General features: G+C 54.0%; 48 protein-coding genes (1 of these 48 running past the window's edge). 20 read left to right on the top strand and 28 right to left on the bottom strand.

Annotated features, from left to right (window positions below; all coding sequences use genetic code 11):
* The 6 genes from JIN85_RS01450 to JIN85_RS01425 all read left to right on the top strand — a co-directional run.
* Positions 1-133 carry the final stretch of a DUF4332 domain-containing protein gene (locus JIN85_RS01450; protein WP_200266890.1) on the top strand. It extends 998 nt beyond the left edge of the window, so 133 of the gene's 1131 nt are visible here — the last part of the coding sequence; its start codon lies off the left edge, out of view; the stop codon is at positions 131-133.
* A gap of 50 nt (positions 134-183) precedes the next feature.
* On the top strand, positions 184-1143 hold the full coding sequence (locus tag JIN85_RS01445) for a thioredoxin fold domain-containing protein (RefSeq protein ID WP_200266888.1): 960 nt from the start codon (positions 184-186) through the stop codon (positions 1141-1143).
* 97 nt (positions 1144-1240) lie between these two features.
* A complete protein-coding gene (gene trxB, locus JIN85_RS01440; protein WP_200266886.1) occupies positions 1241-2173 on the top strand; it encodes a thioredoxin-disulfide reductase in 933 nt (310 codons plus the stop codon).
* Between the two features lie 102 nt (positions 2174-2275).
* Positions 2276-3454 (top strand): OmpP1/FadL family transporter, encoded by a 1179-nt coding sequence (locus JIN85_RS01435; RefSeq protein WP_200266884.1) that lies wholly within the window; start codon positions 2276-2278, stop codon positions 3452-3454.
* On the top strand, positions 3454-4272 hold the full coding sequence (locus JIN85_RS01430; protein WP_200266882.1) for an SDR family NAD(P)-dependent oxidoreductase: 819 nt from the start codon (positions 3454-3456) through the stop codon (positions 4270-4272). Before JIN85_RS01435 ends, JIN85_RS01430 begins: the two co-directional genes overlap by 1 nt.
* Positions 4273-4285: 13 nt before the next feature.
* Positions 4286-5110, top strand: a complete 825-nt coding sequence (locus JIN85_RS01425; RefSeq protein ID WP_200266880.1) for an SDR family NAD(P)-dependent oxidoreductase — start codon at positions 4286-4288, stop codon at positions 5108-5110.
* A 35-nt stretch (positions 5111-5145) separates the two neighbouring features.
* On the opposite strand, the gene JIN85_RS01420 is transcribed toward JIN85_RS01425, so the two are convergent.
* The 6 genes from JIN85_RS01420 to JIN85_RS01395 all read right to left on the bottom strand — a co-directional run bounded on the left by JIN85_RS01420 (position 5146) and on the right by JIN85_RS01395 (position 13371).
* Positions 5146-5550, bottom strand: coding sequence for a helix-turn-helix transcriptional regulator (locus JIN85_RS01420; protein WP_200266878.1), 405 nt, complete (start codon positions 5548-5550; stop codon positions 5146-5148).
* 164 nt (positions 5551-5714) lie between these two features.
* Positions 5715-6773 (bottom strand): response regulator, encoded by a 1059-nt coding sequence (locus tag JIN85_RS01415; RefSeq protein WP_200266876.1) that lies wholly within the window; start codon positions 6771-6773, stop codon positions 5715-5717.
* Between the two features lie 42 nt (positions 6774-6815).
* Positions 6816-9524: an ATP-binding protein gene (locus JIN85_RS01410; protein ID WP_200266874.1), complete on the bottom strand. Its 2709-nt coding sequence runs from the start codon at positions 9522-9524 to the stop codon at positions 6816-6818.
* Entirely contained in the window at positions 9517-10956 is a 1440-nt protein-coding gene (locus JIN85_RS01405) for a class I SAM-dependent methyltransferase (protein ID WP_200266872.1), read from the bottom strand. Before JIN85_RS01405 ends, JIN85_RS01410 begins: the two co-directional genes overlap by 8 nt.
* A 235-nt stretch (positions 10957-11191) precedes the next feature.
* Positions 11192-12256, bottom strand: a complete 1065-nt coding sequence (locus tag JIN85_RS01400) for a 3-deoxy-7-phosphoheptulonate synthase (protein ID WP_200266870.1) — start codon at positions 12254-12256, stop codon at positions 11192-11194.
* Between the two features lie 50 nt (positions 12257-12306).
* The gene (locus JIN85_RS01395) at positions 12307-13371 is read right to left on the bottom strand and encodes a 3-deoxy-7-phosphoheptulonate synthase (protein WP_325107860.1); all 1065 of its coding nucleotides are present in this window, start codon (positions 13369-13371) and stop codon (positions 12307-12309) included.
* A 115-nt stretch (positions 13372-13486) separates the two neighbouring features.
* On the opposite strand from JIN85_RS01395, the gene JIN85_RS01390 reads away from it, so the two are divergent.
* Both JIN85_RS01390 and JIN85_RS01385 read left to right on the top strand, forming a co-directional pair.
* Positions 13487-14215 (top strand): TlyA family RNA methyltransferase, encoded by a 729-nt coding sequence (locus JIN85_RS01390; RefSeq protein ID WP_200266866.1) that lies wholly within the window; start codon positions 13487-13489, stop codon positions 14213-14215.
* A 72-nt stretch (positions 14216-14287) separates the two neighbouring features.
* Positions 14288-15169: a transglutaminase family protein gene (locus tag JIN85_RS01385; RefSeq protein ID WP_200266864.1), complete on the top strand. Its 882-nt coding sequence runs from the start codon at positions 14288-14290 to the stop codon at positions 15167-15169.
* Between the two features lie 335 nt (positions 15170-15504).
* Here JIN85_RS01385 and JIN85_RS01380 read toward each other — a convergent pair whose 3' ends face one another.
* Together JIN85_RS01380 and JIN85_RS01375 are read right to left on the bottom strand one after the other, a co-directional pair.
* Positions 15505-17058: a right-handed parallel beta-helix repeat-containing protein gene (locus tag JIN85_RS01380; RefSeq protein WP_200266862.1), complete on the bottom strand. Its 1554-nt coding sequence runs from the start codon at positions 17056-17058 to the stop codon at positions 15505-15507.
* A 151-nt stretch (positions 17059-17209) separates the two neighbouring features.
* Positions 17210-17797, bottom strand: a complete 588-nt coding sequence (locus tag JIN85_RS01375) for a sigma-70 family RNA polymerase sigma factor (protein WP_200266860.1) — start codon at positions 17795-17797, stop codon at positions 17210-17212.
* 443 nt (positions 17798-18240) lie between these two features.
* Between JIN85_RS01375 and JIN85_RS01370 the strand changes: the two genes are divergently transcribed.
* The 3 genes from JIN85_RS01370 (at position 18241) to JIN85_RS01360 (ending at position 25936) form a co-directional block, all read left to right on the top strand.
* Positions 18241-18933, top strand: coding sequence for a PEP-CTERM sorting domain-containing protein (locus JIN85_RS01370; protein WP_200266858.1), 693 nt, complete (start codon positions 18241-18243; stop codon positions 18931-18933).
* Between the two features lie 25 nt (positions 18934-18958).
* Positions 18959-22120, top strand: coding sequence for a sialate O-acetylesterase (locus JIN85_RS01365; RefSeq protein ID WP_200266856.1), 3162 nt, complete (start codon positions 18959-18961; stop codon positions 22118-22120).
* A gap of 69 nt (positions 22121-22189) precedes the next feature.
* Positions 22190-25936, top strand: a complete 3747-nt coding sequence (locus tag JIN85_RS01360) for a sugar-binding domain-containing protein (protein WP_200266854.1) — start codon at positions 22190-22192, stop codon at positions 25934-25936.
* 79 nt (positions 25937-26015) lie between these two features.
* On the opposite strand, the gene JIN85_RS01355 is transcribed toward JIN85_RS01360, so the two are convergent.
* From JIN85_RS01355 to JIN85_RS01305, 11 genes are all read right to left on the bottom strand, one after another.
* Positions 26016-26639, bottom strand: a complete 624-nt coding sequence (locus JIN85_RS01355; RefSeq protein ID WP_200266852.1) for a LolA family protein — start codon at positions 26637-26639, stop codon at positions 26016-26018.
* Positions 26640-26647: 8 nt separating this feature from the next.
* Positions 26648-27259 (bottom strand): YqaA family protein, encoded by a 612-nt coding sequence (locus JIN85_RS01350; protein WP_200266850.1) that lies wholly within the window; start codon positions 27257-27259, stop codon positions 26648-26650.
* Between the two features lie 9 nt (positions 27260-27268).
* Complete coding sequence (locus JIN85_RS01345) at positions 27269-28279, bottom strand: NAD(P)H-dependent glycerol-3-phosphate dehydrogenase (RefSeq protein ID WP_200266848.1); 1011 nt, start codon at positions 28277-28279, stop codon at positions 27269-27271.
* Positions 28272-29018: a glycerol-3-phosphate 1-O-acyltransferase PlsY gene (gene plsY / locus JIN85_RS01340; RefSeq protein ID WP_200266846.1), complete on the bottom strand. Its 747-nt coding sequence runs from the start codon at positions 29016-29018 to the stop codon at positions 28272-28274. Before plsY ends, JIN85_RS01345 begins: the two co-directional genes overlap by 8 nt.
* Before the next feature lie 41 nt (positions 29019-29059).
* The gene (locus tag JIN85_RS01335) at positions 29060-29662 is read right to left on the bottom strand and encodes a peptidylprolyl isomerase (RefSeq protein ID WP_325107852.1); all 603 of its coding nucleotides are present in this window, start codon (positions 29660-29662) and stop codon (positions 29060-29062) included.
* 92 nt (positions 29663-29754) lie between these two features.
* Positions 29755-30219, bottom strand: coding sequence for an SRPBCC family protein (locus tag JIN85_RS01330; RefSeq protein ID WP_200266844.1), 465 nt, complete (start codon positions 30217-30219; stop codon positions 29755-29757).
* Between the two features lie 11 nt (positions 30220-30230).
* Positions 30231-30623 carry a YciI family protein gene (locus JIN85_RS01325; RefSeq protein ID WP_200266842.1) on the bottom strand — a complete coding sequence of 131 codons (393 nt, stop codon included), beginning with the start codon at positions 30621-30623 and terminating at the stop codon, positions 30231-30233.
* A gap of 78 nt (positions 30624-30701) precedes the next feature.
* Positions 30702-30995 (bottom strand): hypothetical protein, encoded by a 294-nt coding sequence (locus JIN85_RS01320; protein WP_200266840.1) that lies wholly within the window; start codon positions 30993-30995, stop codon positions 30702-30704.
* A complete protein-coding gene (locus tag JIN85_RS01315) occupies positions 30988-31758 on the bottom strand; it encodes a hypothetical protein (protein WP_200266831.1) in 771 nt (256 codons plus the stop codon). The genes JIN85_RS01320 and JIN85_RS01315 overlap by 8 nt, the downstream gene beginning before the upstream one ends.
* Positions 31755-32429, bottom strand: coding sequence for a hypothetical protein (locus JIN85_RS01310; RefSeq protein WP_200266829.1), 675 nt, complete (start codon positions 32427-32429; stop codon positions 31755-31757). The genes JIN85_RS01315 and JIN85_RS01310 overlap by 4 nt, the downstream gene beginning before the upstream one ends.
* 458 nt (positions 32430-32887) lie before the next feature.
* Complete coding sequence (locus tag JIN85_RS01305; protein ID WP_200266828.1) at positions 32888-33565, bottom strand: histidine phosphatase family protein; 678 nt, start codon at positions 33563-33565, stop codon at positions 32888-32890.
* A gap of 112 nt (positions 33566-33677) precedes the next feature.
* Here JIN85_RS01305 and JIN85_RS01300 point away from each other — a divergent pair, with 112 nt between their 5' ends.
* The gene (locus JIN85_RS01300; protein ID WP_200266826.1) at positions 33678-34502 is read left to right on the top strand and encodes a rhomboid family intramembrane serine protease; all 825 of its coding nucleotides are present in this window, start codon (positions 33678-33680) and stop codon (positions 34500-34502) included.
* A 101-nt stretch (positions 34503-34603) separates the two neighbouring features.
* On the opposite strand, the gene JIN85_RS01295 is transcribed toward JIN85_RS01300, so the two are convergent.
* Positions 34604-35485, bottom strand: a complete 882-nt coding sequence (locus JIN85_RS01295) for a LamG domain-containing protein (protein ID WP_200267181.1) — start codon at positions 35483-35485, stop codon at positions 34604-34606.
* A 190-nt stretch (positions 35486-35675) separates the two neighbouring features.
* On the opposite strand from JIN85_RS01295, the gene JIN85_RS01290 reads away from it, so the two are divergent.
* From JIN85_RS01290 to JIN85_RS01275, 4 genes are all read left to right on the top strand, one after another.
* Complete coding sequence (locus JIN85_RS01290; RefSeq protein WP_200266824.1) at positions 35676-37196, top strand: tryptophan 7-halogenase; 1521 nt, start codon at positions 35676-35678, stop codon at positions 37194-37196.
* 217 nt (positions 37197-37413) lie between these two features.
* On the top strand, positions 37414-38472 hold the full coding sequence (locus JIN85_RS01285; protein ID WP_200266822.1) for a threonine aldolase family protein: 1059 nt from the start codon (positions 37414-37416) through the stop codon (positions 38470-38472).
* Between the two features lie 116 nt (positions 38473-38588).
* Complete coding sequence (locus JIN85_RS01280; protein ID WP_200266820.1) at positions 38589-40832, top strand: tetratricopeptide repeat protein; 2244 nt, start codon at positions 38589-38591, stop codon at positions 40830-40832.
* Between the two features lie 31 nt (positions 40833-40863).
* Positions 40864-41448, top strand: a complete 585-nt coding sequence (locus tag JIN85_RS01275) for a hypothetical protein (RefSeq protein ID WP_200266818.1) — start codon at positions 40864-40866, stop codon at positions 41446-41448.
* 2 nt (positions 41449-41450) lie between these two features.
* On the opposite strand, the gene JIN85_RS01270 is transcribed toward JIN85_RS01275, so the two are convergent.
* Positions 41451-42128, bottom strand: a complete 678-nt coding sequence (locus tag JIN85_RS01270) for an N-formylglutamate amidohydrolase (RefSeq protein WP_200266816.1) — start codon at positions 42126-42128, stop codon at positions 41451-41453.
* Between the two features lie 165 nt (positions 42129-42293).
* Between JIN85_RS01270 and JIN85_RS01265 the strand changes: the two genes are divergently transcribed.
* The gene (locus JIN85_RS01265; RefSeq protein WP_200266814.1) at positions 42294-44042 is read left to right on the top strand and encodes a hypothetical protein; all 1749 of its coding nucleotides are present in this window, start codon (positions 42294-42296) and stop codon (positions 44040-44042) included.
* Between the two features lie 77 nt (positions 44043-44119).
* On the opposite strand, the gene JIN85_RS01260 is transcribed toward JIN85_RS01265, so the two are convergent.
* The 5 genes from JIN85_RS01260 to JIN85_RS01240 form a co-directional block, all read right to left on the bottom strand.
* Positions 44120-45286, bottom strand: coding sequence for a pyridoxal phosphate-dependent aminotransferase (locus JIN85_RS01260; RefSeq protein WP_200266812.1), 1167 nt, complete (start codon positions 45284-45286; stop codon positions 44120-44122).
* 603 nt (positions 45287-45889) lie between these two features.
* Positions 45890-48376: a prolyl oligopeptidase family serine peptidase gene (locus tag JIN85_RS01255; RefSeq protein WP_200266810.1), complete on the bottom strand. Its 2487-nt coding sequence runs from the start codon at positions 48374-48376 to the stop codon at positions 45890-45892.
* Positions 48377-48384: 8 nt separating this feature from the next.
* Positions 48385-49950: an aldehyde dehydrogenase (NADP(+)) gene (locus JIN85_RS01250; RefSeq protein WP_200266808.1), complete on the bottom strand. Its 1566-nt coding sequence runs from the start codon at positions 49948-49950 to the stop codon at positions 48385-48387.
* Between the two features lie 36 nt (positions 49951-49986).
* Positions 49987-50892, bottom strand: coding sequence for a dihydrodipicolinate synthase family protein (locus tag JIN85_RS01245; protein ID WP_200266806.1), 906 nt, complete (start codon positions 50890-50892; stop codon positions 49987-49989).
* 35 nt (positions 50893-50927) lie between these two features.
* The gene (locus JIN85_RS01240) at positions 50928-51881 is read right to left on the bottom strand and encodes a proline racemase family protein (protein ID WP_200266804.1); all 954 of its coding nucleotides are present in this window, start codon (positions 51879-51881) and stop codon (positions 50928-50930) included.
* 83 nt (positions 51882-51964) lie between these two features.
* Here JIN85_RS01240 and JIN85_RS01235 point away from each other — a divergent pair, with 83 nt between their 5' ends.
* The gene (locus JIN85_RS01235; RefSeq protein ID WP_200266802.1) at positions 51965-52696 is read left to right on the top strand and encodes an AraC family transcriptional regulator; all 732 of its coding nucleotides are present in this window, start codon (positions 51965-51967) and stop codon (positions 52694-52696) included.
* Here JIN85_RS01235 and JIN85_RS01230 read toward each other — a convergent pair.
* Positions 52693-53940 carry an NAD(P)/FAD-dependent oxidoreductase gene (locus JIN85_RS01230; protein ID WP_200266800.1) on the bottom strand — a complete coding sequence of 416 codons (1248 nt, stop codon included), beginning with the start codon at positions 53938-53940 and terminating at the stop codon, positions 52693-52695. The genes JIN85_RS01235 and JIN85_RS01230 overlap by 4 nt on opposite strands.
* A gap of 99 nt (positions 53941-54039) precedes the next feature.
* A complete protein-coding gene (locus tag JIN85_RS01225) occupies positions 54040-54840 on the bottom strand; it encodes a LytR/AlgR family response regulator transcription factor (RefSeq protein WP_200266798.1) in 801 nt (266 codons plus the stop codon).
* A gap of 487 nt (positions 54841-55327) precedes the next feature.
* Here JIN85_RS01225 and JIN85_RS01220 point away from each other — a divergent pair, with 487 nt between their 5' ends.
* A complete protein-coding gene (locus JIN85_RS01220; RefSeq protein WP_200266796.1) occupies positions 55328-56335 on the top strand; it encodes a histidine kinase in 1008 nt (335 codons plus the stop codon).
* Between the two features lie 105 nt (positions 56336-56440).
* Complete coding sequence (locus JIN85_RS01215; protein ID WP_200266794.1) at positions 56441-57514, top strand: sensor histidine kinase; 1074 nt, start codon at positions 56441-56443, stop codon at positions 57512-57514.
* Positions 57515-57671 lie beyond the last annotated feature (157 nt).

The following is a 57671-nucleotide window of genomic DNA, read 5'->3' as shown; positions in this document are numbered from 1 at the left end:
AAATTGTTTGAAGAATTCGAAAGCACACCGGATTCCAGGCTTGGGCCATATCATTCCCGTTTCGATCCACATGATCTTGTTCCGTTGGTTTCGGTGCACGTTCTGTGGCACACCGGTTCGCTTGAAAAAATAGTGCGGAGTTTTTGAGTTTTCAGATGCTCCGATCTTGGAAAGGATCGTCAAATGCTTCGGTTTACATGGATTATCGTTATCGCTCTCGGGACTTGGTCCTGTGCGAAACTCACCCCAGATCCTGAGAAAAAGAAAGACGAGGACGCCGCGCCATTTGGGATGGCAGGTGTTCCCAAGTCCCTGTACAAGGCGGAGGATCCTTCCTCATCGCAGACCGACATCATGGGAAATCCCGTTGCGGCAGACGGGTCAGCGATCAATCTAAAGAATTTATCGAGCGTCATCACGCCCGAAAAGGACATCGCGTTTACGGACCCCTATAATCCTTATGCGGAACTGCCTGAACTCTCTTCGGTGATGGCTGAGGGACCGAAGAGTCCCTGGGAATTGAGCGAGACGGATGCGAAGAGCAAAGCAATGCGTGAAGGCAAACCGCTTTTGATTTGGTTCTCTGATTCGTCCAGCCCCATGGATAAAGCGATTAGTGAAGAATTGTTCAGTCGGTTTGATTTCGGAGATTGGGCCAATGAGAATATGGTGCGTTTGAAAATCGACGCCAACCTGAAGGGGGTTAGAAAAGAGGCGAAGTCCATGAGTGAGGGGGAAAGTCTTTATACTCGGCGGGGTAACTACGTGGAACGCCTGGAGAAGCAGTACAACATCATGGGCCATCCTTCGTTTGTGATGCTGAACCCGAGCGGTGAAGTCATCAATCGTTACCGCGGATACAAACGAGGGGATGCGGACTATTTCTGGGGCTCGCTAAAGCAAAATGTCGTGGCTTCCAACAAGACTTACGCGGAGTGGAGAAAAGGTTTGGAGAAAAATGGCTACCGAGATTGGACCGGGCATCGTGGCCGCACGATCTTCGCGAAACTGAAGGCATACTCGAAAGGGCAGCTGGTGTTGATTGAGCCAGATGGCAACATGTTGAAAACCAAGGAGACCAACTTGTCGGCTGATGATCGGGACTGGATTAACGAGCTAAAACGCAAAAGAGGGATCCAATAATTGCCGTTTTTGCGAGGGGTGAGGTTTTCCATTACGGGCGGTTGACTCGGATGGATCGCCGTAGGAATACTTCCCGGACCGAAGTCCTTACGAAAACATGGAACAAGTCATCATTATCGGCACCGGTTGCTCCGGCTACACCGCTGCCATTTACACTGCCCGCGCGAATCTTTCACCTCTTTTGCTCTCTGGCACCCAGCCGGGCGGCCAATTGACCACCACCACCGAGGTGGAAAACTTCCCTGGATTTCCGGACGGAATCATGGGCCCGGAGCTGATGATGAAGCTTCAGGCACAAGCCGAAAAATTCGGTGCCAGAATCGCATGGGCCACCGTCGAGTCGATCGAGCAACGTGCCGATGGGACGTTTTTGCTCAAGGCCGGTGAGGAAAGCTACGAAGCCAAAACCGTGATCGTATCCACCGGTGCGGCACCACGCCACCTTGGTCTACCGAACGAGAAAGCACTCATTGGTCGTGGTCTCACATCTTGTGCCACCTGTGACGGTGCCTTCTATCGCGATGTGCCTGTGTGTGTGATCGGGGGCGGAGACAGCGCTTGTGAAGAGGCAGAGTTTCTTACCCGTTTTGCGAGCAAGGTTTATCTCATCCACCGTCGTGACGAACTGCGCGCGTCCAAAATCATGGCGGACCGCGCCTTGGCCAACCCGAAGATCGAGCCGGTCTGGAACTCGGCTGTGAGTGAGTATCTTACCGATGAAAAAGGTGAGATGCGCGCGGTTAGACTGCAAAATTTGGTCAACGGTGAGGAAAGTGAACTGGAAGTTGCCTGCGTGTTCGTGGCAATCGGCCACATTCCAAACAGCTCTTTCCTCGGGGATTTGGTCGATAAGGATGAAAACGGCTACATCCTGCAAACTCCAGCAGGCAGAACTTCTACGAAAACTCCCGGACTCTTTGCCGCGGGCGATGTCGCCGACCATTACTACCGCCAGGCGATTACCGCTGCCGGTCAAGGATGTGCAGCAGCCCTGGAAGCTGAGAGGTATCTAAGTGAACACGATGCTTGATCGGTTATCACAATCGATCTTCCAAATGTAAATCAGCCAATTTCATCAAGTTGCATAATTTTCCTGACATCTAGGAAGATCTTATTAAAAAGAGACTTCTAAATGATGAGGAAAACGATACTTGGTGGAATTTGGTTGGCATGCGCATGCGGACGCTCGGCGGCGGCAGGATATTATCTCCCGAATCAGGACGCTTTCGCGACTGCCAAAGGGAATGCATTCGTTGCAACAGCTGATAATCCATCGGCTGTTTTCTATAACCCTGCGGGCTTGACTCAACTGGATCAGCCCGAATTCCAGGCTGGTTTCTATTCCATCATTTTGGGGAACCGCGCGAAAATCGATGGCTCTACCTATGGAACTGACAGTGAAATTCAGGTCGCTCCGCAGTTGTTTTATGGAGCGGCCATCAACGATCGCCTCAGTTATGGTTTTGGACTCAATAGTCCATTTGGTCTGGGTACTGACTGGGGTCAAAATACGCCGTTCCGTTCAGTGGTGACCGAGGCTCGCTTGCTTTATGCGAGCGGAACTGCGGCGCTGGCTTACGAGTTGACCGATGAACTTTCGGTGGGGGTATCCCTATCGGCAAACTATGCGGATCTAAAATTGGCGCAGGGAATCTATGGGGTCCCTGGAAGCTACTTCAAATTTACCGGAGATGGATTTGCTCCGGCTGCATCGATCGGTTTGCGCTGGCAGCCGCTTGAAAAGCATGCATTCGGCTTCAACTTTACCACTCAATCTGATTTCACGCTGCGAGGCCGGACCGATTCGAATCTGTTGCCGGACGATAGCTCGTCCAACATGAATTTCATCACGCCCGCGCGTCTAGCTGCAGGCTATTCGTATCGGCCCGCACCGGGTTGGAACTTGGAGGCTAACGTCGAGTGGATCGACTGGGATTCTCTCAATACGCTCAAATTAAAAACCAGTTCTGCAGGTGGAGATTCCGTGGCGGTGCCATTTGAGTGGGAATCTTCCTTTATCTACGAACTTGGCGTTTCTTATACCACCCCTTCCGGTTATGTCATTGCTGCTGGCTACGACTACAATGAAAGCGCGCAACCGGATCAAAACTTTAACCCAGGTGTTTCCGATGCTGATCGCCATTGGTTCAATGCGGGATTCGGCCACCGTGGCGACTGCTCGGATTGGATGCTCGCCTATCAATTCGGTTATTCTAACAGAGACGTAACCGGTTCCAGCGTGCCGGAGGCGAATGGTCGGTATGAAGCACGCCACCATGCACTGGTGTTTTCTTGGAATTATCGCTTCTGATGTCCACCCAGGCCTCCAAAACCTATGTGGTCACAGGTGCTAGTTCGGGCATTGGCCGTGAATTGGCCAAGCAGCTCGCAGCACCTGGCTGCGAAGTATGGCTGATCGGGCGCAACTCTGAGGCGCTCGATCAAGTCGCAGCGATCGTCACAGAGAAGGGCGCAGTTGCAAAAATCGGCATTACGGATCTTGAAAATGGTGACGAGGCAGCGCGCTTTTTATCGAGCCATTTTCCGCCGGATAAGCAAGTGGACCAAGTCTATCTGGCAGCTGCGATTTCGATGTTCGGTGAAGTGAAGGACATCAAGCCGGAGGATTGGCAGAAACTCTATCAAACCAATTATTTATCTCCGATCCAGTGGTGCCACTATTTCTATAGCCAGATGGTGACGAGAAAATCCGGGCGAATCGTTTTGATTTCCTCTCTATCAGCATACTCTGGATATCCGACCTCAACGGTGTATGCCACGATGAAGGCCGGATTGTTAGGGCTTTACCGAAGTTTGCTGCATGAAGGGCGGGCAAATGGGGTGGCGATTCACCTCGTCTCTCCCGGATTTGTAAACACATCGATTTTCAAAAAGGCAATTTACCGGGGAACTGGATACGAAAAGACGCTGCGTGAAATCAAAGCTACCCGCTTTCCGATCGAGCCAGCGGAGAAAGTTGCGCGATTGATTTTGCGCGGTGTGAACCAGGGAAAACAGGAATTTGCCCTGCCTCTCTATGCCAAGGCAGTAAAGTGGATTGCTCCACGCTTTCCATTTGCCATCGGGATCATCCATCGTCAGCTCATGAAGCGCTTCCGGATATCATGATCGACTTCCATCCATGAGGACTTTTCCAGAACTTCACGGCAAGACCGTCATCATCACTGGTGCCGCTTCGGGTATCGGCAAGGCGATGTCCAAAATCTTGATGGCATCTGGTGCAACTCTGTATGCCCTGGATATGAACGCGGCGGGGTTGCGTGATCTGGCGGATGAACTCACCGGCCCGGGGCAAATTCACCCCATGACTCTCAATGTGGCGGATCTGGAGGCCTACCGAGTGGTGATTCGGGAAATTCTGCAACGTGCAGGATCGATTGATTATTTGTTCAACAATGCCGGAGTGACCTTGTTAGGACTGGCGGAACAGATCCCCTTCGAGCGTTGGCGCTGGCTTTCAGACATCAACCTGATGGGTGTCATTCACGGTATCGAACTCGTCTATCCGCTGATGATCGAGCAGGGGAGAGGGCACATCGTGAATACGGCCTCCGTCGCCGGGGGGACTGGCTACGCAACGTCTGCGGCTTATACCGCGTCGAAAGCCGCGGTTCTTGAGTTGAGTCGTTCCCTAAGATCTGAAGCAAAAGCCTACGGAGTAAAAGTCACAGTGATGTGTCCGGGCTATGTCGATAGCTCGATTTTCAGCCAGGAGCGCATCGTAGGAGCAGACCGCGAGGTGGTGATCAATGACCTACCGGTCAAAATGATGTCGCCTGATGTTGCTGCTGCGGGACTGCTGAACGGGGTCTTGCGGAGCAATTCGGGACTGGTGGTCTATCCGCTTAGCTCAAAGATTCTTTGGACCTTATCGCAGTGGTTTCCATCCGCGTTGACTCCGCTGCATCGACGCTTGATTCGCGTTTTCCATGCCGAGAAAAACTGATCGGTCGGCCATCAGAGATTGGCGCATCGTGCCACTTATTGGGCAGCGGCCATCCTGGCTTCCTGTGCGTAAGAGTGCTCGCGACGTTGGAAGCTGGTTGGGGTGACCCCGTGAAAAAGCTGGAACTCGCGAGACATCATCCGCGGAGTCGCAAATCCGAGCGTGTGAGCCACCTCTTTGACCGGACCGCCTTCGCGCAGGAGAGCACGGGCGGCTACCATCCGCTCATTTCGTAGCCACTCCTTTGGGTTGATCCCCACACCGCTATCAAACAAGCGGCGGAAATGGCGTTCTGAAATACCAATTCTGGCACAGACAAGCGACAACTGGAAGCCGCTTTCCCGTGCCACCTTGGAAAGGGGGATCGGAGCAGGCTCCCTGGCTAACGTAGCGAGAAGGAGCCCGTCTTTAAGAGCTATTTCTACATCACGGCGTTTCATCGAGGAACTGATGGGCGCAGTAAATGCCACATCGCAGCTGCTGTCAAATCCCAGATGATAGGATTGGAGACGCGAACTTCGCTTTTATTCGCTTTAAATGAAGTCCATCGAACCAACGGTTGTTCCAATGAGCAAAGCGTCTGTTAGATTTTTCGAATCGTATTTTAAAGGAGTCCAAGCGCTGCAGAAATCAGCATATCGTCGTCAAACAGCCATTTGGCGGTTTGGGTGCCGGGATTGCCTGCCTTGGTCGGATTCGGCGAAGTGGTGATGCTGAGGGTCAGTCCTTCCCCACGAACCCGCCGGATGATGGCGCCAGCATCATAAAGTGCCATGTATGCCGCGATCACGGAGATCGAGGACTTGGTGATTTGCGGATCATCCGTGCGCCCTAGCAAAGAATCTAACAACTCAGGCATTGGATCTGATGTTGCAGCAATTCGGCTTTCCTCAGGATTGAAGGTAGCAGACGCAGCCCCAGCTGCTTGTAGAGCGGATGCGAGGAATTGAATGCGTGCAGGGATGTCGGATGGAGTGGCGAGTGCTTTTGGCAACTCGGACTCAAGGGCGCTGGCGAGCGCAACTTGGCGTTCATGGAGGCGTGACCAATCCGGTGAACGGAGAGCGGAGTCACCCTCGGCGCCGGTTCTTCGTCCGGCGACACAGGCTTGCACGAATGAGGCGACCGCTTCGGCAGCCCCCTCGGATGGAATCCCGGCGCACACGGGAACCAATGCAAATGCGGCGAGGCGGCTGGAGAGCAGAACATTGCCCATGGCTTGCATCTTCGCCCCGAGCAGGGCGTCACGCTCGCGCTTAACGGTAAAGAATTCCATGGCTCGGCGCAAAGTGACCTCAAGCTGTGGAATATCCCACGGTTTGGTCATGTAGCGGAAAATACCACCTTGGTTCACCGAGCCGATTGCGGCATCAATATCGGAATAGGCCGTGGAAAGAATTTTAATCACATCGGGATAATCGCCTGCGATTTTCGAGAGAAAGCCGACCCCCGTTTCATTCGGCATGCGTTGGTCCGTTACGACAATGCCGATTTCGTCGGCGTTTTCACGGAAAACAGCCATCGCCTGAATGCCGTCCTCGGCCTCAAGAATTCTAAATTTCTCACCGAACAATCTGCGGAAATACTTACGGGTAGTTGCCTCGTCGTCTACGAAGAGGATGGCATATTTCTTGTAATCGTAGGCGTCGATTTCTGTGCTCATATCGATGGGTGAAAGGCGGAGGTGAAACGAAGATGGGTTAGATCAGGCGGTTTGGTCGAGAACGGAATCGGTTACTTGATTTGCACTGGGAAATGAAATTCTGAAACGGGTGAAATCTCCCGGTCTGCTTTCCACATCTGTGATAGCTCGGTGGCTTTGCAAGATTTGGTGTGAAATCGAAAGACCAAGGCCCATTCCCTTGCCGACATCCTTTGAGGTGAAAAACGGATCGAAGATCTTTTGAATATCTTCCGGTGGAATGCCGATGCCATTGTCCTGAATGGTGATTTGCCAACCTCCACCAGCGGGTTCGATCAAGGCATCAATGACCCCGGCCTTCCCGCCATGCGCCGCAACGCGCTGATGAATGGCATCGATGCTGTTTTGTAAAAGATTGATAAAGACCTGGACCAGCTGGTTCGCATTGCCGCGGATCATCGCGTTGGGAGGAGCTGTTAGATGGAACTGGATATCCTTGCCGAGCTGGTGGCCGACCATCCGGCTCGCTCTTCCCATCACTTCTGATAGATCGGCATCGCCAGTCGTTCCGGATTCGTCACGGGTGAACTGGCGGAGGTCGATGACGATTTGAGAAACCCGTTCAACACCTTCGCGGATATCCTTGAGGATGTCTTGGAAATCTTCACGTTCTTCCTCTGGGAGAACCCGCACGAATGTTTCGAGTGCGTGCAGACCGGCGCTCGCATAGTTCAGCGGATTGTTGATTTCGTGGATGATGCCTGCGCTCATCCGGCCGAGAGCGGAAAGTTTCTCGTTCCGCACCATGAGGACTTCGTTTTCCTTGATTTGTTCCAGTGCGGAATTGAGCTCGGCGTTGAGGTCGACCATTTCGCGGCGGACCCGGGCCATGGCAATCTGGTTTTGCAATCGCAGCCCGAGCTCGGCAGTCGAGAACGGTTTTGTTAGGAAATCGTTGGCGCCAGCCTCAAGTGCGGCCAGCTTGGTTTGTTCATCGGCCCGAGCTGTTAGAATGATGATTGCAGTCGAGCGGGTGGTGTGGTTTTCACGGATACTGCGGCAGACCTCCACGCCATTGAGCTCGGGCATCATGTAGTCAAGCAATGCCAGCTGCGGGCGGCGCAGGCGGGTGAGTTCCATGGCTTCCGCCCCGTCAGATGCTTCAATCACATCGACGTCATCCAGCTGCATGCGCAGGAAACGTCGAATGTCAGGTTCATCATCGGCGATGAGAACCAGAGGTCTGGCACCACTCGGGCGGCCACCGATACTGGGTGAGCCGATTGAGATATGAGGTTGCTGCTGCTGGGGTGGGCGAGGCTGGATTTTTCCGGGAACGGCAAGTGCCGCGCGCCGGTGAAGTTCCGCGATGTTGCCGCCTGCTCCCAATGGATCTTCATCTTCCGATGCTTTGCGGGATTCGATGGCTGCTACCGCCGGTAGCGTGATCGTGAATTTGGTTCCTTGGTTAATCTCACTATCGACCTGCACCGTGCCCTCCATGGCTTCGGTCAGGCTGCGGACCAGAGCTAGGCCGATCCCGGCACCTTGGAATTTACGAGTGGAGGAGGTATCAACCTGCCAGAAACGGTCGAAAATTTTCGGCACGACTTCTTTGGAAATGCCCACACCCGTGTCTTCCACCGTCATGACGAGGGTGTCATTTTCGACTTTTGTTAGAACTTCGATCGTCCCGCCAGATGGAGTGAATTTGATGGCGTTGATGACGAGGTTCAGCAGGATCTTATCAAACTTGTCGCGATCAAGCTGAATGGAATCATGCTGTGAACTGCAGGACCATAGGAGGGTCACCCGATCTTGTTCCGCAAGGTGCCGCAGCGAGCGCAGTAGTCCTTCCAGGTGCGGAGCGATCGCAGTCGGCTGGCGGTTTACATCAGCATGGCCCGTATCAAATCTGACCAGGTCCAAAAGGTCATCGATCAGCTTGAGCAGGCGGAGGCCGTTTTGCTCCAGCATGCCGATCATTTCGCCGGTCATTGGGTTAGTTGAGGACGGAGTCACAACGGTTTTCAGCCGCTCCGTAATACCCAGCATGATGGTCAGCGGAGTGCGTAACTCGTGACTGATGTTCGCAAAAAATCGGGTTTTGGCCTCATCGAGTTTCGACAATTGCTCATTCTGTCTCGCCAGTTGTTCCTTCGATCTTTCAACTTCGGCTCGCAGGATAAATTCGTTCAATCGCAGTTTCTCATAAAAATAACATCCTGCCAAAACGAACACGGATGTTACGAAAAGGAAGTAACTGTTATTAAATAGGATGAATGATGCATCCGGCTTTTCTTTGGAAATGGCGACGCTGATTCCATAGAATATGAAGCAAGAGCCGATGATGAGCAGGGAGTTCCAGAAGGTCCATCGGAGAACCAAACAGAGCCCGACGAGTGTTAGATTGAGCCCGGCATAATAAACAGAGTCTCCACCGCCTGTCTGTGCGATCATCGCGCAAATGGAGATGATCGGTAAAAGCGCCGCCCAGAGGGAAGCGACAAAGCAAACCTTTTGGCTCGGGGTTTTGCCAATGGCGAGACCGATGATGGCAATCAGTGCCGCGCAGATCAGCCGAATCAGCAGGAAGATCCAGATTTTGTCCGGAAAAACCATCCAGTCGAGAGACCAACCGAAGACCATGAAGCCACCCCCGAGCAGAAGTGCCCGCCGCACATTCGCGATGGCGATGTGAGCTTCATACTCTCTGAATGCTTGGAGGACTTCTGGATTGTCACTCCGAATGTTGACGGGCGCTTCAGCCATTTGAGAGTTCGATTTCGAGGAACAAGTTCACTCCGGTTTCATCTTCAAGAATGTTGGTGGATTTCACCGGAACGGTATCTGGCACGAGATCGTCCATCTCGGGACGTCCGCGGTAGATCAGGTTCCACTCCACCAAATATTCCATCCAAGCCTTACTCGGATTGCTGTCGGAAACGTTGGTGACGATCACGAGGCCACCGGGTTTGACCATGGTGCAGAAAAGCTCGACCAAGCGCTTGCAAACACGCTGGGACAAGTAATCGAAAAGTCCCGCGCAATAAACGATGTCATAGCCGGTGAATTCGTCTTCGCCACCTTGTGTCGCAGCTCGAAGAAGCTGATGAACGGACCGCTGGAAATAGCGAACGGGAGTTTGCCGACCACCGCTCATGCGGGCTTCCTGGATCCTTTCGCGCGTATAATCCAGTGTTTCCGCGTTGAAATCCAGCAGGTCAATTTCAGCGAGTTCAGATTCCTCGAAATCACGCAGGAAGCGCTGAATTTCCACCGCAGGGCCGCATGCCAAGTTGAATACCCGCGTTTTTCCTTTGGAGACTCTGCGAGCGCATTCGGAACTTAACTTGGTGACAAGGTAATCAATCCGATTCCGGTGTGCTACGACAGGTGCCGTATTGAGCAGGGCGAAGTTTAACAATTTAGCGAAGGCGGAAGATCCTTCGTATGGATTGCGAAGCATCATGTTCACCATCTCATAGTCACCAGCGTAGCCGAGTGGCTTGGTATAAGTTCGGTAAAGAAACGGCGAGCATAGCATGATGGGATGCAGCTCGCGCCGTGCGTAAGACTTATGAACGGCGACTTCACCTTCCTCGACTTCGTTCACCACCTCCTCAAAGCGTTGCATGGCAGGAAGCACTTCCTCCACCACGCGCTGTTGAATGCTGGAGAAAATTTCGTTTTCGAGCTCATCCCGGCGACGGGTGACGGTGGTGCGGATTCCTACATCTACGCCCGTAAGCCAATGCTGAACGCCGGATAGCATGCTTCCCATGTCCGAAACCACCAACTTGAAGGGATTTTGCACCTTATTGGCTGATTTCCATTCACCCATGAAACTGGCGAACTGGCTTGCCAGATCGTCCGGTTTATCACTCTTGCTGGAATGAGAACCGGCAACGCTTGAGAGGACATCGACCTCGACCCAACCTTCATCCAACATCGCCTCACAAACCAACACGATGCCGGTATTGAGCAAGTTGCTAACAACTGCCTTGCCATGATACAACAACCGGCGGGATGCCATGATGCGGAAGTCCGAAAGAACCTCTGAAAGCTGAAGAATACTATATGGGTTGTAGACCTCGAATACGACGGAGTATCTTTTGATTCTTAGCAAATTTGCCGTCAATTCCGTGCCTTGGCTGTTGCGGCATGTGATGACACTCTGAGATGATTCGCGGGTAAGATCCATTAGCAAAATTGGGAACTGACGTCCCAATACTGCCAATTCTATTCCTCCCCGCAAGCCGGTATGAACAAATTATTGAAAATGTTGTTTAGAAGTGTTTATTTGATCATTAAAATCTGACAAATATCCTCAAATTGAGTCATTTGTGAGGATGTTTTAACGAAATGAGAGTGAAAGGATTAGATGAAGCCCTGATGGGCTTCTAATCTAACCATTTGAAGCAACTTGAGCGATGCTATTAGAGTTTCCGTCGCTCGCGAACAGCTGTTGCCAAACTGTCCAATACTTTAACCGTATCATCCCAATTGATGCATCCATCGGTCACAGACTGGCCTCGGGTAAGTTTGGTCAAATCATTGGGAATCTTCTGGTTTCCTTCTACCAGATTGGACTCAATCATAACTGAGGTGATGGACTTGGATCCCGTTGCAATTTGTTCTGCTAAATCAGCCGCCACCTTGGGTTGGTTGCGATAATCCTTCAACGAATTGCCATGGGAGCAATCGACCATCACGGTCGGAGTCAGGTTTTGTTCACGCAACATGGCTTCTGCTGCGGCAATACTGGCTTTATCGTAATTCGGTCCGGATTTGCCTCCTCGCAGGATGAGGTGGCACGATTCGTTTCCGGTCGTTGAAACAATGGCTGAGACTCCCTGTTTGGTGACGGAGAGAAAATAATGCGGCCGTGAACTGGATTGAATGGCATCCAGTGCGATCTGAATCGAGCCGCCTGTTCCATTCTTGAAGCCGACCGGCATGGAAAGTCCGGAGGCGAGTTCACGGTGAATTTGTGACTCGGTGGTCCGTGCTCCGATGGCACCCCAAGTGATCAGATCCGCGATGTATTGAGGGGAAATCGTGTCCAGGAATTCCGTTCCGGATGGCACTCCCATGTTGGCGAGCTGCAACAACAAGCCACGTGCGATGCGTAGTCCGTGGTTGATGTCAAATGAGCCGTCCATGTGCGGATCGTTGATCAGACCTTTCCAGCCGACAGTGGTCCGTGGCTTTTCAAAGTAGACCCGCATGATCACCAAAATGTCATCAGAAAGCCGGTCAGCTTCTTTTTTGAGCTTTTCGGCATATTCCAATGCTGCTTCCGGGTCATGGATGGAGCATGGTCCGACAACGGCCAGGAGCCGATCGTCGCTGCCACGCAGAATGGCATCAGCTTGATTGCGGGTATCGGCAACCAATTCGGAGGCTTTTTCCTCAAGTGGCAGGTAATAGGCCAGCACCGCTGGAGAAATCAGCGGATTGATGCCAGCAATGCGGAGGTCGTCTGTGCGGTGTCGCGTCACGCGGGAATCGTTGCCGCGTGATGCATTGGGAAGCAAGTGGGAATCCGACCTTAGATTCGGCGCCTTTCGCGAACCCCTTCGGCAAGTCGGTCCAGCACCCGGACGGTATCATCCCAACCAAGGCAGGCATCCGTCACCGATTGTCCACGCGTGAGATCGGCTAAATTCGGCGAAAGCGGCTGATTGCCCTCCACCAGATTCGACTCGATCATGACCGAGGTGATGACTCGGGAACCTTGCGAAATTTGCTGCGCAAGCGACTCAGCGACTACCGGTTGGTTGCGGAAATCCTTGAGGGAATTGCCGTGCGAGCAATCCACCATCACGTGGGCTGGAAGGCCATGGGCTGTCAGGCTTTCCGCAGCTGCTGCAATATCTTCCGGGGAATAATTCGGGCCGGTTTTGCCTCCGCGTAAAATCAGGTGACAGGATTCATTGCCCGTGGTGGACACGATTGCGGAAATCCCTTGCTTGGTCACTCCCAGAAAATGGTGGGGGCGCGAGCTGGACTGGATCGCATCCAGGGCGATTTGAATGGAACCACCCGTGCCATTCTTGAAACCGACCGGCATGGAAAGGCCGGATGCGAGCTCGCGGTGGATTTGCGACTCAGTGGTTCGGGCGCCGATGGCTCCCCAGGCGATCAAATCCGCGATGTATTGGGGTGAAATGGTATCGAGGAATTCGGTGCCTGCCGGAACTCCCATTTGCGCCAGTTCCAAGAGCAGGCCACGGGCAATCCGTAGTCCGTGATTGATATCGAAAGAGTTATCGAGGTGTGGATCATTGATGAGCCCCTTCCAGCCAACGGTGGTGCGGGGTTTCTCGAAATAGACCCGCATGATGATGAAAATGTCATTTTTCAACCGTGCGGCTTCGGCTTTTAGCTTCGTCGCATATTCCAACGCTGCCTCCGGGTCGTGAATCGAGCATGGACCCACGATGGCCAGCAGGCGATCGTCTTCCCCGTTGAGAATGGCTTCTGCCTGGCTGCGAGCACTGGAGACCAATTCCGATGAGCTTTCGTTGATTGGCAAATAATAGCCCAGGACTGCCGGTGAAATCAGTGGATTGATGCCGGAAATGCGGAGGTCGTCAGTGCGGTGTTGAGTCACGGGGCGCATCGTGACTGCCCGAGCGTGATTGGTTCAAGGAACAAGTGGAGGTTCGCACTTGGATTGTTGTGCGGATTCCATCACTTTTCCCAGACGGGATGGCCCGCCGATTTGGATGAAAAAAGAACGAGTAGACGCGCTTTTGGTGCAGCGCGGGTTGTGTGATTCCCGCGAACAGGCGAAACGCCTCGTGCTGGCCGGGGAAGTGAAAAGCGGGGATCATACCGTGGATAAGCCCAGCACCAAACTTGCGGAGGATGCTCCCCTGGAGGTGAAGCAAAAATTGCGCTATGTCGGCCGGGGCGGTTTGAAGCTGGAAGGAGCGCTGGATGCATTCGGAATCGATCCCCAAGGTTGGATCTGCATGGATGTCGGGGCTTCCACCGGTGGTTTTACCGACTGCTTGCTTCAGCGGGGAGCCGAGCGGGTGCACGCGATCGATGTGGGGACCAATCAACTGGTTTGGAAACTCCGCAATGATCCACGAGTGGTCGTGAAAGAGCAGTTCAATGCCCGCCACATGCAGCCGGATGACATTGGCGAGACGGTGCGGCTGGCGGTGATGGATTTGTCATTCATTTCGCTGACCAAGGTTCTTCCCGCGGTTTTCTCGGTTCTGGATGAAAAGGGTGCTGTGGTTTGCTTGATCAAACCGCAATTCGAGCTGGAACGCGATGACATTGGCAAAGGCGGGATCGTTCGTGATCCGGCATTGCACGAGCGAGCGGTGGAAAAAATCCGTGAGTTTGTCACCACGGAACACGGCAGGGAATGGAAGGGGCTGATCCCTTCGCCCATTACCGGCACCGATGGCAATCAGGAGTTTCTCGCCTGGATTGGCTAGTGATGTCAGGCACCTTGCCCGCGATCCTGCTTTGCAATTGCCGTTCCGTATGGAATTTTCCTTCTCCCTCCCATGAAATACGAGCTGATCCACCGCACCCGCTACCTCTATGAAGGTTCGGTCACGGTGTCGCATCATCTCGCACGGCTGGCGCCTCGTCACTTACCCGGGCAACGTTGTCCATGGCATGAGCTCGAGATCCATCCGGTGCCGGTTGGCCGGGGTGTCCATGCGGATGCATTTGGCAACATCACGACCTATTTCGAAATCGAAGGAAGTCATGAAGAGCTGGAAGTGATTGCTCGAAGCTTGGTGGAAGTTTCCAAAATGGATCATCCGGCACCCGCCGATACTCCACCATGGGAAGCGGTGCGCGATGCCTGCCATGCGCAGAAATTGACTCCCTGTGCAGAAGCCGGAGCGTTCCGTTTTGCCTCGCCGATGGTTCCGCTCGGAAAGGATTTTTCTCATTATGCGCTGCCGGATTTTCCCGCCGGTAGGCCGGTTTTGGAAGCGGTGAACGCGTTGATGGGGCGCATCCATCGGGAGTTCAAATTCGATACCGTCGCCACGGATGTCGCGACACCAGTAGCGGATGTTCTTAGAAACAAAGCTGGCGTTTGTCAGGACTTCGCGCACCTGATGCTTGCTTGTCTGCGCTCCTTGGGACTCTCCGCCCGATACGTCAGCGGATACCTGGAGACTGCGCCGCCACCTGGCCAGAAGCGATTGACCGGGGCGGATGCTTCTCACGCCTGGGTCTCGGTCTATTGCGGAGAAAAAGCAGGCTGGATCGATGCCGACCCGACCAACAACGTTTTGCCGGGCGAACGTCACATCACCGTCGCGTGGGGGCGGGATTTTTCGGACGTCAGCCCATTGCGTGGGGTCACTTTAGGCGCTGGTGGACAGACTCTGCGGGTGGCTGTGGACGTGATTCCGGTAGGAGATTGAATGATCGCAAATCTGTGGCCGCTTTTGGGATCACTTGGCCGCTTTTGGGATCACATCAGACTTTTCCTCAGTATAATATAGGGGCATTAGTTATTCGCGATTGGCGAAAGTCCGCTTCGGCAGACTGGAAACCTTTCTGACATATTCTCAATTTCAGCGAGAGGTCGCTGTGTCGGCACGCATCCGGGGGGAGGCTTGTTGCCACGGGCGAGACTCGTGAGCAATTGGGAACAATGTGCTCATTCGGGCGCGGATTGGCAACGATCCGTGCCCGTTTTTTTATCTGGAGATGAGATCCGGCTTGAAGATCGCAGCGACCTTTTCCCATCAGACGCTTATCGATAGCATCCGGTGGTGTGTGGGGTGCTACGGGAAATGTAGTCGAGATCGACCGTCGGTGCAAAGGTCGCGCTGGCAGCGGCTCGCAGTGAGGAGCTTTCACTCGGATGAGCATCCAGTTGTTCGGCATCAGATGTGATGTTGAGGAAATCACTGAAGCCGGTGCCGGCTTGAGTGCCGCTGATTCCGGTTGATACAGCACCGAAGACGATATTCCCGGCAAATGTCACACCGGTGGGAGTGGAATTCGATCGAATGGCCATTCCGGATTGGCTGTAACAGGCGTTGTTGGCGAAGGTCATGCTGGTTCCAATCTCCCAGTTGCCAATACGGGCTGCGTTGGCGCTATCGGCAATGAATGTATTGTTCACCACCGTTAACTGGTTGGGGTTTCCAGATGAATTGGAGGCGCTGCGGAAGGCATCAAATCCACTGCTGCCTACGCTGACCAAATTGTTGCGGACGACACAATCGGCGAGGACAAATATCCCGTCATCACTGCTGTGGTGGCAGGTGTTCCCTTCAATGGTGTTGCTTGGCAAACCACCAGTGCCCGCAATAAAAAGCGAAGGACCGCCAGTGTGGTGCACGAGATTGGCAGCGATCCAATTGTTCGAGCAACCTTGGCGAACCGAGATGCCCGCTCCTGTGCCGCCAGTCGGAAGCGGGAGGTCATGGATGTGGTTCAGGGCGATGATGGAGCCAGTCGTGACTCCATTGCCACTTGGCGACCCCAGATAGATACCTTCTGCGCTGTCTCCGGTGTCGAAGATTTCGTTGCGGGTGATGTGGAGATGACTCGTGTTGTTGGTATTGGCTGTGATGGCTGGGCCTTCTGTCGCATGAATGATGCAGCGATCTATCCAAATGTCGTCGCAATTCCGAAGGCGAAGCCCGGCGGCACCTCCAGTGAATTCAATCCTACGGATCGCGATAAAGCTCGCAGCGCCCTCTCCCATATCGACCAGATTTTGACTGGCTCCGGTTCGTTGGAAAATGACTTCAGCACCAGATTCCGCTTCGATCCAAATGGGGGCATTGGCTGTGCCTTGGAGATCGATGGCAAGCCTTCCAGTTAGAGGGTAATTGCCTGCACTTAAAAGCAGCCGATCTCCGGGAATCAACGCCTGGATGGTTGCCTGGAGTGTGCTGAAATCTACACTGGCACCAAGCGTGATCGTGCGCAACGGAGTCACCGATGCCCAAGAGGGATCGAAGGGTCTTGCGGTTTCCTCAACACGGTAAAAATGACGGTTTCCAATGAGCGGCGCCGCGATCGAAAGTCGCTCACTGCCCGTGGTGATCGAAGGAATTTCAGGTAGTGAAAGCGGTAGCCAATCGTTCAGGTCAGCACTGTGTTGCAAGGTGTAGGTGACGCCGGAATGGGTGTCCCAGCTCAAAGTGATTTCTCCACCACTGATCGGGCCTGGCGTTAAACGAAACGACTCATTGGATTGGCAATATGCGGTTGGAACCGATACCAATAACAGGCACGTGATCCAATATAAGTGGGAGTGCTTGCGCTTCTGCTGGCGATGGAATCGGTTCATGGGAGTGGATGATTCAAGCAAAGTGAATCATATGGCAAACGGTCACCACGGCGAGAAAATTTCCGAACCAATCTGCAGTTGGGTTATTCCAGAATCTAGCTCTGCCGGAAGATGCTATCCGCAACGCGGCTACGGCTCGCCGCGAACGCGTTCAGAATTCACCGAATTGAGCTAGAGCTGAGTCGTTGGCCAGGGCAGTCTTTCGGGAGATACAATCGTGCAATTTGTGGCGGATACGACGCAACGTCGCTCGAACAGTTCCCGGATTGCGACCTGTAAGGGCAGCAAATTCTTCTATCGAAAGTTTTTGCCTATAACGGATTTCAATCAGTTCGCGATACTCTGGAGGTAAGTTCTCTAGGCAGCTTTTCAGAGCTTCTCGGCGGGCTTTCCATTTCGCTGACTCCGCTTTCTCGCAATGAGATCGTTCAATTGGAAGATTATCGAAAAAATCGTGATCGAATCGAACTTCCCGGCATTTTTTGAGCATTCTCAAATGTTTGAGAGTATGAAGGCGTGCAACCTTGAAAGACCAAGCCCTGAAATTGGTTCCAGGAACGTAGTCGTCTTTCTTTTTCCATAAAGTAATATTAACTTCTTGTAGCACATCCAGCGGGTCAACGCAGATTGGAAGTATAGATTTTAGAAATGCAGCCAATGATTTTTGATGTATGATTAGTTCATTGCTGAAGATAGTATTTTTATCATCATTGTCTTTGGGGGAGGTGGGTGTGCTCATGATAATCGGGTGGTGATGATCAATGAAATCCAGCAGATGCTAAGCCATTGATAGGGCTGTGAATCATCGGGCGGTGGTGTCTTTTGTATATTTTGATCTATGTTGCTGCTGTGGCGGAATCAGTAATTTGGATGAAGTTAAACGTTTGGTGATAAGTATTTGGAATTCTCGATATTTCTAACAAATTGATGATGGGGGTGAAGTCTCATTTGTTTAATGCGAAAAATAGCAGAAAATCAAAATATGAAATGAATGCGATCTGCGCTAATGTGTATAATTACTTTTATGGTAAAAGTGGTGAATTTGAATAAGTGGCTGTGGGTTTTGAAAGGGCGGTGTCACGAGATATGCGAAATATTTAGAATTCTCCCATGAATCGGTACACGTTTTCCTCTCTGAGGGCATATCAAGGGGAGTTTTCGAACCAATAACCCGATACTAACTTGAAACTTGCTCCCATTACCAAAGCGCTGTTGACCCCCGTGGTCATTTCTTTCCTCTCCGTTTCCCAATCTGATGCTACTCTGGTTAGTATCGATAACTATTCCTTTGAGCAACCTGACTTGGGAGCGGGTGGTGCAACCCTAGCAGTTCCCACAGGCTGGAACTCGACCGGAGTTGCTGAAGTCGGAGGTGTTGGAAATGGTTGGAATGGCGGTGCCGTCAACATTTCCAATTTGGACGGAGTTCAAGCGGGCTGGTTTAACGTCACGGTTGGCAACGGGCTGTATCAAGTATTACCTGATACCTACACTACTGGGCAGTCGTATGAATTGACTGTCGGTATAGTGAAAGCATCTTCCGCATGGACCAACTGGACTTCTGGCAATGAAGTTACGATTGAGCTCTACTACGGAGATTTCAACGTGATCGCATCCGCATCCGTGCTTTCGGATTCGCTCAATGACAGCCAAGGTGCATTGACCTACTTTACAGCAAGTCTTTCCACGGTTGAGGCGGGCGATGCATGGGCAAACCAATCGATCGGAATTCGGCTGGTCAGCACCGTCGATAATTCCGGGGGCGCCAATGACTGGGCGGTCGACAATGTCACCCTCAATGCGGTTCCCGAGCCAGGATCGATGGCGCTTGCCGGGCTGTCGGCGCTTCTTCTGATCCGTCGTCGCCGGGCTTAATTCATTTTGCCACCATCAGATCGATATGTGGAAACGAGTTATCGTTGTTCCGCTCGCAGCAGCGTGCCTTGGTGGTGCGCTGAGCCAAGCGGATGGAGAAGTGATCGAAGTGCCGAATGGCTCATTTGAACTGCCGGTTCTGGCTGCAGACAGTGCGTCGTTGACCGAACCGGAAAACTGGACCTGGAACGGTGTCGGAGACTATGGCTATGTGGACAATGGCTGGAATTCCGGCGCCATCGAGATTTCGAATCTGGATGGCAATCAAGCGGCTTGGTTCAACACCCGGGCTGGCAGTGGATTCCATCAGGTCCTCTCCGAAGCGTTTGCTGAGGGAAACAGCTATCGACTGACCGTCGGCGCGGTGAAAGCTTCACCTGCCTGGACCGGTTCGACAGCTGGCAACACGTTGTCCATCGAGCTTTACTACGGTGATTTTGAAGTTGTCGCATCCGCATCGGTGACGGCAACCGAACTTCAGGATAGCCGTGGAGCACTCATCGATTTGGAAGTGGTCCTGCCGGTAGTCGCTGCCGACGATGCATGGGCGGGTCAGTCGATTGGCATTCGACTGGTCAGCAGCGCCGATTTTTCAAATGGTGGCAATGATTGGGCCATCGATGATGTTCGCCTGGAATCAACGAGCGGCCAGGAGCTGATCGCGATCCCGAATGCATCGTTCGAGCTTCCTGGCCTTGAGGCGGGAAATGCAGCTGTCGGCGAGCCGACCGGGTGGTCGTGGACCGGAGTTGCGACTCGGGGATACGTCGCCAACGGATGGGGTGGGGGAGCAATCAACCTCAGCAATCTCGATGGCACTCAGGCGGCATGGTTCAACTCAGACGTGGGAAATGGGTTTTTCCGAACGCTTCCCACGGTGTTCGAGCTGGGCCGGTCCTATGATCTCTCGGTTGCGGTGGCGAAGGCATCGCCTGCATGGACAGGATCAACCGATGGAAATGAATTTCAGCTCCAGCTTTACTACGGCGATTTTCAGGTCATCGCTTCCGCTGCTGTCCTTGCCGAGGAAGTTCAGGATAGCCAGGACGCACTCACCATCTTGACTGCAAGTCTGTCGGAAGTGCAGGCGACAGACGCGTGGTTTGGCCAACCCATCGGCATTCGATTGATCAGCACGATTGATGAGTCGGGGGCGATCGATAATGACTGGGCAGTCGACGATGTGCGCCTGCTCGCTTCTCCATCCACCGCACCGGGAACACTTTCAGTGGCCTCGCCCGTGTCACGCCAAGTGATCCAGCGGGATGAATCTAACAAGTCGGACCTCGAAATTTCCGGAACGTTTACCTGTTCCCCCGATCGGATCGAGGCTCGGTTGATCGTAATGGATGGTTACGATGGAACTGGCGTGGATTGGACCACCCTTGATGAGTCGCCATCAGCCGGAACTTTCAGCGGCATGGTCGCGAATGTTGAAGCGGGCGGATGGTATCAGTTGGAGCTTCGGGCGATCTTTGACGAGGAGCCGGGTGCCTTCGCCATCATCCAAAAAGTCGGCGTGGGGGATGTTTATCTGGTTTCCGGCCAATCGAATTCCGCGAACTTCGGTTGGCCGCCGATTGTTTCATCGGACGATCGGGTCAGTGCCTGGGATTTTGCGTCGCACTCCTGGACGCTCGCTTCCGATCCCATGCCTGGTTCGAATGGAAACGGCGGCTCACCGTGGACCCGCTTGGGGCCGATGTTGGTTGAACGCAATCAGGTGCCGGTGGCATTCGGGACCGTCGGCATTGGCGGAACTCGTGTCGATCAGTGGGTTCCAGGGGCAGAGCTTTATCCGCGGATTCAAAGTGCGGTGAAGGCCTTTCCTGCGGGTGGATTCCGCGCGATGCTTTGGCATCAGGGCGAGTTTGACTCGCAAATCAATACCACTACCTCGGTTTACGCGGCTCGATTGGAAAGCATCATCGAGCAGAGTCGTGAGGACGCAGGCTGGGATTTCCGCTGGTATATTGCAGAGGCCAGCTACATCGACAACACAACCTTGTCGCAGGAAGAGCCGGTCGTTGCCGGACAACGAGCTGTTATCCATTCGGTTTCCAATACCTACCCTGGCTCGGCAACCGATGATTTCCATCTTGAGGGGAAGCTCAGCGATACGGTTCATTTCAATGAAACCGGACTCACGGCCCACGCCTCCCAATGGCTTGAAATTTTGAGCGGATCAGCTCCTGTCGCGCTGAAAAATGGGGACTTTGAATCGAACCTCGCACTTGCGGATGGAAGTTCTCACACGATCGATACCTCGGCGACATCAAGTCCTTCGGTGATCGGGTGGCGTGCCTTGAACCCGGAACTTGATGGAGTCGCCGAAGGTTCATGCGGCTACTACAATCCGGACGACTCGTCCTATCCCGGTGCAAGCACTTCATCCGGCGGAACGGTGCCAGGGATGGACGGTCCGCATGTTGGATTCATCTCCGGCTCACCCGCTGGGACTGGATTTCTACAAACCCGCAGCGCGTTGTTAGAGGCGGGGAAAAATTACACACTGAGTGCCGCACTTGGAATTCGGGCAGGTGAAGAGTCTTTCGCTGGCGCCATCCTTGAAATCCGTGGCGGCTCGGAGGTTCTGGCGTCGCGGACGATTCAGCGTGATGAACTGGACGCGCTGAATGCTGGAGACGCTGCAGGCAAATTCACCGAAGTCGAGCTGACTTATCGGGCACCTACCACTCTCGGCGGGGATCAAGCGCTTTCGATTCGTATCGCCAAACTCGATGGCAGTTCAGACACCTACGTTGATTTTGATCACGTGCGTTTCGTGGTCGAAGACAACTCCTATGGATCGTGGCAGCAGCAATATTTTGCGGCTTCGGATGATCCGGCTGCCACGTGGGAAGCCGACCCTGACGGGGATGGATATGCCAATGGAATCGAATACTACTTGGGAACCAACCCAACAACTCGCGATGAACTTGCACTCAATGGTCCTGTCGTCCGTGACGGAAAATCGTGGGTGGAATGGGCATTGCCACTCAATGAACAGATAGACAATTCCCTACTGGAGTTGCAGTATTCGTTCGATTTGGAAAGCTGGTTCGCGGCGGATACGCTCAGCGATGGCAGCCTGGTTGTCAGCAAACAGACGGACTCGTATGGGATCGAAGTTGCCGTCGAAGATCATCCCAAGGTGTTTTTCCGCCTTGTAGCGGAGGTTCCGTAACCCACCAACCCTGGCACCATGGCCCGGTTCGGCCAGTGCCAATCATTCAATTAATTTTATCTAACAATCATGAATAGAATAACCCATCTCATGCAATACATGGCCCGCACGGTTGGAGGAGTCCTTCCGCTTCTCCCGTTATTGGCATTCGCGCAAACTTCATCCAATTGGCAGCCGGGGCATGCGACGATCATGTCGCCGTGGGCACAACTCGTCGATCCCGCCTCTCCTTTGCCGGAATATCCGCGACCTCAATTGGAGCGAAGTGACTGGCTAAATCTCAATGGAATCTGGCAATTCGAAAGTGGAGCTGCAGGAGATGCCACACCCACCGGGCAAACCCTGGATGGGCAAATTCTGGTGCCATTTCCCATTGAGTCGGCTCTGTCAGGCGTGCAGGAAAGTTTTCCGAGATCCTGGTATCGCCGCACGTTTGAGGTTCCTCAAAATTGGGAAGGTCAACGGATTCAACTGCACCTCGACGCCGTGGATTGGGAGTCGGAGGTGTTCGTTAATGGCGTTAGCTTGGGAGTCCACCGAGGCGGCTATGATCGGACGACATACGACATCACTCCATATCTCAATGGCGATGGGCCGCAGGAGTTGATTGTCCGTGTTTATGATCCAACCGATAACTACGGACAACCCCGTGGCAAACAAACGACCAGTCCCGGCGGGATCATGTATACGTCCGCCAGTGGAATTTGGCAGACTGTCTGGTTGGAACCGGTTCCAGAAACCCACATTGAAGATCTGAAGCTTGTGCCGGATGTCGACCAAAGCCGGCTTCAGGTCACTGCAAATGTCCCGGCTGCTGTCGAAGGAATGGAAGTGACGGTCACCGCATGGGTCGATGGTGTTTCTGTCGCAAGCGCCACGGGTACGGCGAACACCGTAATTGATCTTCCGATCACTGATCCGCACCTCTGGTCACCGGATGATCCGTTTCTCTACGAATTGCAGGTCAGCCTTCATGACGGAAGCGGTGAGATTGACTCGGTGGGCAGCTATTTCGGCATGAGGAAGATCAGTTTGGGCGAATCGGACGGTTTTCAAAAGATGCTGCTCAACGACGAGTTTGTCTTTCAGTATGGCCCGCTCGACCAAGGGTATTGGCCGGATGGAAACTACACCGCACCCACGGATCTGGCGCTCAAGGCGGATATCGAGCAATCGAAGATTCTTGGTTTCAACATGATCCGCAAGCACATCAAGGTCGAGCCGGATCGCTGGTATTATTGGGCGGACAAGCTAGGCATCATGGTCTGGCAGGACATGCCAAGCGCCAATTCGTATACGACCGTTTCCGTACCGGTGGATGAGCCTCAGTTCGAATCCGAGCTGACGACGATGGTTGAGAATCACTGGAATCATCCGTCGATCGTGAGCTGGGTGGTATTCAACGAGGGGCAGGGACAGCACAACACTCCGGAACTGGTATCGATGGTTGAGGATCTGGATCCATCACGCCTGGTCAACGAGGCGAGCGGATGGAACCTCTACGGCTCCGGTAGTATCAAAGACTGGCATACCTATCCGAATCCTGGCTTCCCGGTTAGCGAAACGCAGGCCGTGGTTTGCGGTGAATTCGGCGGTGTTGGCCTTGGAGTTGAGGGGCATACCTGGGCAGATGGCTGGGGCTACGTGGACGCTGCCGATGGCGATGAACTCGCATCCATTTTCGAGCGCATGAGTTCCCACATCACCGGATTTGTCAGCGATCATGGATTGAGCGGCGCGGTCTACACCGAGATTACCGATGTCGAAATCGAACTGAATGGATTCCTGACCTATGACCGCAAGGTTCGGAAGGTGGACGCGGATCGAATTCGCGCTGCGGTGCTGGGTGCCAGCGCGACACGAACCATTACAGACGTCGTGCCAAACTCACGGAACTCCGGCGTTACCTGGCAATATTCGACGTCGCAACCGCAGGCATCCTGGACGCAGACCGGCTTCGACGATTCCACTTGGAATAGCGGACCTGGAGGATTCGGTGCCGGTGATCCTTACAACCTCGAGGATTACACCCGCACCACCTGGTCGACTTCCGACATTTGGATGCGAACCCACTTCAACCCGGGCGATCTAGCGGAAGAAGAAATCGCCGAGCTTCAATTCACAGCGTTTTTCGACGACAATGTCGAAATCTACATCAATGGTGTTCTCGCTGCCGATGTCGATGGGTTCCTGGTGGACTACGGATTGTTAGAAATCAGTCCGGAAGCACGTGCGGCGATCATTCCCAATGGAGATAATGTTCTGGCGGTGCATTGCCAGCAGCTCAGTGGCGGACAGTTCGTCGATGTCGGCCTTGCTCGGGTTCAAACTGATCTTGTCGTGCCGCAGCGTCCAACTCCGACCGCCCCACAAGATTTTGTGACCGCAAGCGGGGTGGACGGCGCAACGCTCGGATGGGCCAGCTCACCGGGGGCAACGCATTACCTGATCAAGCGCGCCAGCACACCGGGTGGTCCATACGAGGACCTCGATTTTACCACGCCGGTGAACGCAGTCGTCGACCCTGAAGTGGTGGATGGGGAAACGTATTACTATCGTGTCGCAGCTGCGAATGCGGATGCAACCAGTGCCGATTCTGAAGAAATCGCGGTAATGGTATCCATTCCGCAAGGTCCGGTGCCTGAGTTGGTCACCTGGTTCCGCGCGGACGAATTCAGTGATCTGGCAGACGGCAGCGAATTGGAATCCTGGACGGATCTTTCCGGCTTTGGTCGGGATGCAGTGCAGGCAAACGCAGGCCGACAACCGAGCTTGGCGACCAGTCAAATCAACGGGCTGCCCGTGGTGCATTTCAATGCCAGCGAGTCGGACTACCTGGAGTTCGAGTCACCCGTTAGTGAGGATTTCACAATCTACTGTGTTTTCCGTAGCAATCAGGGCATCGGAACTGGCAGCGGGTATTGGACGGGAGCGGGATTGGTCAGCGGTGAGATGCCGAATTCGGTGGATGATTTTGGCATGAGCCTGCGCGCCGACGGAACTTTGCTCGCTGGAACGGGCAGACCTGACGTTACGCTCACCTCAGCCAAAGGCTTCAACGACGGACAACCTCACATCGCGATCTTTCAACGGACTCGCGACACGGGATTGATTGAACTTTATGTCGATGGCGTTCTGCAGGATAGCGGGACGGCTGGGCGACAGCTGCTGAGTTCGCCTTCCATGCTGACATTGGGAGCTCATCCAACTTTGGAGAATTTTTTCACAGGAGACATCGCGGAAGTGCGTATTTTCGAAGGTGTGGTGGATGAAGCGAACCGCTCCGCACTCAACTCGGCCCTGGCCTACAAATGGGGCATGGGACCAGCCGTCGCACCGCGCGTTCCCACGAATCTGGCGATCTCGATGGGCGACGATTCCACGACACTTACCTGGACCCCAGTGGTGGAGGCGCTGACTTATACGATCGAGAGATCGACCAGTGCGGATGGACCTTTCACCACGGTGGCGAGCGACTTGATCGGCACCAGTTTTACCGACCCAGCCGTGAGTCCGGGATCGGCTTGGTTCTATCGCATCACGGCAGTCAGCGAGGCGGGGCCAGGATCGCCCTCGGCAGTCGCGAGTGTCTCTGCGCCAATGGCTGATTTGACCGTGGTTTCTGACACGACCTCGGTCACCCTCAGCTGGCCGGTTTGGGCAGCGGATTGGATTTTGGAACAGAATGACGACCTCGATTCATCGTGGCAAGAGGTTGAGGACGCCGCCAGCACGGTGGGCGATCGGTTTGAACTCACCTTGCCGATTCAACAGAACGCTCAATTCTTCCGACTTCGCGCGCCTGATCAGGACTGAGATAAATTCGATTCTAAGCCATAAAATGGGTGCGGGTTGGAAACGATCCGCGCCCTTTTTTGTTTCCCGTAATTTTAAATTACTTCACCGAATAGCCGGTTAGATCCGGCGTGAAGAGCGAATCGGGGAGCACTTGATTGAACTTCGGATTGTGAAAAACGGTGCGGAGGCGGGACTTGTCCTTCAGCTCCAGTTCGAAAGCGCGCAGCTCGTTTTTTTCGGGATCGATGTCGATAAAAACCCACGGAACCTGCGAGCGGAATTTCCGGTCCTTCGGCTTCAAGGTGTATTGATGAATGCCGAGCGTGACCCGCTTTTCGACAATTTCGAAGGCATCGGTGAATGCGGTGGGATTGGCGAAGGCACTGCCAGTCAAAGCGGTGAAACGAGCGGCGCGTGGCGAATCCGCTGGAATCTGGCGCGCGGTTTTGTCCGCTTCCTCGATCATCGTCAGCGTTTTGCCATCGGAGACGGCGAGGGTTTCGGTCGGCTCACCCAGTTGCCAACGGATCTTGTCCGGTTTTTGGAAACTGATTCGCCCTGGCGTGACGACCGGGTTTTTCAGTGCGGGCAGCTTGCGTTCCTGGGTGAATGTCGCATCCAGCGATTTCACCTCGGCCTGATGTTCCAGCCAACTTTGCAGCACCGCATCCTGGGCATGGGCGGAGGCGATCAGGACGATGGAACAAAGCAGGCTGCGCATGAGGAATCTTAGTGGAGGAATTTGATCAAAACAAATCCGGCGATCAGTAACAGGCCACCGATCAGGAAACACCACTCAAGGTGCTTTTCAATGAACGGTTTCACGGTAGGTCCGAAGATTCGGATCAAGCCAGCGACGATGAAAAACCGTCCTGCTCTACCGACGAGGGAACCGAGCAAAAGCACTGGGATGCTGACATGGAAAACCCCGGCGGCGATTGTGAACACCTTGAACGGAATCGGGGTGAAGGCAGCTGCGAACACCGCGAGAAATGCGTTGCTGGCATACATCCCGCCGACTTTGTCGAACTGGGCTTGGGTGAAGAGATGGGGGATGAACCAATGGTGGACCGTTGCCCAGAATCCCCAGCCGATGAACCAACCGGCAGCTGCTCCAAGCACCGAGCCGATGGTGCAGACGGTGGCGTATTTCATCCATTTCTGACGAGCGCCGAAGCACAGTGCGATCAGTAGCACATCTGGAGGAATCGGGAAAAACGAAGACTCAGCAAAGGCAATCAGAAACAAAGCCCAGGTTCCGGCGGGGTGATCCGCCCAGGAAATGGTCCAGTTGTAAAGGCGGCGGATGGGGCCGGGATTGGAGGCAACAGCGGTGGTCATGGGAGCTTGTTATTCGGGTTCCGGGCGCGGATCGCGCGTCAGGAGTTCTTGCATGGCTTGAGCAGCTGGCTTGCCACCATAGAGAATGGAATGCACGGCATCAATGATTGGCGTGCGGACATGCGCTTTGCGGGCTGCGTCGTAGATCGACAGCGTGTTGGGCACGCCTTCCGCAACCATGCCGAGGACAGACACCGCTTCGTCGAGTGATTTGCCTTCGCCGAGCGCAAAGCCGACGCGGTGGTTGCGCGAATGATTCGAATAGCAGGTGACCAGCAGGTCGCCCATGCCGGACAGGCCGTTGAAAGTCTCCGCGCGCCCGCCCAGCTCGGTGCCGAGACGGGTCATTTCCGCAAGGGCGCGGGTAACCAGTGCTGCCACGGCGTTGTCGCCAAGCCCTAACCCGTGGGCGATGCCGGCAGCGATGGCGAAAACGTTTTTCACCGCTCCGCCGAGCTCCATGCCCGCCAGGTCATCACTGGTGTAGATGCGGAAATGCGGGAGCGTAATGGCTTCCTGCAGGCGCACCGCAAGGTCGAAATCGTCGGAGCCAATGACTGCGCAGGAAGCGAGGCCACGGGCGAGTTCCTCGGCATGATTCGGTCCGGAAAGTGCCGCAATCGGGTTGTTGGGAAAGATTTCCCGCAGAATTTCCGACATGCGTTCGCCGGTGGAGCGTTCGATGCCCTTCGCGCAGGAAAGCAAAATCGCATGCTCGGGCAGTCCAGCTTTTGCCAGTTCTTCCGCTACCGCCCGGGTCACGGAGGTGGGGACTGCGAAAACGATCAGAGGATGCCCGATCGCTGCCGGGTTTTCCGTGCCTGCGAGAATATTTTCCGGCAGCGGAATATCGCCGAGATAGCGCGGATTGCGATGTTCACGGTTGATGGTTTCGGCCACGTCGGCATCGCGGCCGATGAGCAGAACCTGCTCCAGTTTGGGAGCGAGGAGGAGGGCGAGTGCAGTGCCGAAAGAGCCGGAACCGATGATGGCAGCGGAGGAAAACGGCGCGTCAGACATTGGCAGACTGCTTCTTTTTTGGCTCAAAGCGGTTCTCGGTGCCTTCGCGCAGGCGGCGCAAGTTGGAGCGATGCTTCCACACGGCCAGAATGGCGATGATTAGGGTGAATACAAACAGTGGCTTGTTCCAAGTTCCTGCTTCCCAGAGGGTTGGTAGGCTCTTGTCGTTGTCGATGTGGTGGAATCTGGCACCGAGGTGGGTCATCACCGGCAGCGCCACCGCAGCAGTGATGCTGGCGACCGAAACATAGCGGGTACTGGCGAAAACCAACAGCCAGATTATTAACAGAAGGACTACACCGAATGGGGGCATGAGACCGATCAGGACTCCGGCCGAGGTGGCGATGCCTTTGCCGCCTTTGAATCCGACCCATGGCGAATAATTGTGGCCGAGCACCGCTGCCAGTGCGGTGAGCACGTGCACGAGCTGCCCTTTGAATTGATCCGCCGCAGAAAGGTGGAGGGCGAATTGATTCAGAAAATCAAACACGAGCGCCGGATGCTTTCCTTCGATCCGGATCAGGTTCATCGCGATCATCACGGGGATGAATCCCTTCAGCGCATCAAGAATCAGGCAGGTGATGCCGTATTTCTTGCCGATGACCCGCAGCACGTTGGTTGCGCCGATGTTACCGGAGCCATGCTGGCGGATGTCGACGCCTTTCAGCTTGGCGATGAGCAGGCCGAAGGGGATGGAACCCGCGAGGAATGCGATGAGGGGACAGAGCCAGAGTTGCATGGGATAGATCGATGAAAAATCGCCGGAAAACGGAGCACGCCTTACTTAATCACTGTAACCGACTCGATGATGACGGGCTTTTGCGGCGCGTCGGTCGGGAAGGGAGGGAAGGAGCCGGTTTCCACTTCGCGGATTTTATCGACCACGTTCATGCCTTTGGTGACCTTGCCGAAAACTGCGTAACCGCCGCCGTTGTTGGGATAGTTGAGGCTTGGGTTGTCTTTCACATTGATGAAAAACTGCGAAGTCGCGCTGTTCGGATCACTGGTGCGGGCCATCGCGATGGTGCCGCGCTCGTTTTTCAGGCCATTGTTGCTTTCATTTTTGATCGGAGCATCCGTCGCTTTTTCAGCAAATCGCCCGTCCTTGATGATGTAGCCGCCGCCTTGAATCATGAAATTTTCGATCACGCGGTGAAACACGGTGCCGTCGTATTGCTTCTTCTCGACGTACTTCAGGAAGTTTGCGGTAGAGATCGGCGCATTCTTGCCGTCGAGCTGGATTTCGATGTCTCCCATGTTGGTTTTCATGAGGACCTTGGCTTTTGCCGGTGCATCGGTGGCGGCTTCTTTCTCAGCGGCAGGTTCGCAAGACGCGAAAAGCGGGATCAAGAGCAGGGAGATGAGAGCGAGACGGCGTTTCATGGAGCAACTTGGTATGGCAGACCGGCGGGGAGTGCAAGCGGAGTCGCATTTGTCACAAGGAATTCACCGGGAATCCATTCAGCCGCGAAAAATCAGAGTTTGGCGGCAAGTTCCGCCAATTGATCGGTCGCGACTCCCCAGCCTTGGTGAAAGCCCATTTCTTCGTGAGCTTTGCGGTCTTCGGCAGTCCAGTGAAGCACGCGGGCCGTGTATTTTGTCCGATCTCCCAAGTCATCGAAGGTGAGAATGGCGGTCATGAACGGCTTGGCCGATGGCTCCCAGGCGGAGAGGTAGGCATCGGTGAAAACGAGTTTTTCATTCGGGATGACTTCGAGATAAATGCCCGGGCATTCGATTTTTCCGCCATCGGGGCCCTGCATCACGATCAGACTGGAGCCGCCGGGCCGCAGGTCGACTTCGGCGTGGATGGTTTTGAATGGCGGGGGCGTGAACCATTGTTTGAGCAATTCCGGCTCAGTCCAGCAACGGAAGAGCTTGGCAGGTGGAGCCTCAATGATGCGGGTGAGGGTCAGTTCGCGATCGGATTCGGTGGACATGGTGAGGTCAGTTAGCGGTTTGGGTTTTCGGCGAGTTTGCTGGCGGTGCAGCGATCCATCAATTTACGGACTTCCACAATCGATCCGTAGGGCAGGCCGGGGCAATTGGCGGCGATTTCGCGGGCTTCCTCGATGTCCTTGACCCGAAGCATGAAATAACCGGCGACGGCTTCTTTCGATTCCGCGTAGGCACCGTCCGTGATGCTCCGATTGGCACCGCTCAAGACCAGGCCGCCGGGCTCCAGTGATTGTCCACCGAGGCAGCGGCCGTCTGCGACGAGCCCGTCGAACCACGCCATCCAATCGGTCATGACTTTCTGGATTTCTTCGGCTGAAAGGTCGCGGTGCCAGGCGGTGTTGCGAAACAGCAGAAGGTAATCGGATTTAGGTTCGGGCTCGCTCATCAATTTCGAAGTTAGTTCGAAATCACGACGTTCGGCGAGCGGGAATCAGGACATAAACTTGCAAATTCGGCTGAGGTTTCAGCAATCTAACAGGCTCCACTGAAGCAGAATGCCTGGAATGAGAAAGGCCATGCCGAAGAAAACTGGCAGCAGCATCATCAGGCAGACGGTGCTGCGAAAACACCAGTAACGCCGGACTTTTGCGGCAACGCGGGTGAAAAATCGGTGGATTAGAAAGGTCGCCAAGGCCAGTGCGATCAAGCCACCGCCACAGGTGGAAAAATCCCAGGAAATATCGGCCAGATTTCTTCGCAGAAAAAACGCGAAGCCGAACAGGAGGTGGATCACGAAGCTGACGAGGGGCTCAGTCATTTGCCGGTGGTGCCGCTGCGGCTTTGCGGGATTGGAGGAATTTCACAAAACGCCGAGCAGGCCAACTATTCGCCGAGCCGTCCGAGTAACCGACAATGAATTTTCCGCTTTCAGGTAGGACGGGGGAGATGACCACAGGAGTGGCTTCTGTGGTTAGGGCGGTGGTGCTCGCTGGTGGAAGGATCAAAAAACCTTCCTTCGGTCCACTATCAAAACGAATACGAAACTGCTCATCGGGCATTTGGAGATATTCGATCACTTCCTCCAGAGTTGTTGGGGGGCGCCCGGTTTCTTGCTGAAACGAATCGATCCCGATGGAAAGGTTTTTGGCGATGCTGAGGGCTGCGGTAGTCTCGGAATTTCCTGATCGTTGGGTGATCTTATCCTGAGTGCTCAACCATACGAGTTGATGGGCGACCGCGCTAATGGCGATAGCTGCACTACTAGTGAACAAAAGCAGTGCAACAACTGACGTGGTTTGTCGAAAGTTCCACTGAATCGGAGTGAAGCTCTTTCGTAAAATGGATCGGACTACAGCGTGGCCAAAGAGAGTCGCGACAATCAGGCAAGAGGCCGGTAAAAGCATGGTCCGCCATTTTGCAGCTGCGATTGGAAGGACGATGAATGAGTGGACAATCCAGCCACCGAGCAGACGCAGTGGTGGCTCGAAGATGTAGATGTTTCGTGGAAGCAACGGGGAAGCAAGAATCAGCTTAACAATCACGATAACTCCCAAGGCGCCCAAACTTCCTTTCGATTTCATCGCTTTGACTGATCTTGAATTTCGGTTGCCAGGACATTTTCCGAGCGATCCTCGATGCTGCCATCAGAGAGCAGAATGAAGCGCCGTCCGCCAGCAGACGCAGGTTCATAGGCCAGGATTTTTCGTCCGACTCCTGGCAGCACATCCGGCATCAACACGTAGAGGCCACCGCCCGGGAATTGCCACAGGTTCAGGTCGATTTCAGAATTCAGCGGACTGGTTGGAGCGCGACCTTCATGGTTTTCCGCGTAACTCCAAATCGCTTTCTGCAGGCTACGAAGTGAAGTTCGACGTTGTTCTTTTTCAGGAAACGGAGCCTCGCCTTCGCGCAGTCGGTATCGAGCGCCTTGCTTTTCCCATGCTCCAGGAGTGAGCAATTCGCGAGCTCCGGAGATCATCGTGAGGACGACGTAAAACAACAGCGAGACGACAAAAACGAAGCCGAGCGCTTGCTTGTAATTCAGGCGCGTAATTGCCGGAAACGATTTGACCAATTGGTTCCAGATCAACTTTACGAACCAGCAAATGAGCAGATAGCCGACGATGAAAAACGAAATCGCATCGATCCGCGCCCGCGCGATATCGGTCAGCGTGATCGTCGTCATGCCAGCCGACGCCTTGCTGATGAGAAGCAGCCAGAAGGCCGGGATGATGGCGGGGGCTTTTTTCATGAAAAAACGACTGTTGCCCTACGACTTCGGACTGACGAGGAGAAAATGAGAACTTATGGCGGGTGTCGTGTTGTCACCAAAACGACGAGCAAATGCTGCCGAATGCGTTCCAGATTCCATCGAGGATTGCGGGGCCAAACCGAGCTGGTTTTTGAGGCTGATATGGATCTAGAATTTTATCCATCGTGGTCCGCAGGCCAGCTATTGAAAATAGAATCATGATTACTCCCAAAATCCCCATTAGGTTCAAGACGATCGCTGGCCAGTCGAACCAATCCCAATAACCTAGCAGAATCATCAACACGCCAATGACGGCGAGCCCCCGACGAAACCAAATTGGAAGGAGCTGGATCTTCATTTCGGATATTTCCTCTACGGTAGCCCGACGGCGCTGTCTCGGTATTGGGCGGAGTAAGCGGATGCGCATATTTTGGGGAATGGATGGCGGTTTCATCGGGTCACTTCGCCCACCATTTGGAGAGGCAAGTCTGAGCAGATTCCGGCAGGGCCATGCCGGTCTCGGAATAGTGGGAAGTGTCGTTGAAAAGCATCAGCCGTGAACGCACCGAATCCTTGAAATCGAGGATGTTCAGTGCAGCGGGATCCTGATCCAAATTGTCGCGGAAGCGGCGAGGATCGAAGCCGAGCAATGAGCTGAGCAGCAGGCGAATCGTTGCTTTATGAGATGCGACAATCACGGTTTTGCCTTGGTGGCGTGTCACGATTTCCAGCAGAGCAGGCAGAGAACGCGCGGTCACGGCGAGGCCGGTTTCACCACCTTCTGGCGCGTGCGTGTAGGGATCCTCGTCCCAGGCGGCGGCTTCGTCCGGGAATTTTTCTTCAACCTCATCCCGGGTCAGCGTTTCCCAGTGACCGTGGGATATTTCCCGCAATCCGTCGACGGGGTGAACTTCCAGTCCGTGCGGTTCGGCGAGAATCGATGCGGTTTCCATGGTTCGATCGAGCGGCGAAGCGTAAACGGCGGCAACATCGATGTGGCTCAGCCGCATGGCGAGTCGGCGGACCTGCTCGCGTCCCATCTCGGAAAGCTGAACGTTGGTGGAGCCTGCAAAGCGATCCTCATCGGTCAACTCGGTGGCACCGTGGCGGATTAAGAAAATTCGTGTGATTGGCATCTCTCTGGATTTGCAACTAACACCCAAATGCGTGGTAAGGGGAGGAGAAATGTTTCGCGGGCAAGAACGGTGTTTGACCGGTTGCGCGGAGCTGGAAGATCGGCCATGATGGATGGCGATGGAGGAAGCCCAACAAGAGCTGGAGCGTAAGGAAGTGGTGGTCGGAATCTGGCCGTCACTGCAGGCCGCGTGCGAGCGGGCTTTGGTGATCCTGGCGATGCGCCGGTCTTGCTGGGTTGAGGAGGAAAGACCGGGAAGTTTCGCCCTGCATGCAGAACCGGAAGATGAGCTGGCGATTCGTCAGGAGCTGGAACTTTATGAGGACGAAGAGTCGCAGCGAATCGAGCCGGTCGAGTTGCCGGTTTTCCCACCTGGCTTTGCCTGGTTCTCGGTTTGGCTAGCGGCATTGGTATCGGTTTTCATCTGGCAGCTCAACGATCCGGCGGTGACTGGCAGGTTCAGCAACTCCAGTCTGGGGATGATCGATCAGCACGAATGGTGGCGTCCGTTCACCGCGCTGTTTCTGCATGGCGGAGTGGGGCACTTGCTCGGAAATCTCTGCATCGGAGGCGTATTTTGCGTCATGGTGGCGCAAACATTAGGGGCATGGCGAGGTTGGCCGTTGATCCTGTTGGCGGGGACGCTCGGAAATGCGTTGAATGCCTGGCTCCGCTATCCGGCGGCATTCCAGTCGATTGGTGCATCGACCATGACCTTCGCTGCCTTGGGAGTCTTGGTTGGGGTTGCCGCGTTCCGGTCTTGGAGGGGGCGGTCGTTTCTCCAACTAAGGCCGTTGATGGTCCCTGTGATGGTGGGATTGATCATGCTGGGATGGTTCGGGATTTCCGGTGAAAATACCGACATCGGTGGCCACTTTGCCGGTTGGAGTTGTGGGGTGATCGGTGGATTTGCCACCGGACGCTGGATCCGATCTTAAATCTCAGCGCTTTTTCTGAAACGCGTATAAGAAAAGCGCCCTCCCCAGCGATGCCGGAGAGGGCGTTGTTACCGAACGAATCATCAACAAAGAAAGATCGATCAGGCGCGGCGTCGGCGCAGGCTGGCTGCAGCCGCTGCACCCAACATCAGTGCCGCAGCGCTTGGTTCTGGAACCGCGACCGGGCCGGCTGCGTAAATGTTCGCTGCATCCGTGGCATCCACAGCATTGTCGTAAATGGCGAGCTCATCGATCGAGCCGACCCATGCGCCATCACCATCCCACTGGCCGCGACCGAGCCAGTTGTTGTTGTTGGTGAAGGTGTTGATATCGAGTCCTGCCGGGAGATCACTTGAACCAACCAGCACGCCGTTGACATAGAAGGATTGCTGCGAGCCAGCTGCAGCAGAGAGATCATACACGCCGACCACGTTGATCAGCGTATTGAGTGGGGCGGTTTGGTCCTGAGCCTGTGATACTCCGAGTTCTGAACCCGCTGCGGAGTGAGCCGTGAGCCGGAAGGTGTTGGAAGGGCTGCCGCCGTCTGTATCTGGAATGAGTTGGATGTAGTCGGAGCTACCTGCACCGGAAGCGGCGTTTTCCCCACCGTCTGTGGTACCGAAAGAAAGCGGTGTAGCCCAGTTCCGGCTTTCGGTAGCGATGAACCAGATTGAGAAGCTGAATGCGCCGCTCGTACCGCCGGAGGATGCGGTGCTAATCAGGCCGTTTGGTAGATCAATGTATTGTGTTGAGCCGTTAGCGTTATTCAATCCGCTGTTGGCTAAAGTAACACTACCGCCGGAGATGACCGGGCTATTGATGGCTACTGCGTTCTGGCCACCAACACTATCATTCGCGGTGCCGTCGTTGAAGGTATAAAGGTTAACAACAGATGCGCCGGCATTTTGGACAGCAAGCGGTAGCGACAAAGCCATGGCGGCTGATGCCAACAGGAATTTATTGCGGTTATTCGGGTTTTTCATAACGGGAGTCTATCAATGTGGCCAAGTGGGTTTAGTTAGCCAGTTCCCTAGAATGCAAAAAAACTAGATACCGTCAATGCGTGAATTGGTTGGTGTTGGGTTAGTTTGACTGATTCTTAATGTCTTGGTGGTTTTGGAATAACTGATAGTGTGAAATAGTTATCTGGTATTGTTCTGAATTGTGGTTCTAATGGTTTCGATTGAACACGATATGATTCAGGAAGTCGTCATTTTAGGGGGAGGGAGTGCTGGACTGTTAGCAGCGATCACTTTGGCAAAACAACTGCCGCATCTGAAGTTGAGATTGATCCGGAGTTTGGACATCGGGGTCATCGGGGTGGGTGAGGGGACAACCGCTGCGTTCCCGCGACATTTCTTCGATTATCTGAAAATGCCGGTGAAGCCGTTTTATCAAGGGGTGCAGCCGACTTGGAAACTGGGCATCCGCTTTTTGTGGGGGCCCAGGGAGGAATTTTATTACACCTTCGCGAAGGAATACACTCAGGAAATCGAAGGATTCAGCAGGCGGCCCGGATTTTACCACGATGAAGAAACCACGTGGCTTGGCCCGATTTCGGCCCTGATGGCGAAGGGAACGGTGTTTCCGAGAAAACCGGATGGCACGCCGCAAATCCGTCCGCCCCATGCCTATCACATCGAAAATGAGAAGCTCGTCAGCTACTTGGAACAGGTGGCGCGTGCGGTTGGGGTGACCATCACCGATGGCAAAGTGGATCAGGTCGAAACCGGCCCGGTGAACACGAATGGTGGCTCGGAATTGGGGGTGAAGCGCTTGATCCTGGAATCGGGCGAAAGTGTGACGGCGGATTTATTTGTCGATGCCTCCGGATTCCGCTCAGAGTTGTTAGGTAAAGCATTGGCTGTCCCCCAAGTGACGTATTCGGACTCCTTGTTTTGCGATCGTGCGGTGATCGCGGGCTGGTCGCGCACCAACGAGCCGATCCTTCCTTATACTACCGCGGAAACGATGGATCACGGTTGGGCTTGGCAGATTGAACACGAAAATTTCATCAATCGGGGCTATGTCTACGCGTCGAACTTTGTGAGCGACGATGCGGCTTTGGAGGAATTCCGCCGCAAGAATCCCCAACTGAGCACCGAGCCGCGCGTGGTGAAATTCCGATCGTATCGCTGCGAAAAAATGTGGTCCGGAAATGTGGTAGGCATCGGCAACGCCAGCGGATTCGTCGAGCCACTCGAAGCGACGGCCTTGCAAATCATCTGCGTCCAAACCAGCACCCTGGCCGATGTTTTGATGGACAGTCTGTGCGAGCCGACGCCGAGCTTGGTCGATTTTTACAATCGATACAACGCCGGCCAGTGGGATGATACCCGCGACTTCCTGGCGGTGCATTACAAGTTCAACACCAGGCTGGATACGCCATTTTGGCAAACCTGCCGGGCAGATACTCGACTGGGGGGCGCGCAGCAAATGGTCGACTCCTACTTGGAAAACGGTCCGAGCACATTGCTCAACGGGATCATCCTGCCACCGCAAAACTCATTTGGCTTCGATGGCTATCTGGCGATGCTGGTCGGCCAATGTGTGCCGCATGGCAAACCGTATCGTCCAAGCCCAGAGGAAGCAGCCCGATGGAAGCGGCGGCGCGATGAAATCGGTGCCGCAGCCGAGGGGGCGATGAACATCCGGGAGTCGATCCAGGTGCTGCGTCATGCCGGGTGGTGCTGATTGCTGAATTGTTAGATTTTTGGCACATCAGTGATCTATCACCAGTAGAATGAACGACCTGTGAAATTCGTGAGTTCTCCGGGGGCATTCTGTCAAGGAATTGGCGGGGAATCATGATTTACAAGCGCCCGCGATCGCGCAACAAGCACCGCGTTTGCAGCCTGACCGGCCCCGAAAATCCGGTCGGTTTCGTCTCACATCACCGGACACAACGATCATGTATTTCACCTCGGACAACTGGGCGGGCGTGCATCCCGCGATTTCAGAAAATCTCGCTCGTCACTCATCGGGCATGGCTTCGGCTTACGGCACCAGCGCCCTCGACAAGCAGGTGGAGCAGCGGTTCAACGAAATCTTCGAGCGCGAAGTGGCGGTTTATTTCGTCGGCACTGGCACGGCTGCGAATTCCCTGGCACTTGCCGCGGTCAACCGCCCGGGCGGTGTGGCATTCTGCCATCGGGAAGCCCACGTCGTGAAAGACGAGTGCGGTGCCCCGGAATACTTCACTGGCGGCTCGCGGTTGCAAACGGTCGATGGTCCTTCCGGAAAAATGAAGCCGGGTGAGCTGCGGAGAGAGCTCAAAAGCTTCCGCCCCGATTTCATCCACGCCGGCCAGCCGATGGCGGTGACGATCACTCAGGCAACCGAGGTCGGCACGATTTATCAGCCTGAAGAAATTTCCACCATTGCCGGGATTTGTAAGGAAAAGGGCATCCCGTTGCACATGGACGGCGCAAGATTTGCCAACGCGCTGGTCACGCTTGGGGTGTCGCCAGCGGAGATGACCTGGAAGCAAGGGGTGGATGTGCTTTCGTTCGGCGGAACCAAAAACGGCTGCTGGTGCGCGGAGGCATTGGTCTTTTTCAATCCGGAAAAGGCGAAGGATCTGCCCTACATCCGCAAGCGTGCTGCTCAGTTGTTCTCAAAGACCCGCTTCATCGCGGCGCAGTTCGATGCTTATTTGAAGGATGATCTCTGGCTCGATCTCGCCAAAGCGGCGAATGATAAAGCGACTCGGATGGCGGCGGCGATCCAGCAGAGCAAGCATTGCCGGTTGGCCTGGAGTGTCGAATCCAACGAGCTTTTCCCGATCATGCCGGAAACGGAGGCGGATCGCTGGCGCGCTGCTGGCGTGATGTTCCACCAATGGCCGGTTCCGGGTGATCTCACCGACAAAGTCGAAGAGCATGAAGTCGTTGCGCGTTTGGTGACCAACTTCTCCACTACCGATGAGGAGGTGGAGGAGTTCAGCAAGATGGTTCTCGCAGGCGCTTGAACGTCTCTTCTGGGGGACGTTTCGATTTTCGCGATTTCAAAAGTCAGGCAGGCCGTAAATCTGCCTGACAATCCGGCTTGCCGCGCGCGTGGCTTCTCCTTATTTTGCGGGTTCCTATGCGATATCGCCGCCCGATTCTACTTCCTGCGAAGGCCATCGTGTTCGCCGCTTTGCTCGGCGTCGGTTCGCCCGATTTGCTGTGCGCGCAGACGACGGCGCCGGTGCATCCTACCCAACTGGACCCTTCCGATATTTTCCTACAGGCTTATATGTTGCGTCGTTCGGCGGATGAATTGCAGCAAAGTGGAAATTATCGTGAGGCGTGGGAAAAAATGTCCCAGGCTCAGGAACTCATCGAGACCATCAGGCATTATCATCCGGATTGGAAAAAATCGATGGTGGAAGGCCGATACGAGAATAACAAGGAAGCCGCTAGCGAGCTGAAGCCCAAGGCCGAGAAACAAGCGCAAGAGGAACGGGCAAAGCTCGGTGGTTTGGCAGAACTCGAAGGAGGCGATGTCAAATCCGGTGAATTCATCGATCCATCGGATGGAGTCGCCCCATTATCTTCGCCCGGAATTTTGGAAGTTGATCCGCTAGCGACCCGGCGTCTGGAAGAGGCGGAGGCGGAAGTGAAGCGACTCAAAGGTTTGCTGGCCAATTCGAATCAAGCGGCGAGAGATGCGTCCCGATTGCACGATGTGGAACGCCAGCGTGATGCATTGAATTCTCAGCTAAGCCAGGCAGAAGCCAGAGAACGCGCGTTGCGTGCGAAACTCGCAGCACAGCCGATGCGCAATGAATTCAATCAACTGAACGACCGCATCCAAAGCTTGGAAATGGAGGGAGAGGCGCTCAGGAAAGCCTTGAACCAGAGTCGTGAATCCAATTTGGAAGCTGAAACACGCCGACAAACCCTGGAAGCGGATCTCAACGCGATGAAGAAAAAAGTCGCGGACATGAATCAAAAGGAAGCGGATTTAACGCGCGATCTGCAGGTTCAGCAGGATGTTGCGAATGACTTGGTGGCCGGTCAGCGTCGCCAATTGGAGGAGCTTGGAAAGCAGCTCGATCAGAAAACCAGCGAGCTGAAGAAAGCGAACGATCAGATCGCAGATCTTAAAGTAGAACTTCAGCAAAGTAAGGATGCTTTCGATCAGTTGCGCGATGAGCGGGATAATCTGCTGCAGGAGCGCGACCAGATGGCGGCATTGCTCAAACTGAACGAAACGGATCGGATCAACGAGTTGATCGAGCAAAATGTGGGGCTGGTCAAACAGCTGCGCGAGGCGAATGAGAAGGTCGATCGTCTGAATCTGGATAACAATGCCACGAAGGATGACCAAGCGGAGGCATTGCGCGACTTGGCCATCGCCAAGTCACAAATTAATGGTTTCCAGGAGGAAAAACGCAAGCAGGCGCAACGGCTGGATGAACTCCAGGCACGGCTACGCCATGAAGAAGGCACGCTGGCCACCGGTTCATCCGGAATGAGTTCTGAAGAGGCGGACGTGCTGCGGAACCTCATCAAGCGGCAGTTGGTCGTCCAAGAACGACACAAGCAGGCGCGCGAGGTGCTTGAGGAGGCGGCAAAAGAATTGGGTTCTAAAGATGAGCGTCTGGCCCAAGCTATCGATTTCCTGAAAGGCGAAGAACTGGTTTTGTCTCCTGAAGAACAAAAACTGATCGCGGACCGGAATGTGGATGGGCATTTCATTTCGCCAATGGCGAGGGACCGCGAATCAGTGGGACGTGCCACCGCAGCCTTGGAGCAGGAAGAGCAAAGCTACAACAGAGCTGCGGTCAAAGCCTTTGCAAAAGGGCGATTCTTCCCGGCCAAAGTGTTGTTCGAGACGATGGTTGAGAGCAATCCAGGTGATGTTTCCGCGCTGTGCAAGCTGGGGGTTGTTGAGCTTAAATTGAAAGATTTTCTAGCCGCCGTGGACGTGTTCCGCCGTGCAACTGAGCTGGATCCGAAAAATGCTTACTCGTTCCGCATGCTTGGCCTTTCCCTGATGCAGATCGGCGATTTGGCGTCTGCTGAAACCGCCGCGAAACGGGCAACGGAGCTTGCCCCGGACGACTCGTTGGCCTTCATGGTGCTTGCGCAGATTTGCTATCAACAAGGCCAGCCAAAGGATTCCATCGCCTACTTCAAAGCGGCCATCAATGCGGATCCGGTCTCTTCCGCTCCCTATTACAACCTCGCCCTGCTTTACCAGATGGATGGTCGGCTGGATGAGGCGCGCGAGTATTACGAAAAAGCCTTGGAGCGTGGAGAAGTTCCAGACCCGGCATTGGAGAAAAAAATCGAAATCAAGCCATCAGCTACCCAGGAGCCCGCCAATTCGCCGAATTGATCTCTCTTTAAAAACTAAACCCACAACTGCTTTGAAAACTCTCTTCATCTTAAGTCCGGCGGTGTTCCTGCTGGCTTCATGTGCTTCAAATAGCAGCTCTGGTTCCTCCAGTGAGGTTTCCACCCCAACGCTGAGTCAGAGAATCAATGGGGCACAGCGCTACAGCTATAGCAACGGCGAATTGGGGGGGGCAGGAAGCAAGCGGAGTGAGTTTGAGAGCAAGGGCGAACTTTCTGAGGCGACCAGTGACTACGCCAAGAAAGAATATGCCTCTGGGGATTTCAAAAAGAAGGCATTCTGGGGCAATAAAGATTACAGCCTCAAATCTTATGACGGAAATACCGATGGCTCGCAATTTGCCAAAGCTTCGAACTTTGCGAACAAGTCTGCAGACGAAGGCAGTAAAAATGTCGTTCAGGAAGCCTTCGCCACGAACGATTACGGCACGAATGCCGCGAATGAGGCATCAGCTAAAAATCTGGACAAGCCATCCGATGCGGAAACGGACTTCCGTCGTAAGGTTTACGGCAAGCCCAAGGTGGTGAATTGGGATGAGCAGCGGGACATGTCGGTTGAAGAAACCACAGGCATGATCGGGCGCCTCAAGAATCAATAAGCTCAGTTGCTTTGCACGGCGTCCGCTGCGGATTTCAACGTCGTGATCAGCGTCCGTTTCAGAGTTTCCCAACGCCACGGCGTTCCTGTTAGGAAGAACGATTGAGATACTTCCAGCCGCACCGGGGCATACTGCGATGGCGGGAACTGTTGCATGAGTTCGTTGACCAGTCCGTTGAGCGGGGCGGCGCGCCGGAATGAAACTTCCAATCCAGCCTGGCGAATCAGGGACGACCACCGACCTGCAAATTGCTCGGCGTTTTCGCAATGGGGTGGGGTGAGCAGTTCAATTTTTCCAACTTCCGAATCCACCGTGTGGGTCATCAGGTGCGCGACCCAATCGTTGCGGATCAAGTCGTCCGAGATCCTCAGTTGAAGCTGGGCGCGATAAGTCCGCTCGTGCCGGTCAATCAGTTTTGCCTGGGTGGCCTCCGGCAAATTCCTGGAAATCTGACTCCAGCGCTCGTCTCCGTTTTCATCCAGATCGATGAGCAAGCGCGTCATGTCGCCGTGGATCAAGGGGGTTCGGAATTTCATCGAAAATCCTTGGGCCAGATTCAAGGCGCCAGGGTCCCAACCTTTGGGAGAGGTGACAAGGTCCTCCGAGCCACGAAATAGCTGGCGATACGCTTCCGGAATGGCGCAGGTGGCATGCTCGCAGCTGAAAAGAAAAGAGATCATTCGTTATCGAACCTGTTGAGATTCTGGGTGGTTGATCGCAAGTTGGGGGATGCTTCGCAAGTTGGCAACCCCGGACCGGCGACGGGACGGAAAGATTTTAGAAAGTATTGATTTTACGGAGTACTTAAGCAAGGGAGCTTGCAAGGTTGGAGGTCCCAGAACAGTATGAACAAAATGCGGGGGTTTCGCTGGTGGATCATCTTAGTTTTGCTTCAGGGGCTGGCGCTCGGCGAGACGGTGTGGCAACCAGTGACGAACTATTCGATTTCCTTCCCGGGTGAGCGTCTGGATGCGGCGCCGCGGATCAATCCGTTCGAGAATTTCACCAATTTCGGCACCGACTTTGGCTGGATGGGACCAGGGCAAAAGCGGATCGATGCCAATGCGGGAGTGATCCGGGTCAAGGCCGCAGGCGAGTGGACCGGCGTTTGGCATTCACTTGCTGGGTTGGCGACTGAGGTGAACCGGCAGCTCGATCCCACCGATGTCCTCGGACTTGGCGGGCCGGAGCAATGGCGTGCGCCGATCCGCGGAGTAACGATTGATGTGCAGGGAAAGGGGACCTTGAAGATCGAATTGGTGAATTCGGCGGGGGAGGTGCGGTGGACGCGTTCGCTGGAGCTGACACCCGGTGAGCGCACGCGGAATCGGTTTGATGTCGAGCCATCCGGATTGGGGGAACTCAAATTTTTCAACTGGGTGGTGGAGCCCGGCTGCAGTGCAAACGTTTCATCGATTGGCTTCGAAGTCGAACGCCCAAAGATGGAACCGGAGGAGTGGATGTTCCGGGTTTCGCTCGGGAAATTGCGGCGTTGTCACGATCCGATCAGCGGTCTGACTCGTGACCGTGCCCATGTGCCTCCTGGTGTTTTTGATTCGGTTGCTTCGACTGGAATGTTTGCCATGGCAAGTGCCGTGGCGGCGGCGGAAGGCATTCTGGATCGGCCCGAGGTGGAAAAGGAAGTCCGGCACACGGCGCAAGTGGTGTTGGATCTTCCCCGAGCTGCGGGATTTTTGCCCCACTTCGTGCAGCGCAGTGAGGATGGCCGATTGGTGATTCACCCGGGCACGGAATTCAGCACCGTGGACACGGCGATCGCCTTGCACGGGCTACGATTGGCCGCTGATGTGTTGAACTTGGAAGACGTTTCCGCAGAGGTCGGCAAAGCGATTGAGGGATTGGACTTTGATGCCCTGACGGACGAAAACGGATGGATCGGTCACGGTTTCAGGGAAGATCGGGAAACGGCACTGACTGCACAATGGCGTGACTGGGGCGGAGAGACGGCAATGGTTCTGGCGCTGGAAGGAATGGTGCCGGATCGCGAACCGAGAGGTCGTATGGAGGGTGGCGGCCAGGTTTTTCGGGGGGTGGGCTTTATCGTCGAACTTCAGAGTTTGTTTTATCCGGACTTCGATCGACCTGAGCCGGATTTGATCACTGGCACGGTGTGGCCGGAGGCACGGCGGAACTTGCTGCTGCGCCAGATGTCTTACGTGCAGGAACAGTGGCCAGATTCGCCGGCGGCCCGTGCGGGGATTTTCGGACTTTCAGCCGGTGAAATTGGTTTGCCCGGGGATGGATATGCCGCAAACGGAGTCGATGTGGTGGGGCTGCGCTGGCTTTATCCGCATGAAATGGTGATGAGCCTGGCCTTGAGTGGCGGCAAAGAGTTTGGCGAAGGAATCCGGCGTTTGTCCCAAGCGGGCCTGCTTTACCCGGTTGGTTTGCCGGAAAACGTTGAGGTGGGCTTGGTCTTGAACAACCCGATGCAGGGTTCGTTAAATGCCGCATTTGAGGCGCTGGCCAGTTATCATGGCTGGCGGCGAGGAAAGGGAGCTCCGGATGTGCTGGATGATGCCTCCTACGCCGACCCGATGCTGCGTCGGGGCGCAGCGCGGTTTTACCGTTAAAACGGATCGATTCGAGCCATAAAAAAACCGCCACCGGCGGGAAATAGCCGATGGCGGTTTGGTAGAATCAGCTAGGATCAATGCTCCTTGCAGAACTGCTCGAAGCGAGTCAGCCCTTCATTGAGAATGTCCAGAGTGGTGCAGTAGCTGAGGCGGATGCCTTCGTCATAGCCGAATGCGATGCCGGGAACTGCCGCGACCTTGTAGCGGGAAAGCAGCTTGTCGCACAGGTTGGTGGATTTGAGTCCGGTGCTGCCTGTGTAGACGAAGAAGTAGAATGCGCCTTGAGGTTCGACCACGCGGACATTCGGGATCGCCTTCAGGCGAGCCAGCATGAATTGGCGCTTCACGTCGTATTCACCGCGAAGATCTTCGATAAAGCTTTGATCACCCTTCAACGCAGCCAAAGCGCCGAACTGGGCGAAGGTCGTGGCGTTCGAGACCGTGTGGTTCTGAATCTTTTCAATGGCTTCCGCGACTTCCTTCGGTGCCGCAGTGTAGCCGAGGCGCCAGCCAGTCATCGAATAAGCCTTGGAAAAGCCGTTCACCGTGATGGTGAGATTGTAGAGCTCTTCGCTCAGAGATGCGATGGAAACGTGTTTGGCCTCACCGTAGATGAGCTTTTCGTAAATCTCGTCGGAAAGAATCATGATGTCCTCGCCAATGGCAATTTCACCAAGGGCGAGAAGCTCCTCTTCGCTATAAACGGCTCCGGTCGGGTTGCCCGGGGAGTTGATGATGACCATTTTGGTCGCAGGGGTCATCGCATCCTCAAATTGCTCTGGAGTCATCTTCCAGCCGGTGGACTCTTTCGTCTCAACCAAAACCGGGATACCGCCAGCCAGGCGCACCATCTCTGGGTAGGAAACCCAGTAAGGAGTCGGGATGATGACCTCATCGCCTTCTTCAACCACTGCGAGAATGGCATTGAAACAAGCCATTTTGGCACCAGAGGTGACGCAGATTTGGCTAGGTGCGTAGGTCAGATTGTTATCAGCCAGGAACTTTTCTGAAAGCGCTTGGCGCAATTCAGGAATCCCGCTGGCAGGGGTGTATTTCGTCTTGCCGTTCTGGATCGCTTCGATGGCGGCTTCCTTGATGAAGGCAGGGGTATCGACTTCCGGCTCACCACCGGCAAGGGCGTAAACTTCTTCGCCCCGTGCGATCATCGCCTTGGCTTGGGCGGTGACAGCCAGAGTGAGCGAGGGTGAGACTTTGGCGATTCGTGATGAAAGTGTGTCCATGGGAGCGACGCGGTTAAAATGGATTGCCCGGCCGACCGGACAAAGCAACTGATTTTGCGCACCCCGGTCGGGCGGACGGCTTTTGTGGCGCTTGCCTGGAAAGCTGGCAAGCGAAATGGGCCTGAAACAAGCACCCGCAAGCGGGAATTTTGCCGGATCACAATTTATAATCTCAGCCCAGCAAGCCTTCGCAAGGCCAGTCGGCAATTAAATTCCCGAAATACTTAATTTCAAATTGCTTTGATCAAAATTATGTTCCATAAAGGTCCCAGAATTATGCGGCTGAGGTCGTGATTCTCCGTGCATCCGGGGGGAGGCGCTGAGGAAAACGGTCTGCCAGTGCTGATTCACCCTTAGCCTTCTCTCTCTTCGGAGGGAGAAGGTTTTTTTGTTCCTGGGACAGGCATGGAGAACTGGGATCCCAGTTTAACCAACAAAATCAAAGAATTAGCTCGATTTTATGTCACAGACTGGGTTGTGTTTACCGGTCAGGAAACGATAGGCGGTTCATCTGCGGTCCGTGGATTTCATGGGTTTAGTCCATCGGCAAAGCAGATGAACCTGCCTTTTCTGGTTCCCAATCGATCGCTGGCCCAGGCTTGATTAGAGTGAGTTGAGATGGTGAACCAAAAACGTAGCTCTGCGAAAATTTCCGTAGGGCGTCTCGGCGGCACCGTGACCGGCATTCATCACCGGGACAAAATCGAACACCTTGCCAGCCTCCTGCAAAGCGGCCACGACCTGTGCCGTTGAGGCGGGATCGACATTGTGGTCGAGTTCACCGACGAAAAGCATCAGGTCGCCTTTTAAGTTTGCAGCGTAATTCGCATTGGAATTTTCCGCGTAGCTTTCATCGACGGGCCAACCCATCCAGGCCTCATTCCACCAGATTTTATCCATGCGGTTGTCGTGGCAGCCGCAATCCGCGACAGCGACTTGATAGAAATCGCCGAAATGAAGCAGGGCAGAAAGCGCGCTTTGTCCCCCCGCGCTACCGCCGTAGATGCCGACCCGAGACAGGTCCATCCACGGGCGGGATTCAGCCGCCGCCTTGATCCACGGGATCCGATCAGGAAATCCGGAATCCTTCAGATTCTTCCAGGCGACATCATGAAATGCTTTCGAACGCCAATTGGTGCCCATGCCATCCAATTTCACCACAATGAAACCAAGCTCAGCCATCGCATTCAGACTGCTCCACGAGCTGAAGTTCTGTGGGGTGAAGAAGTCATGCGGGCCCGCGTAGATATTTTCCAGGACCGGATATTTTTTGTTCGGGTCGAAATTGCTGGGCCGGAAAATGAGGCCGTATATGTCGGTTTTGCCGTCACGCCCCTTGGCAACGAAGGATTCCGGGGCTTTCCAACCACGTTGCTCCATCGCTGAGGTATCCGCTCTGACGAGTTCGGCAACCAAACTCCCGTCACCTCCCCGGCGCAGTTCAGTCACGGGGGCCTGATCTGGGCGCGACCAGGTTGCGATTTCCCAGGTTTTTCCAGGAGAAAACTCGATCGTGTGATTCCCGTGCGATTCCGTCAGACGCGTTATTTTCACGTCATCCTCCGAATTCAAAACGATGCGGGCGTATTGGCGATGATACGGCTGGGTGGGATCCATGCCGAGGGTTTCCACCAACATTTCGACCGAACCGTTGGCTTCCTGAATATCGTCGACCTGATGGATATTCCAATCGCCGCTGGTGATCTGTTTGCGGATTTTACCGGCTCTGCCATCGATGAGATAAAGGTGGTTGTAGCCGTCGCGTTCGGATGCCCAGAGGAAGTCCGCGGAGCCAGCCAATCGATGCATCCAGGTTTTCTGGGAATAATCGATGAAGGTGTCGCTGGTTTCCTCAAGCACGATGCGGGTAACGCCCGTTTTCGGCGCAATCCCGATCACCCGCATGGTTTGATGTCCCCGGGCATTGAAAAGGAACTGAAATTCCGATGAATCGTTCAGCCATTCCAGTCGGTCGATTTTCCATGGGTTGTGGTAAAGCCCGTCATCCAGCTGGACGAGCTTCGGAGTGGCTTCGCTCAGGTCGAAGAGAACCGGGCGGCGGCGTGTGATTTCATCGCCCGGTTTGGCATAGTTGAAGGTGAGGAGTTTTGGCTGCAGCTGGTCCGGTGGGGTGCTTTGGACGATGTTGATCTGCCTCTCAGGCACCACGGTGACTCGCCAGGCGACGAGACTTTTGGAATCGGGTGACCACGACAATTCACCAGCGTATGGATGCGAGCGTGAGCCGTCTTTGGTTAATGGGATGGTGGCATTGGATTCTCGATTCTGGAGATACAGATTGTTATTTTGAATCCTGGCGCTCCATTTACCATCCGGTGAGATGCCGGGGTCCGCTGGGCGAGCGGATCGGACTTTACCAGTGATGGTCACACTCACTGGATCAGCAGCTGCGCGGACGGATGCCAAGCGACTGCCCGCCGGATTGGAAAACAGCCAAACATGGCCGGCATAGGTCTGAAATTCCCGAGTTTCGCTTGGCGGGATGGTCCCATAGTTTTTTGCAACTCCTGATTCATTGACCCATTGCACGACCAGATCTTGTGCAGTCGAGTTCTGGATCAAGACCACCGTGGGAATGTTGCTGCTGGTGCTGCGCGGGTTCGCGTTTGGCGCTGACGGGGCGATGCTTTTGGCTGGGGTGTTATCAGCCTGCAGTGAGTTTGAGGTGGTATCCCATTGCCATCTTTTTCCCAGAGCAAAGAAACGAATGCTTGGGGAACCCGTGACTGGCTTTAAACTTATCAATGGCAAATTGCCAGCTCGGACGTTTTGATGGGAATTTTGTCCCAGAGCTTTCGCTAACAGTTCCTGATCAAATGCCGCTGTGGCTTTCCCGGATTTCAGATCCACTTCGTAATACCGGGTTCCATTTGCCGATTCATCTATCTGATAGATCAGCCGCGAGTCATCATCCGCCCAGTGGGCGCGGAAGTTGGATTTATCCAAAAGTCGCCTGTATTCCCGGCCTAAGGAGTCCGCTTTCTTCATTGCGTTCCGGACTTGCAAGTCGTCCGATGAAGCCTGGAGTGGAATGATGAGACAAAGGCCGAGAATCAGGATACGGAACATGAATGGGATCAATGAATGTGTTGGGAAATTCCCAGAGGGTTTTCATCCCGCAGCTCTGGTGGCAGGGCATCTTGCGGGGCGTTTTGCCAGGCGGCCGGACGGCAGAATCGGAAAATTGCCATGGTGCCGACCGAACTACTGCGACCATCGGAGGTCGCTGGAAATGGCCCGCCATGAACCATGCTGGAGCAGACTTCGACTCCGGTTGGGAAACCATTGAAAATGAATCGGCCCGATTTTTTCCGCAGTTGATCGACGATGCCAGTATTCCACGAAATTTCATCCCCGCTGCCAAAAATGGAGGCGGTAAGCTGGCCTTCCAGCTTGGCAAGCGCTGTTTCGATTTCGCTGCTGCTGCCGAAAACGAGAATTGATGCCGGGCCGAACATTTCCGCCTGCAGCTTCGGATTCTCCAGGAATTTTGCCGCAGTGGTGGTGAATACTACGGGAGGTGCCGTATTTAAACCCCGTGCTTCTGATTTTGCCAGCAGATCAATCTCTGGTTGGTCGGCAACGGTGTTGGTGGAGGTTTGATAGGCGCGTGCGATGCCTTCGTTCAACATCACGGCTGCCGGGGCCGCAGCGATCAATGATCGGAGTTTTTCCACAAAAGGTTCGGCTCCTGTGTCAGGTAGGAAAACCAGTCCGGGGTTCGTGCAAAATTGTCCACAGCCGAGTGTGAGCGAAGCGAAGTAGGCTTCTGCCAATGCGGTGGCTTGTGGTTCCGTGGCAATGGCACTTGGCAAGATCACCAGCGGATTGATGGCGCTCATTTCCGCATAAACAGGGATCGGGCACGGGCGGGATGCGGCAATTTCCATCAGGGCGGTTCCACCTGAACGTGAACCGGTGAAGCCCACGGCAGAGGTGATGGGATGTTTCACGACGGCGACGCCGACCGTTCTTCCTCCACCACAAAGGGATGAAAAAACTCCTTCGGGCATCTCACACTCACGGGCGGCTTCGATCACGGCACCTGCCACCAGTTCGGCTGTTCCCATGTGAGATTCATGAACGATCGCAACAACCGGACAACCAGCCGCCAAAGCGGACGAGGTATCCACGCCTGCAACCGAGTAGGCGAGCGGGAAGTTGCTGGCGCAAAATACCGCGACTGGGCCGAGTGGGACCTGCATCGATCGCAAGTCGGGTTTGGCTAACGGTTGGCGATCCGGAATCGCTCGTTCGATCCGGGCATCGACCCAGGAACCTTCTTCGATCAAATCCGCAAATAGCTGAAACTGCCCCATGGTTCTAGCCGCTTCGCCGCGGATCCGTGCTTCCGGGAGCGCGGTTTCGAGCGGGGCTCGTTTGGCGAGAAGCTCCACTCGGGCGCCAATTTTCTCGGCGATGGTGCGGAGGAATTTGGCCCGCACGCTACCGGGAAGTTTGGAGTAGATTGGAAATGCCGACTTCGCGAGAGCCATGGCTTTTTCCACTTCATCCGGCGTAGCGGACCGAAAGGTCGGCTCCAGTTCTTCGGAAGTCGCAGGATTGATCGCCTTGCCGCATGAGTTGTGGCCAGTGCCGCGTGAATAGCCGATGAATGAAGTTCCTAGTAGATCGAGTGACATGAGTTTGGGGCGGGGTGGTTCGTTTTCCGCAATCGGTTAGATTGCAGGAGCAGTCGCAATTGCTTTCTCGATGATTGCAGTCGCGGCAGCGAGTTCGGCTCCTTCCAGTTCCAGTCGGGGAGCCCGTACTCGATTATTACCCATTTTGCCCTCGGTCGCCAGGGTCTGCTGCAGTTTGATCAGCTGGACGAACTTGACCACGGTGTCCATGCGAAGCATTTCCAGCATCCAGAGATAGATGGGCATCGCTTCTTCGATCCGGCCGCTTGTTGCGAGATCGAATAACTTCACGTTGTGTTTTGGAAATGCACCACCGACACCGGTAATCCAGAAGCTGGCTCCCATGGCGAACCCTTCCAAGGCGCAATCATCGACCCCGACTCCGATCGCAAGGCGGTCACCGCACAGCTCACGGATGCCGGCGATGCGGCGGACATCAGTCGAGGATTCCTTAACCGATTCGACATTGGGAAGCTCATCCGCCAATTCCTTGATATGGGCAGGAGTGAAGTCGGTTTTATAAGCTACCGGATTGTTATAAATGATGCAGGGCAGATCGGTGGCGGAAATGACAGCTTTCGTATGCGCTTTCATTTCCCGCCAATCCGAGGCGTAGAGATAAGGTGGAAGCACCATCAGGCCGCTGCATCCGTTGTCTTTAGCCGCTTTGGCAAGATCTACGGCTTCTTTCGTAGTCAGGGCTGCGATACCTGGAATGATAGGTGTGCCGGGCAGGGCGGTGGTATAGGTTTTTTGGAGCGCAACCTTTTCCTCGAAGCTCAACGTCGCGCCTTCACCGAGCGAGCCATGTGGCACAATGGCGCTACAGCCATTTTCGACCAGCCAGCGTCCATGTTCTGCCATGAGCGCATGGTCGATGGATTGATCTGCGTTAAATTGAGTGACAGTTGCGGGCATCACGCCCTTCCATTGGATCTTCATAAAGCTTGTTGTAAAAAAATCGATTCGTTCCGGTTTCAGTCCATCGGGATGCCGAACCGGAAGGGGTCTTCGGGATGGAAGTAATATGTGGATTCGCCGGTGACCCATGCGCGACCTGTGACGCGTGGCAGGATCCAGCCATCTGGCAGTTCCGAATAGGTTCCCGAGAAAACAGAGTTGAGTATTCCAGCCTGCCGCCAAATTTGCCCTGGAGCCAGATCTCCATCAGCGGCTAAGCATGCCAGTTTGGCGCTCGTTCCGGTTCCGCATGGTGAACGATCATAGGCACGCCCCGGGCAAAGTACGAAATTCCGGCTCTCTGCAAGCGCTGGATCAACGGGCGGCCCAAAGGTTTCGATGTGGTCGATGCACATGCCATCGTCTCCGGTGATACCGGAGGCTTCGAGTGCGAGCCGGACTTTCCAGGTGAAGTCGGTTAGATCATCCAGATTTTTAAATTTGATTTCAGGGCCCTGGCCTTGAATCAGGAAAAACCAATTGCCGCCCCAGGCGATGTCCCCGGTCACCACACCCCAGGTGGGAACTTCCACGCTCACGTCCTTCGCTTTTCTACGACTGGGAACATTGGCGACCTCGACGCTTCCGTCTGGATGCAGAGTCGCGGTAACCACTCCAACCGGTGTATCAATCCGATGGGAGCCGATTTGTATCTTGCCCAAATGAGCTAGTGTCACGGTGAGCCCGATCGTTCCGTGTATACACATGTTTAGGTTAGATACGTTATTGAAGAAAATCACGCCGCAGATACAATCCGCTTCATAAGCTTCACATAGCAACGCACCAACCATTGCCTCATGTCCACGCGGCTCATTACAAACCGAACTACGAAGCCAATCATGGTCTCGCTGAAGAAGTGCAGCTCGTTCAGACATGGGGCCGTTGCCCAAGTCCGGTCCACCTTCCACTACAACCCTCGTGGGTTCTCCTTCAGCGTGGGAATCAATGACCTTAAGGGCGATGGTAGACATTTCGACCACATTACTAATCGGGGTCTTGGCGTAAGGTCTAGCTATGGCTTCCGAAATCGTATAGAAAACCCAATTGCCCTTATATGAATAATTCTCCCCGTCCGATGGGTTTTGATCCATCCATGTTGCCGGTTGACCGACTTTTTGACGGTGTCTCGGACATTGTGTTTTTTATCAAGGATGCTGGCGGCAAATATTTGGCAGTGAATGATACACTGGCTACGCGTTGTGGATTGCCTTCGAAGCGAGATGTGATCGGGCGGACGACCGAAGAACTTTTCCCTGCTCCGCTTGGCTCGGCCTTCGCCGATCAGGATCGAACCCTGTTACAAGGCGGTAGCCCGATCCGGGATCATTTGGAATTGCACTTGTATCCGGGAGGCGGCAGCGGCTGGTGCCTCACTTATAAAGAGCCCATTACAGGGGCTGATGGCATTGTTACCGGCATTTGCGGGATTTCCCGCGACATCCAAATGCCGGCCGAACTGGGTGATCAATTTGCGGCTTTATCGGTCTCGATCGACTACATTCATCGACATTTTGATGAACCTCTGCGGCTGCCGGCACTCGCCGAAATGGCCGGGCTATCGGTCTATCAATTTGATCAACGCATCCGCACATTGTTCCATCTTTCAGCGGGGCAGTATTTGGTGAAAGTCAGAATCGATGCGGCATGCACCAAGTTGCGCAATAGTGACCAGGCAATTGCTGATATCGCCCTGGATTGCGGGTATTCGGATCAGTCGGCATTTTCACGCCAATTCAAGCAGGCGACGGGCATGCCACCGCTGGCTTACCGCAGGAAGTTTCGTTAGAATCGATTGACCGCCATTCCGGCCAAATCCCGGAATGGTGTTTCGCCGGTCAACAGATCCGCCATTGCGCGACCACTGACAGGGCCGAGGCTCAAGCCCATCATGGCGTGGCCCGTGGAGATGAAGAGATTTTCGATATGGGGCGCGTTCCCCAGATAGGGGATTCCATCTGGTGAGACGGGCCGAAGACCAGCCCATGGTTCGATGGATGAAAAATCGACTCCGTCAAACACTGGGAAATAGTCGACGATGGAATGGATGATGCCTTCAACCCGGTTGCGATTCACATGAGTGCCCATGCTGCCCACTTCCATCGTGCCGGCAATCCGCAGACGCCCGTCCATGGGAGTTACCGCGACTTTCGCTTCACTCAAAATGGAACACAATTGAGGAAGCTGCGGTGGGGAATCAATGGTCAATGAATAGCCTTTCCCGGGCTGTAGCGGTAAGCGCAGTCCGACATTTCTTAGCAGTTTCGAAGTCCAGGAGCCGCCGCAAATGACGAATTGATCGCCCTCAAATCGCTGGCCGGATCCTTCCACGGCAGTGATCTTGTCCGGGGTCCGGATGATCCGGTCGATTTCAATTTCCTGATGAATGGTTCCACCCATGCTCAAGACGCGACGGGTGATGGACTCGAGAAATCGTTGAGGATCTAAATGGCAATCTTGAGGAAAATGCACGGCCCCGGCGATGTTCATGGTGACGGATGGGTCCACCATTGCCGTTTGTTTGGCGTCCAACACTTCAGCCTGGATGCCAAGTAGCCTGGCCATATCGGCGACTTCGGCCTCCGCCTCCAATCCCTTGCCGGATTTGCAAAGCATCAGCAAACCTCGCTTCACCAGGCCAAAATCTTCGTCCGCCGTGAGTTCCTCGAATAACCGGCGGCTTTCCAGATTCAAATCACGCAGCAACTCGACACTGTGCTCAACGTGGCGCGCATTGGCATAGCGTAGAAAGAGCCAGCCCCAGCGCATCAGATCCGGATTCAGGCTAGGGCGGACATAAAACGGGCTTTTCGGGTTCAGTATCCAGCGAAGGCCTTTGGCGACCATGCCCGGGGCCGCCAGTGGAATGAAATGGCTGGGAACGATCATACCGGCATTTCTTGCCGAGCAATTGTCGATCCCGGGCTTGCCGCGATCGACCAAGGTGACTTCCATTCCCTTGCGGAGTGCGTAGTAGGCGGTACAGAGCCCGATCACCCCACCACCTACTACGACCACCCGGCTCTTTTTCATACGATGAGTCTACCGTATAGGTCTTTGCCGGTTCTATAGTGATTTTTCCATAAATGGTGCCCAATATTTGGTCCCCGAGGCTGGGAAACTGCAATTCGATCACACTTTTTTCAACCACGACTGCAGCCGTAGGAGAGCTGTCCGCCCGATCAGGAGCGGGTTTTGGGTATCGTGGAAGTAGACTTTCGTTCTGTTTCTTTCGGTAACTACCAGATCTTTAATGCGTGAAACATTGATGATCATGGAACGATCCACGCGCCGGAATCGCTTCGGTGGCAAACGTTCTTCCCAGTGACTGAGGGTGCGATAGGCGATGGTCTTGGTGCTGTATGGGGTAGAAATTTTCGAGTAATTGCCGTTTGCCTCGATATAATTGATTTCCTCCACCGCAATTTGCCGGGGAGAGGAGTTATGACGAAGAACGATCGAGTCCTGGATGGGGAATCTACAGCTCGTAGAATCATTTTTCTGCAAACCAGGCGAAATCAATCGATCAAGCGTTGCCGTCAACCGGGAGGGAAAGACTGGCTTTACCAAGTAATCAATGGCATTGGCCTCGAATGCTTTTACGGCATAACCCGTGTGCGCGGTGACAAAGACAACCTTTGGCATTGGAGTCAGATGGGACAGAATATCAAAGCCATTGGTTTTTTTGAGTTCGATATCCAAGAACACGAGCTCAGGTGAATGCTGAGTGAATAGCCTGATGGCTTCTTCTGGGTTGCCAGTAGACGCGATCAGATAAATTTCAGGCCGTTTCTCCAGTAATCGCTTGAGGCGTTCCCGCGCTGCTGGTTCGTCTTCAACGATCATCGTGCGCCAAACACGTTCGGTATGGCTGTCCTTAGCTTCGTCCGAATTCGCATTCGGCTGATGCATGGTATTTGGCTGGCGCGGCATGGGGCGGATGGAACAAAGCGAATCTCAAAAAGTATCTCCTGCTATTAAGAATTGTGAGATTTTTGTAAAACGGAATTATGATGATTATGGGCAATTATTTGTAATCTCTAGGTTTGGTTGCGAAATGGCAGCAGCGATGATGAATGTTAGATTCATGGTATATTTGGAAAATCGTCGATCAAATATGATATCGATAATGGTGTATTGACAAAATGCCTAAGTTTTTCCCGTAAGATTAGTGGCTTGCTGGATTATTGTGTCTTGTGTAGGAGCCATTTTGAAGATTTCAGAAAATATGGAATTGCATCTTCTATAGGTCTGAAATAGCTGGAGCACCGAGTTGAGTGCGAATTCTCCAATAGCTATTTCAAATCAAAGGGGATTTCAGGCTCAAGGTCGATGGGCTCGGCTTCCGTTTGTCTGTAGATATCAGATTCTCTTTTGGCTGATTTACACGTTCTTCTCATTCCCAGTTCATTTGATTGGAATGTATTATGTCGTCAAATGGCGAGGGCCAGTCCATATTTTTGTATTAATTCGTATCATTGATACTTTCGCGTCGATTGTTTTGACAACTGGATGGTCTGGGATGCTCAAACGATCTCGAGAGAGAAATATTGGATTTATAAAATCGATCGGATTGATCAGTTTATTGGCCGCAAGTGCTGTTATTTTTATCCATTTTATAGTGAGGGTTTTGGTGATTATGCCGATTGCCCACCATTATCAAAAACCGAGGCTTTGGGACCCGGGTAATAAACTTGCCTTACATTTGGCGGCGGAATCCTATTTGTTCCTCCTGCATACAGGCTGGTGCGCCATTTATTTGCTGATCGCCTACCTCAAGGATTCTAGAAAGAAGGACCAAGCGCTCAGGGACTCACAATTGCGTCTTCAACAGGCCGAATTGTTGATGCTTCGCTCCCAGATCAGACCACATTTCTTATTTAATGTCATGAATTCGCTTCTAAACGAAGTGAGTGAGAATGGTAAAGCGGAGCAGGTTATTGAAAATTTGTGCGTGTATTTGCATCACTGCTTGATGTATCGCGAGCAAATTTGGGTGCCGCTAGATCAGGAGATGCAAGCACTCCAATGTTTTATCTCAATCGAGCAACGCTGGTTCTCGGATTCCTTACATGTTACCATAGTTAATCAGCTACAAGGTGCCGGGGTGTTGGTCCCCGGTGTCATCGTTCGACTTTTGATCGAGAAGGCTTTGATGCTGGCTCGAGAAAGGATTCCTCATCAGCAAGTGATCGTGTTCCGTTCAAGTTTTCGGAACGAAGTGTTATTGATCGAGTTGGGGGCGAAAATCGAAGGTGTATGGGGCGGGGTAGGAGTCGAAGTTTTGGCGAAACCAGACCTTTATCAAATACGCGAGCGGCTTGATCAATTGCTGGCCAACCAGCATCGGTGCACCGTGGAGCTTTCTCATAGCCAATCAGCACTCCAGATCAAAATTCGCAATCCACCGATGGTCTTAATATCCTGATCCTGTTTTACTTATCCATTCATCCGTTTGATAATGCCATCTTCAATTTCCATCAAACTCGGCTCGGCATGGCGTAGGATTCCTTTTTTTTGGAGATTCCAAACCATGATCTGGGGCGGGTATGCTCTGGCTTCATTTCCAATTTATTACGTAGGATTACGGTACGGAATGAAGTGGAGCGCCCCCGCAGTCAGCTTTATATGGGTCAAGGCTGTGGATGCCTTGATGTCGTTGATTGTAAGTTCTTTGATGGGATGGTTCTATGAGTGCAGGCTTTTTCTATCCTTAAAGTTGTCGATTCAGGCACTGCTAGCGGTGATCGTCTCCGTTTGTGTCACGCTGATTTGGCATTTTGGCATCGTTCCGGATCTTTTTGTGCCACTCTACTCTAATCTTGGCCGATTTGCGAAGTGCTCCCCCTCGGATTCCCCGGTATTTCACTTTGGGGTACTGACCTATTTTTTCCTGCTTTTTACCGGTTGGAGCATGTTTTGGCTCATGGCAAAGCGCTCCCTCGATCGGCGAGAAGAGCAGATTGGACTAGATGAAATGCTGAGGCGGCAGCAAGAGGCGGAAATTCATTTACTGCGATCACAGATACCACATCGTTTTGTGTCGGAAGCACTGGAGTTGATTCGAAATGAATCGGCGGGAAACCAAAAATTAGATCACTTACTTGATGCCATTTCAAGCTATGTGAGCCGAAATTGGGGCACTCAGCTAAATTCACTGGTCCCTTTGAGCGAAGAAATTGGGGCTTCCCGCGAATATTTTGAGATCGAGAAAATCCGGTTTGGTGATGAGTTGCGTCTACAGCTGGATATCGATCCAGCGAGCCTGGGGATCGAGATACCCGCAGTCCTGATTCAGCCTCTCCTTGAGAATGCGGTGAAATATGGTCGGATGTCCTCAGGCCAGACGCTTCTCGTTCGGATAAAATCGAGTCTAGCTGAAAATCGATTGACTCTAGAAATTTCCAATACGGGAACTTGGTTTGAGCGCCATGCGGATGACCGGAATGACGTCGGCGGCATTGGCCTGGCGAACGTGCGGAGTCGACTGGAGCTTCTCTATCCCGGGGCGCATGAATTTGAGATCAGCTCAACGGATGGATGGGTAACTGTCAAAATCGTCATTATCGGCTCCGGAGGGACTCGCCATTCCGAGGGAAGATCATAGTAAATCGCGCTAGCTGTTAGATTTTCGGAACTGCAATTCTTTCTTTTTCAGCGATTTGCGGAGTTTCTCTGAAAATTTTTCAAAAAACATGAAGAAACGGATTGACGATGGGGGCGGGTTTGGTCTAGGGTCCGCCCGTCGCCACGACGGAGGGCGA

The sequence above is a fragment of the Luteolibacter pohnpeiensis genome (assembly GCF_016595435.1).
In the GTDB taxonomy this organism is placed as follows: Bacteria; Verrucomicrobiota; Verrucomicrobiia; order Verrucomicrobiales; family Akkermansiaceae; genus Luteolibacter; species Luteolibacter pohnpeiensis.
Note: the sequence above shows the minus strand (reverse complement) of the source record. Positions and strands in the feature narration are given on the sequence as shown.

What these genes read in the sequence shown, in the direction of transcription:
- JIN85_RS01445 (WP_200266888.1), top strand. Translation starts at nt 184, where the DNA reads ATGCTTCGGTTTACATGGATTATCGTTATCGCTCTCGGGACTTGGTCC.
- trxB (WP_200266886.1), top strand. Translation starts at nt 1,241, where the DNA reads ATGGAACAAGTCATCATTATCGGCACCGGTTGCTCCGGCTACACCGCT.
- JIN85_RS01435 (WP_200266884.1), top strand. Translation starts at nt 2,276, where the DNA reads ATGATGAGGAAAACGATACTTGGTGGAATTTGGTTGGCATGCGCATGC.
- JIN85_RS01430 (WP_200266882.1), top strand. Translation starts at nt 3,454, where the DNA reads ATGTCCACCCAGGCCTCCAAAACCTATGTGGTCACAGGTGCTAGTTCG.
- JIN85_RS01425 (WP_200266880.1), top strand. Translation starts at nt 4,286, where the DNA reads ATGAGGACTTTTCCAGAACTTCACGGCAAGACCGTCATCATCACTGGT.
- JIN85_RS01420 (WP_200266878.1), bottom strand. Translation starts at nt 5,550, where the DNA reads ATGAAACGCCGTGATGTAGAAATAGCTCTTAAAGACGGGCTCCTTCTC.
- JIN85_RS01415 (WP_200266876.1), bottom strand. Translation starts at nt 6,773, where the DNA reads ATGAGCACAGAAATCGACGCCTACGATTACAAGAAATATGCCATCCTC.
- JIN85_RS01410 (WP_200266874.1), bottom strand. Translation starts at nt 9,524, where the DNA reads ATGGCTGAAGCGCCCGTCAACATTCGGAGTGACAATCCAGAAGTCCTC.
- JIN85_RS01405 (WP_200266872.1), bottom strand. Translation starts at nt 10,956, where the DNA reads ATGGATCTTACCCGCGAATCATCTCAGAGTGTCATCACATGCCGCAAC.
- JIN85_RS01390 (WP_200266866.1), top strand. Translation starts at nt 13,487, where the DNA reads ATGAAAAAAGAACGAGTAGACGCGCTTTTGGTGCAGCGCGGGTTGTGT.
- JIN85_RS01385 (WP_200266864.1), top strand. Translation starts at nt 14,288, where the DNA reads ATGAAATACGAGCTGATCCACCGCACCCGCTACCTCTATGAAGGTTCG.
- JIN85_RS01380 (WP_200266862.1), bottom strand. Translation starts at nt 17,058, where the DNA reads ATGAACCGATTCCATCGCCAGCAGAAGCGCAAGCACTCCCACTTATAT.
- JIN85_RS01375 (WP_200266860.1), bottom strand. Translation starts at nt 17,797, where the DNA reads ATGAGCACACCCACCTCCCCCAAAGACAATGATGATAAAAATACTATC.
- JIN85_RS01365 (WP_200266856.1), top strand. Translation starts at nt 18,959, where the DNA reads ATGTGGAAACGAGTTATCGTTGTTCCGCTCGCAGCAGCGTGCCTTGGT.
- JIN85_RS01360 (WP_200266854.1), top strand. Translation starts at nt 22,190, where the DNA reads ATGAATAGAATAACCCATCTCATGCAATACATGGCCCGCACGGTTGGA.
- JIN85_RS01355 (WP_200266852.1), bottom strand. Translation starts at nt 26,639, where the DNA reads ATGCGCAGCCTGCTTTGTTCCATCGTCCTGATCGCCTCCGCCCATGCC.
- JIN85_RS01350 (WP_200266850.1), bottom strand. Translation starts at nt 27,259, where the DNA reads ATGACCACCGCTGTTGCCTCCAATCCCGGCCCCATCCGCCGCCTTTAC.
- JIN85_RS01345 (WP_200266848.1), bottom strand. Translation starts at nt 28,279, where the DNA reads ATGTCTGACGCGCCGTTTTCCTCCGCTGCCATCATCGGTTCCGGCTCT.
- plsY (WP_200266846.1), bottom strand. Translation starts at nt 29,018, where the DNA reads ATGCAACTCTGGCTCTGTCCCCTCATCGCATTCCTCGCGGGTTCCATC.
- JIN85_RS01335 (WP_325107852.1), bottom strand. Translation starts at nt 29,662, where the DNA reads ATGAAACGCCGTCTCGCTCTCATCTCCCTGCTCTTGATCCCGCTTTTC.
- JIN85_RS01330 (WP_200266844.1), bottom strand. Translation starts at nt 30,219, where the DNA reads ATGTCCACCGAATCCGATCGCGAACTGACCCTCACCCGCATCATTGAG.
- JIN85_RS01325 (WP_200266842.1), bottom strand. Translation starts at nt 30,623, where the DNA reads ATGAGCGAGCCCGAACCTAAATCCGATTACCTTCTGCTGTTTCGCAAC.
- JIN85_RS01320 (WP_200266840.1), bottom strand. Translation starts at nt 30,995, where the DNA reads ATGACTGAGCCCCTCGTCAGCTTCGTGATCCACCTCCTGTTCGGCTTC.
- JIN85_RS01315 (WP_200266831.1), bottom strand. Translation starts at nt 31,758, where the DNA reads ATGAAATCGAAAGGAAGTTTGGGCGCCTTGGGAGTTATCGTGATTGTT.
- JIN85_RS01310 (WP_200266829.1), bottom strand. Translation starts at nt 32,429, where the DNA reads ATGAAAAAAGCCCCCGCCATCATCCCGGCCTTCTGGCTGCTTCTCATC.
- JIN85_RS01305 (WP_200266828.1), bottom strand. Translation starts at nt 33,565, where the DNA reads ATGCCAATCACACGAATTTTCTTAATCCGCCACGGTGCCACCGAGTTG.
- JIN85_RS01300 (WP_200266826.1), top strand. Translation starts at nt 33,678, where the DNA reads ATGGCGATGGAGGAAGCCCAACAAGAGCTGGAGCGTAAGGAAGTGGTG.
- JIN85_RS01295 (WP_200267181.1), bottom strand. Translation starts at nt 35,485, where the DNA reads ATGAAAAACCCGAATAACCGCAATAAATTCCTGTTGGCATCAGCCGCC.
- JIN85_RS01290 (WP_200266824.1), top strand. Translation starts at nt 35,676, where the DNA reads ATGGTTTCGATTGAACACGATATGATTCAGGAAGTCGTCATTTTAGGG.
- JIN85_RS01285 (WP_200266822.1), top strand. Translation starts at nt 37,414, where the DNA reads ATGTATTTCACCTCGGACAACTGGGCGGGCGTGCATCCCGCGATTTCA.
- JIN85_RS01280 (WP_200266820.1), top strand. Translation starts at nt 38,589, where the DNA reads ATGCGATATCGCCGCCCGATTCTACTTCCTGCGAAGGCCATCGTGTTC.
- JIN85_RS01270 (WP_200266816.1), bottom strand. Translation starts at nt 42,128, where the DNA reads ATGATCTCTTTTCTTTTCAGCTGCGAGCATGCCACCTGCGCCATTCCG.
- JIN85_RS01265 (WP_200266814.1), top strand. Translation starts at nt 42,294, where the DNA reads ATGAACAAAATGCGGGGGTTTCGCTGGTGGATCATCTTAGTTTTGCTT.
- JIN85_RS01260 (WP_200266812.1), bottom strand. Translation starts at nt 45,286, where the DNA reads ATGGACACACTTTCATCACGAATCGCCAAAGTCTCACCCTCGCTCACT.
- JIN85_RS01255 (WP_200266810.1), bottom strand. Translation starts at nt 48,376, where the DNA reads ATGTTCCGTATCCTGATTCTCGGCCTTTGTCTCATCATTCCACTCCAG.
- JIN85_RS01250 (WP_200266808.1), bottom strand. Translation starts at nt 49,950, where the DNA reads ATGTCACTCGATCTACTAGGAACTTCATTCATCGGCTATTCACGCGGC.
- JIN85_RS01245 (WP_200266806.1), bottom strand. Translation starts at nt 50,892, where the DNA reads ATGAAGATCCAATGGAAGGGCGTGATGCCCGCAACTGTCACTCAATTT.
- JIN85_RS01240 (WP_200266804.1), bottom strand. Translation starts at nt 51,881, where the DNA reads ATGTCTACCATCGCCCTTAAGGTCATTGATTCCCACGCTGAAGGAGAA.
- JIN85_RS01235 (WP_200266802.1), top strand. Translation starts at nt 51,965, where the DNA reads ATGAATAATTCTCCCCGTCCGATGGGTTTTGATCCATCCATGTTGCCG.
- JIN85_RS01230 (WP_200266800.1), bottom strand. Translation starts at nt 53,940, where the DNA reads ATGAAAAAGAGCCGGGTGGTCGTAGTAGGTGGTGGGGTGATCGGGCTC.
- JIN85_RS01225 (WP_200266798.1), bottom strand. Translation starts at nt 54,840, where the DNA reads ATGCCGCGCCAGCCAAATACCATGCATCAGCCGAATGCGAATTCGGAC.
- JIN85_RS01220 (WP_200266796.1), top strand. Translation starts at nt 55,328, where the DNA reads ATGTATTATGTCGTCAAATGGCGAGGGCCAGTCCATATTTTTGTATTA.
- JIN85_RS01215 (WP_200266794.1), top strand. Translation starts at nt 56,441, where the DNA reads ATGATCTGGGGCGGGTATGCTCTGGCTTCATTTCCAATTTATTACGTA.